The following is a 45,569-nucleotide window of genomic DNA, read 5'->3' as shown; positions in this document are numbered from 1 at the left end:
TGCTTACGATCGCGGAAGTGCCTGTAACGGGAGTAGAACCGCAAATCTGCGGAGCCAACTCCGGCCGCGGGTACCAAAAATCTTCCCAAAGCATTGTTTTGCATCGGCTTTTGTCCATAGGCAGCCGAGGCGTAGTACATTTCGCGTGATGTTCACACTCCTGCCGCCCGTCGTCCCTGCCTAACGTAAGGTATGCCGTTGTCTGGCCCCCATTCCGCTATGTACCGGTAAATCATTGAGACCGACAAGTTGTACTCTTCAGCCAACGAAATGGCGGTTTGGCCTTCGGCATACTTATTGCATATTTCTCGTTTGATCTCATCGGGAGTTACTTTCTTAAGCTCTGACGCCCCAATCTTCCGTTCAAAAGGGATGCCATTACGGGGACCCCAAGCTTCACAAATTGCACGGATTCCGGTCAGTCCAATTGGGTAGTCCTTAGAAATAGCCAAATAAGTTTCGCCGTTCCTCCGCCGAGTACAAATTTTACGACGATCATCATCCGACACTTTTGAAGGCCCCGCCACCTCGCCCATTAGCTTACCAGAACGCTTCAGCTCCTTGCGGTGAATTTTTTTCTGCTCTCGCTCCTTCTCGAGACGAGCCAACCGCGCCGCTTTTTGATCGGCGTACTTCTCGACTCTTGCTTTGGAAAGCTTCGCGCGGGTCTCTGGAGACAATGATTTGCCACGGTTTGCTTCCGAGATCGCTCGCCTGACTTCCTCAGTTTTGCGATGTCCCCATGCAGGATGTTCAGCGCCGTACTTTCCGAACTGTGGGTTATTCTCCCCCGCGAACATTCCTTCACGTTTTTCGCGATATTTAGGCCTATCCCAGATGTCCTTTGCTCGGCGGGAACGAGCCTCTGGAGTGTCTTTTTGTGCGATTGCGATCTTGGTAGCTTCAGCGGTCCTCAACCTATGAACTTCGCTATTGGCGTCGTCGCCATACCAGTCTGCACTGACGCCCAAGAGACCACCCTGAATCGAATTCCAACCAATATTATTCCGAGGGCGATATTCGCCTTCAAGGCGAAGGGCTTCTGCTTGCGAAAGACCTTCGTGGAGCAGCTCCCAAATGACTTTGGACTTATACTTGTTCAACGCGTTCTTGAAGTGGTGGCGCTTCTTGCTCTTGAAGTGTGCCTTCTTTCTCTCCTTTAACCCGACCGAAGTTATTCCGATATACCCCGCCGCATATGGATCGATATGACTGGGAAGTCTAGCCCAATAGAGCGAAAACACCGTGGGCGGCTCAGCATCAGAACCCATTCCACAACCACCTTTCTCCATTTCAGCTATGCATTTTTTAACAATTTCCCTTCAGATTATACCAGATTTCCAAACTAATTGCAATAATCTACGCAGTTAACTTCATCCACTTCTCCAAAACGGAAAGAGGATATCCACGACCATAACTCTGACCAATACTATCCGGCTGCCAACCACCTATTTGATCCGCAATATCAGAAGGACACTCAACTAACCGGAGGCGATCTCGCATCGAGTGCCTAAAGCTATGCATGCTCACACTTTCATGCACTAATAGCTTGATCCACTTATTCAAGGCAGCACTGGCCGAGTTCGCATTTGTCGATCCACACTTATTATACCTCGGAAAGGCAAATTCTCCCGACGCTCTAGTAGCCATCAAGCGTCGAGCGGCCCATTCCGCAACCCCCACCAGCGGAACTGAACGTTCACTGCCTTTTGTCTTCAGACGTCTCCACGGATGAGGGGCAATCCGAACGAAAAGAATTCCATCTTCACTCTCTTGGATGTCATCGCGAAGTAGACCCGCCGCCTCAGCAAGCCTCATGCCGGTGTCCGAAACTATGGCCACCAACCAGCGCAGCTCATCATCCAACTCTTGGCACTTCTGCTGCACCTTTCGGATGTCGTCTAATGGGATCGGAAGCCGCCCAGTCACCCCAGCTTCCCGATCGTAGTAGACGTTGGTGAACGGATTGATGATCGAGAGGCCCTCTTCACTCGCCGCGAAGTTGAACACGGAGCGAACGGTCCCGAAAACACGAGTAATGCTCGATCCAGTCAGCCCTTTTTTGATCAAAGCGTCTCGAAAGGAGTTGGCATCCTTCTTGCTATAATCTGCCAACGGCTTGTCTCCGCAGGCATCGATAACGTAGCCACAGGACCGCTCCGCAGCCCTGTGGAAAGTCTTGGACTTCCCCTGCCCCTTTTGCCGCAGGTACGTCACCACAGCCTCGGAGAGGGTCAATGCGTCGGAGGTGACGGCATCCGTCTCAGCACGCTTCTTGGGTCGGGCCAATCCAGTACGCAGAAGGTGCCGTCCGGGAAGCTCAGCTTCCTGCGACCGGAGATGAAACCAGTATTCATCAAGCTTGCATGCGGCCTGCGTTGCTCTCGCGGCTGCGACTGACGAAGACCTCGTCCGCAAAGAGTAGGAAATCTTGTCGGACGAATAGTGGTGCAGGAGATCGTAAGGAACCCTGCGAGCGAAGTAGAAGATGCCATCCTTGCGGAAGGTAAACGGTGCGGATTTGTACTCCAACATGTACTACGCCTCGGCTGCCTATGGACAAAAGCCGATGCAAAACAATGCTTTGGGAAGATTTTTGGTACCCGCGGCCGGACTCGAACCGGCACGCCATGCGGCTAGGGATTTTAAGTCCCCTGTGTCTACCATTCCACCACGCGGGCCCGCGTCCTGTCTGCCGCATCGAGCCGCGGTTGACCAGACCCTCTTGTCAGGGCCTTGCGACGAGGCGCGCCACGTCACCTGCGCGCAGCTCCAGCGCCCCGTCCGAGGTGAACCCGACCCCGGTCACCGCGCGCAGCGCCGCGATCATGGAATCCCGCCGGGCCGCCTCCTCGGGCGCGCAGCTCTCCCCGCCTTCCGCCGTGACCTCCATGCGGACCACGCCATCGTCTCCGGCGCTCCAGTTGCCCGCGAGATGGCCGCAGCCGAGGGCCCCCGACAGTGCGCCATCCGCGCCGAAGCTCAGCTCGACCGGCCCGCCCTCGAGGGGCTCGTCATCCAGCAGCGCGACCTGCCACGGGCCGCCTGTGACGCGCGATACGCGATCCACGCGGCAGGCCTCGAGAACCGCGCCGGCGATCCGCACCGTCGCCTCGTCGCCCTTGGTCCAGACATAGGTCTCGGGGTCGTCGACGGAGTCGAATTTGACCCCCGACGCGCTGCGGGACCGGGCCATGGGCATCTCGGCGCCGCTGTAGAAGAGCCGGCCGCTGTCCCCCTCGAGAACCATCGCCAGCGCCGCGCCTCCGCAATCGAGGCCGACGTGCACCGGCAAGCTGTCCACGGAGGACTGCGCCAAGACCGGGGCGCCGGACACGACCACCAGCGCCGCGACCATCCAACGTATCATCATACCAAACTCCTCCTCCTCTCGGCGCGCCAGGGTCCGAGGCGGCGCGACCTGCGTCAGTCGGCGATCTCCGCCAGCCCGTCCTCTTTGACGGCCTGCATGGCGACATAGGTCGACGTGGTCGAGACATGCGGCAGGGTCGAGAGCTTTTCGGCCAGAACCCGCCGGTAGCTGCGCATGTCCGAGGTCCGCACCTTGAGAAGATAGTCGAAACTCCCGGCAATCAAATGCACTTGCTCAATCTCGGGGATCGCCGTAACCGCCTTGTTGAAGGCCTCGAGCGAGGTTTCCCGGGTGTCGGACATGCGCACCTCGACGAAGGCGACGTGGTCGAGCCCGAGCTGGATCGGGTCAAGGATGGCCCGGTAGCCGCGGATCACGCCAAGATCCTCGAGCCGCCGCAAACGCGCTTGGGTCGGGCTTTTGGACAGGCCAATGCGCTTGGCGAGTTCGGTGATCGACAGCCGCCCCTCCTCGGCGAGGGTGGTGAGAATCGCACGATCGAACCGGTCAAAGTCATCCGTGACGTTTTGCATCGTGACTTCCATCATCTTCGGAGAACCTGCCTTTCAGAAATACCATCTTCAGGAAAATCGACTTTCGAACCTGCAGTATCATAGGGCAAACGTCTGGAGATCACCATGCCCTACGACCCCCTGCCCGACCTGCGCGCCGAGATGGATGCCGCGACCTACGCCGATGAGGCCCGGACCATCGCGCGGCTGCGCAATCTCGCCGCGCTGACCGAAGGGGACCGTGCGAAGATCAACGCGCGCGGCGCCGATCTGGTCCGCGCCATCCGCGCCAGCGCCAAGCCCGGGCTGATGGAGGTCTTCCTCGCCGAATACGGCCTCTCGACCGACGAGGGCATCGCGCTGATGTGCCTCGCCGAGGCGCTGCTGCGGGTGCCGGATGCCGAAACCATCGACGCGCTGATCGAGGACAAGATCGCTCCCTCGGACTGGGGCAAGCACATGGGTCGCTCGACCTCGCCGCTGGTCAACGCCTCGACCTGGGCCCTGCTGCTGACCGGCAAGGTGCTCGACCCGAACCAGCGCCCCGGCCCGGTCGGCCACCTGCGCTCGGCCGTGCGCCGTCTGGGCGAGCCGGTGATCCGCAAGGCGGTCAGCCGCGCGATGAAGGAAATGGGCGCGCAGTTCGTGCTGGGCGAGACCATCCAGAGCGCCATGAAGCGCGGCGCGCAGATGGAAGCGAAGGGCTACACCTACAGCTACGACATGCTGGGAGAAGCCGCCCGCACCGAACCCGACGCATTGCGCTACTTCAAGGCCTATGCCGACGCAATCCGAGCCATCGGCACGGCGGCCGAAACCGACGACCTGCGCGACAACCCCGGCATCTCGGTCAAGCTCTCGGCGCTCTACGCGCGCTACGAGGAAGGCCAACATGACGACGTCATGCGAGTGCTCGTGCCGCGCCTCGTCGAGCTCTGCGAAATGGCCGCCAAGGCGAAGATCGGCCTCAATATCGACGCCGAGGAGGCCGACCGCCTCGCCATCTCGCTCGACGTGATCGAGGCGGCGCTGGCCTCCCCCTCTCTGGCCGGCTGGGACGGCTTCGGCGTGGTGGTGCAAGCCTATGGCAAGCGCGCGAGCCAGACCCTCGACTGGCTCTACGAGACCGCCAAGCGGCTCGACCGCAAGATCATGGTGCGGCTGGTGAAGGGCGCCTATTGGGACAGCGAGATCAAGCGTGCGCAGGTCATGGGCCTGACCGACTTCCCGGTCTTCACCGCCAAGCACAACACCGACATTTCCTACATCGCCAACGCCCGCAAGTTGCTGGGCATGACCGACCGCATCTACCCGCAGTTTGCCGGGCACAACGCCCACACGGTGGCCGCGATCCTCGAGATGGCCGGCGATGACCGCGACAGCTTCGAGTTTCAGCGCCTGCACGGCATGGGCGAGCGCCTGCACGAGATCGTCCACGAGCAGGAAAAGACCCGCTGCCGCATCTATGCGCCTGTCGGTGCGCACCGCGACCTTCTGGCCTATCTCGTCCGCCGCCTGCTGGAGAACGGTGCCAACAGCTCCTTCGTCAACCAGATCGTCGACGAGAGCGTGCCGCCCGAGGAGGTCGCCGCCGACCCCTTCACCGCCGAGGACTCCCGCACCCTCGCCCGCGGCCCCGAGCTGTTCCAGCCCGAGCGCGCCAACTCCGAGGGCTTCGATCTGACGGACCGTCCGACGATCGCCCGCGTCGAGGCCGCCCGTGCGCCCTTCGAGGCGACGATCTGGAAGGCCGGCCCGCTGCTCGCCGCCCCTGCCCCCATGGGCGCGACCGAGGACGTGCTGAACCCCGCAAGCCTCACCAAGACTGGCGAGATCACCTGGTCCAGCGCCGAGACCGTGGCCGCCGCCGCCGCCGCCGCCCAGCCGTGGAGCGCCGCGCCGCAAGAGCGCGCCGCGATCTTGAACAAGGCCGCGGACCTCTATGAGCAGCACTTCGGCGAGTTCTTCGCCCTGCTCGCCCGCGAGGCCGGCAAGACCCAGCTCGACGCCGTCGCCGAGCTGCGCGAGGCGGTGGACTTCCTGCGCTACTACGCCGCCCGCGCGGAGGGGGCCGCGCCGCAGGGCGTCTTCGCCTGCATCAGCCCGTGGAACTTCCCGCTGGCGATCTTCACCGGCCAGCTCTCCGCCGCGCTGGCGGCTGGCAACGCCGTGCTCGCCAAGCCCGCAGAGCAAACCTCGCTGATCGCGCACCGCGCCGTGCAGCTGCTGCATGAGGCCGGCGTGCCCGCCTCCGCCCTGCAGCTGCTGCCGGGTGCCGGAGAGGTCGGCGCCGCGCTGACCTCGAACCCGGCGGTGAAGGGCGTCGCCTTCACCGGCTCGACCGAAACCGCGCAGATCATCCACAAGTCGATCGCCAGGCACCTTGCTCCCGGCACCCCCTTCATCGCCGAGACCGGCGGTCTCAACGCGATGATCGTCGACAGCACCGCCCTGCCCGAGCAAGCCGTGCGCGCCATCGTCGAATCGGCGTTCCAGTCGGCAGGCCAGCGCTGCTCGGCCCTGCGTTGCCTCTATGTGCAGGAGGACATCGCCCCGCATTTCACCGAGATGCTGATGGGCGCGATGGACGTGCTGAAGCCCGGCGCGCCGTGGCATCTTTCGACCGACCTCGGCCCGGTGATCGACGCAGAGGCCAAGCAGGGCATCCTCGCCCATGTCGAGACCGCCCGGAGCGAAGGCCGCCTCCTGCACGAGATCGCCGTCCCCTCCGAGGGCCATTTCGTTGCGCCCACGCTGATCAAGGTCGGCGGCATCGACGAACTGGAGCGCGAGATCTTTGGCCCGGTCCTGCACCTCGCCACCTTCCGGGCGTTCGAGCTGGACGCGGTGATCGACGCGATCAACGACCGCGGCTATGGGCTGACATTCGGCCTGCAGACCCGCATCGATGACCGCGTGCAGCACGTCACCGAGCGCGTCCACGCCGGCAACATCTACGTCAACCGCAACCAGATCGGCGCCATCGTCGGCAGCCAGCCCTTCGGCGGCGAGGGGCTCTCGGGCACCGGGCCCAAGGCGGGCGGTCCGCTTTACGTCGACCGCTTCCGCGCCCACCCGGCGCCGCAGGCGGGCACGAACTGGGGCACCGACGAGATCCCGGCGCGCCTCGAAGAGGCGCTGCGCAGTGCCGGCTGCGCGCCGCAGCCCGAGCGCAAGGACCTGCCCGGTCCAACCGGCGAGGCCAACCAATACATGACGCTGGCACGCGAGCCCGTGCTCTGCATGGGTCCGGGGCCGGAGGCTGCCGCGGCGCAGGCCGAGGCGATCCGCGCCCTCGGCGGCGTGGCGGTCACTGCCCATGGCAAGATCGCGCCGCAGGTGCTGGCCACGCTCAAGGGCATCTCGGCGGCGCTTTGGTGGGGGGGAGCCAGCGAAGCCGCGGCCTATCGTCAGGCGCTGGCCGGGCGCGAGGGGCCGATCCTGACGCTGATCACCGGCGCGCCGGACAAGGGGCATGCCCGCGCCGAACGCCACGTCTGCATCGACACCACCGCCTCCGGCGGCAACGCGGCCCTGCTCGGCGGCAACATGTAAGGGCTGCCCCGGCAGGCTTGCCAAGCTCCGGCCACCCTCGGCGCCTCCGCAGACCCCTGCGGGGGCGCCTGCACTTCCGACGGGCTCCTGCGGGAAACGGATCGAATTCGCTGCAATCTGCGGCAGTACGAAGGGTTTGTTTACCCCGCGCTGCTAGCGAAGACATGTCCGGCGCGCCGAGCGCCATGTCTCAAGCAGGAATGGGTCATGAGCAGGTTCACCATCCGCGTACAATTGCTGATCCTAGGATCGGTCTTCATGCTGCTGACGCTGGCGCTCGCCCTGGCCTCGGGCTTTATCCAGATGCGCATGTCAAACAGCCTCGATTTCGGCAGTGATCTTCGGCGCCAGAACGCCGTTCTGAACACCGTGCAGTCGCAGATCGATCACTCCGGCCTGGCGATCCTGCACTACGAACATGGCGGCACCGAACCGCTCGACCAGCTCCGCGCCAACCTTCTGTCGATACAGACATTGGTGGATGATAATGCCGACGCCTTCATGAACCCCGCCTCCCCCGAGGCCCGGCGCCCGGATTTCCAGACCCGGCTCCAGGCGGTCGCCTCCTTGGCGAAGGGGCTGGTTCCGCAGATCGACACGCTGACGATCCCCGGGTTCACCATCTTCGAACGCGACACCCACATCAGCTCGGTCCTGCTGCCCACCATCGACAAGGCGCGGCAGGAAGTTTCCGCCATGCGCACCGAGCTTCACCTCCTCGCCAAACGCGCCGAGGAGCAGGCCACCGAGGCGGTGGACACCGGGCTCTTCATGCTGGTCGGCGCCAATGCTGTGGCAGTGGCCCTGTCGCTCGTGTGCATCATCGGCTTCGGCAAGCTGCTCGCCCGCCCGTTCCAGACCGCCGCCGGCGCGGTCCAGCGCATCGCCCAGGGCGACTACGCGGCCGAGATCGAGGGTCAGACGCGCGGCGACGAGGCCGGCTCTATCGCCCGCAACCTCGAAGAGTTGCGCGGCCGCCTGCTCCAGGCCGACGAGAGCAGCGCCCAGGAACGCGCGGCCAACGACCGCCGCCTCGGCTTGTTCCAGGCCCTCGGCACCGCTATGGGAAACCTCTCGCGCGGGGATGCCAGCCACCGGCTCGACGCCGAAGAGTGGCGCAGCCTCGATCACAGCGCGGTTCAGCTCTGCGAAGATTTCAACGCGCTCTCCGAGGGAATCGGCACTTTGGTCAGCTCGCTGCGGGCCTCCGCTGATACGGTGCAGCGCAACTCCAAGGAACTGTCCAACATGTCCCGCGACATGTCGCGCCGCTCCGAGGTGCAAGCCGCCACGCTCGAGGAATCCGCGGCCGCGCTGGAGCAGCTCTCCTCCAGCGTCCGCGCCGCCGCCGACCGCGCCGAGGACGCCGACCGCCGCGTCGGAGAGGGCCGCCGCCGCGCCGAAGAGGGCGGCGCGGTCATGGAGAAGGCACTCGCGGCCATGGGCTCCATCGCCGCCTCCTCCGACCAGATCACCCAGATCATCGGCGTCATCGACGATATTGCCTTCCAAACCAACCTCCTGGCGCTCAACGCCGGGGTCGAGGCAGCCCGCGCCGGCGAGTCGGGCAAGGGCTTTTCCGTGGTCGCCTCCGAGGTCCGGTCCCTGGCACAACGCGCGTCGGAATCCGCACGGGAAATCAAGGCGCTGGTGTCAAATAGCTCGCAACAGGTCAAGGATGGCGGTCAACTCGTGGAACAGACGGGCACGGCGCTCTCTGACATCGTGCGCAATGTGAGCGAGGTCTCCGAACTTGTCGCCGAGATCGCCACCGCCGCCAAGGAACAGGCCGCCGGCCTGCAAGAGATCAACGTCGGCGTGGCGGAACTCGACAAGGTCACCCAGCAGAACGCCGCCATGGTCGGCGAGACGAGCACCGCCAGCGACCAGCTCAACAGCGAAGCCGACCGTCTGCTGTCGCAACTCAACCGCTTCTCGGGCGCGGAACTCTCCGACAGCTCCGAAGTCACCCCGCTGGCGGTGCCGATCGAGAACTTCGAGCCCGCGCCGCCGAGCGTGGGCCCGGCCACGCCCGCGCCTGCGAGGGCGGGGGCCGGGGATGACGTGAGCTGGGAAGAGTTCTGAGGTGCCGCGCGCCGGCCCACGGCGCCGCTCCTCAGAATGGCCGCAGCTGACGCGGGGGTGATGGCGCACCTTCGCCAGGCTGCGTCACATCGCTGGGGCGGCAGTCACGCCCGCAGGGATACAAAGCCAGATCGTCGTCGCCTGGGCTCAGCCGATATGCCCGCGGTTCGCGCCGATCTGGCCGCGATGCAGCAACAGGTGATCAAGGATCACGCAGGCCATCATTGCCTCGCCCACCGGCACCGCGCGGATACCGACGCACGGGTCATGCCGCCCCTTGGTGACGATCTCCGTCTCCTCGCCGCTCTCTGTCACCGTCTTGCGCGGGGTCAGGATCGACGAGGTCGGCTTCACCGCGAAGCGCACCACCACGTCCTGACCCGTGGAAATCCCGCCAAGAATGCCGCCCGCGTGGTTCGAGCTGTAAACCGGCCCGTCCGGCCCCATGGTGATCTCGTCGGCGTTCAGGGTGCCGGTCAGCGTGGCCGCCGCCATGCCTTCGCCGATTTCCACCGCCTTCACCGCGTTGATCGACATCATCGCCGCCGCGAGATCGGTGTCGAGCTTGCCGTAGATCGGCGCACCCAGCCCGGCCGGCACGCCGCGCGCCGTCACCTCGATCACCGCACCGACGCTGTCCCCGGATTTACGCAGCCCGTCGAGGTAGTCCGCCCAGCCCTCGGCCGCCTCGGCATCCGGGCACCAGAACGGGTTGCGGGCGATCTCCTCCCAGTCGAAGCGCGACCGGTCGATGGCTTGCGGGCCCATCTGCACCATGTAGCCGGTGATCTGCAGCCCCGGTGCCAGTTCGGCCAGCGCCGCGCGCGCCAGACCGCCCGCCGCCACCCGCGCCGCGGTCTCGCGCGCCGAGGAGCGGCCGCCGCCGCGATAGTCGCGGATGCCGTATTTCTGGAAGTAGGTGATGTCGGCATGGCCCGGTCGGAACTTCGCCGCGATCTCGGAATAGTCCTTTGAACGCTGGTCGGTGTTCTCGATCATCAGCTGCACCGGCGTGCCGGTGGTCTGCCCTTCGAACACGCCCGAAAGAATCTTCACCGCGTCGGGCTCGCGCCGCTGGGTGGTGTACTTGTTCTGCCCCGGCTTGCGCAGGTCGAGCCAATTCTGCAGCGCCGCCTCGTCGATCGGCACGCCCGGCGGGCAGCCGTCCACCGTGGCACCAAGTGCCGGTCCGTGGCTCTCGCCCCAGGTGGTCACGCGGAAGAGATGGCCGAAGGTGTTGAGGCTCATGGTCGGGTCTCCTGTGTCGTGCCGTCCGGGTGCAAGCTTGCGAAAGCCCGCGCCGCGGGCTCGCCGTTCAGGCCAGTCTGTTAGGCCAGAGCGGCCCATGCCTCAAGGGAATTGTCTCGCCGCACCCCGAGGTCGCGCATGGCCGGGCCCGAGGCGAATGACCTTGCCAGACGCCCCCACCCCGGCTAGGTCTTGCGCTACCTCGGGGTGCCGCCCGCGCAAGCGCCGGCTGAGATGCAAATCGCGAACCCGTTGAACCTGACCCGGTTAACACCGGCGGAGGGAAGGTCACGGCCCCGGGCGCAGCGCCCCTCGGCCCATCTTGCCCTCTCGCCGCAAATTTGGAGGATGCCATGAAGGCCATCAGTTTTGCAGCGGGATGTCTCTTTGCCAGCACGGCGCTGGCGCAGGAGCCCGTTCTGACCGTCTACGCCGGCGACTACGTCGTCTCGGAGTGGGGTCCCGGCCCGAAGATCGAGGAGATGTTCGAGGCGCGCTGCGGCTGCGACCTGCAGTTCAAGCCCGGCGACCTGCTGCCGCGCCTGCTGCTCGAGGGGGAGCGGACCGAGGCCGACGTGGTCTTCGGCCTCAACACCGACGTGACCAAGAGGGCGCGCGAGAGCGGCCTCTTCGCGCCGCATGGCGTGGACCTCTCGCCGCTGACCCTGCCGATCGACTGGACCGACGACACCTTCCTTCCGTACAACTACGGCGAGACGGCCTTCGTCTACGACAGCAGCCGTTTGCCTGAGCCGCCGCAGAGCTTCGACGCGCTGCTTGACGCGCCAAACGATCTGAAGATCGTCATTCAGGACCCGCGCAGCTCGATCTCGGGCCTTGCCATGGCGCTCTGGGTGCAATCCATCTACGGCGATAGGGCCGAGGACGCCTGGCGCAAGTTCGCCCCGAAGATCCTGACCGTCACCAAGGGATGGTCGGAAAGCTACGGGCTCTTCACCGACGGCGAGGCCGACATGGTGCTGAGCTACACCACCTCGCCCGCCTATCACATCATCGCCGAGGACGATCACAGCAAGAAGGCGCTGATCTTCCCCGAGGGCAACTACTTCATGGTCGAGCTGGCCGCGAAAGTGGCCACCAGCGACCAACCCGAGCTGGCGCAAGAGTTCATGGAATTCCTCCTGACCCCCGATTTCCAGCAGATGATCGCCACCGGCAACTGGTCCTTCCCCGCGGCCCTGCCGCATGATGAGTGGCCCGAGGGGTTCAAGGAGCTCGAGCTGCCGAGCAAGGTGCTGTTCTACTCCGAGGACGAGGCCGCCGCGCTGCGCGACGAGGCCATCGAGGCATGGCGTCGCGGCCTCTCGCAATAAGCGCCGCGCTGATCGCGGCAGGGCTGGTGCTGGCCCTGGTGCTCGGCCCGGTCGCCGCGGTGCTGGCCCGCGCCGGAGGCTGGGGCACGCTCGGCCCCGGCGACTGGCAGGCGCTGCGCTTCACGCTCTGGCAATCGCTGCTCTCGGCTGCCTTCTCGGTGGCGCTGGCGATCCCGGTCGCCCGCGCGCTGGCCCGGCGGCGCTTCCCGGGGCGCGGGCTGCTGATCTCGCTGCTGGGTGCGCCCTTTATCCTGCCGACCATCGTCGGGGTGCTGGGGCTGATCGCGGTCTTCGGCCAGAACGGCCTGATCAACGGCACCCTGCGGGCGCTCGGCCTGAAGGGCTTCAGCATCTACGGGCTGCACGGTGTGCTGCTGGCGCATGTCTTCTTCAACCTGCCGCTCGCGACCCGGCTGCTGCTGCAGGGCTGGCTGGCGATCCCCGCCGAGCGCTTCCGGCTTGCCGCTTCGCTGGGCCTCTCGCCCCGGGCCATGTTCCGCACGCTGGAAGCCCCCATGCTGCTACGCATCGCGCCCGGGGCCTTCGCGGTGATCTTCGTCATCTGCCTGTCGAGCTTTGCCGTGGCGCTGACGCTGGGCGGCGGGCCGCGCGCCACGACGGTGGAACTGGCAATCTACCAGGCGGCGCGCTTCGACTTCGACCTCGGCCGGGCGGCGCTGCTCTCGGTGATCCAGCTCGGCCTCGCGCTGGCGGCCGGGCTGGTGGCCCTGAGGCTCGGCACCGGCGGCGGCTTCGGGGCGGGGCTCGACCGGATGGTCACCCGCTGGGACGGGCGCACGGGCCTGTCCCGCGTCATGGATGCCGTATGGATCGCCCTCGCCGCGCTTTTCCTACTGGCGCCGCTCGGGATGGTTGTCGCGCGCGGCCTGCCCGGGCTGGCGCAGCTTGGCACGGGCTCGTGGGAGGCCGCGTGGAACTCGCTTGCCGTGGCGCTGGTCTCGACGCTGCTCTGTTTGGCCTGGGCGCTGCCCCTCTCGACCCGCTGGGGCGAATGGATGGGGCTCGTCGGTCTCGCGGTCTCGCCGCTGGTGCTGGGCACCGGGCTCTTCCTCATCGTGCGCCCCTTCGTCAACCCGCTGTCGCTGGCGCTGCCGGTCACCACGCTGGTCAACGCGCTCGTCGCCCTGCCCTTCGCCCTGCGCATCCTGCGCCCCGAGGCCGAGGCGGTGCGCGCCGACTATGCGCGGCTCGCGCAGGCGCTCGGGCTGACGCCGCTGGCCTGGATCCGGCTGGTGCTGCTGCCCCGCCTGCGCCGCCCGCTGGGCTTTGCCGCGGGTCTGACTGCAGCGCTGTCGATCGGCGATCTCGGCGTCATCGCGCTTTTTGCCGACCCCGAGCGGGCGACCCTGCCCCTGCAGGTCTACCGGCTGATGGGCTCCTACCAGATGGAGGCAGCGGCGGGGGCGGCGCTGCTCCTGCTGATCTTCAGCTTCGGGGCCTTCTGGCTCTGCGACCGGGGAGGCCGCGCCAATGCTGACGCTTGAAAATCTGCGCTTCACCGAGGGCGACTACAGCCTCTCGGCGAACTTCTCTCTCGCGCCCGGGCGCCGGGTGGCGATCATCGGCCCCTCTGGCGCGGGCAAATCGACTTTGCTCGACCTGATCGCAGGGTTCCTTGCGACAAAGTACGGTCGCCTGCTCTGGCGGGGGCAGGACATCACCGCCACCCCGCCCGACCGGCGCCCCGTGGCGATGCTTTTTCAGGAGAACAACCTCTTCCCGCACCTGAACCTTGCCCGGAACCTTGGCCTGGCCCTGCGCCCCGGCGGCGGGCGGCTGACGACGGAGGAGGCGCGCAAGCTCGAGTCGGCGCTGGAGCGCGTGGGCCTCGGCGGCCTCTCGGAACGCAAGCCGGGCGCGCTCTCGGGCGGGCAGCAGAGCCGGGCCGCGCTGGCGCGGGTTCTGTTGCAGGCCCGGCCCATCCTCGCCCTCGACGAGCCCTTTGCCGCGCTGGGACCGGCGCTGAAGGTGCAGATGCTCGATCTGGTGCAGGAGGTGGCCGGCGAACTCGGCGCGCTGGTGCTGCTGGTCAGCCACGACCCGCAGGACGCCCGGCGCTTTGCCGAGGAAACGGTGCTGGTCGCCGAGGGTGTCGCCCATCCCCCGGTCGAGACGCAGGCGCTGTTCGACGCCCCTCCGGAGGCGCTGCGGGCCTATCTGGGCCAGTAGTGCAGCCCGAGCCGGGTGGCTTGGCAGCGATTCCGAATCAAAAGGCCCCGCCAAACGGCGGGGCCTTCTGTTTCGCGTCAGCCGAGGCTCACTCCGGCTTGTGCTTGATCGGGCGCCAGATGCGCTTGTTGGTCAGGTACAGCAGCACCGACAGCAGCGTCAGGAACAGAACCCCGACGAAGCCCGCGTGCTTGCGCGCCATCATCTTCGGCTCGGCGGTCCACATAAGGAAGGCCGCCACATCCTGTGCCTCGTGGTGCAGCTCGTTCGAGTGCCCGTCGGCGAATTCCACGTCCTCGCCCGCGAGCGGCGGGGCCATGGCGATCCAGCCGGTCGAGAAGGCATGGTTTTCATAGAAGGTGGTGCCCGCTTCGACCTTGGTCTCGCCGGTGTAGCCGGTGAGGATCGAGGCGATGTACTCCGCGCCGCCCATACCGTTGAAAAGCTGCGACAGGCCGGTGCCGTAGGGGCCATGGAAGCCCGCACGCGCCTTGGCCATCAGCGACAGGTCGGGCGCGCCGACGCCGGTGTTCTCGGGGAAGTGGTCGGTCGGGATCGCCGGCCGGAAATCCTCGAGCTCGTCGTCGTAGACCTCGAAGTTCTGCGCCGCATAGGCGCGCACCTGGTCCTCGGGCAGGCCGGGGCCGCCTTCGTCACCAAGGGTGCGCAGCGGCACGAACTTCAGGCCGTGGCAGGCCGAGCAGACCTCGGTGAAGATCTGCAGGCCGCGCTGAAGCTGCGCCTGGTCGTAGGCCCCGAAGGGACCCTCGAAGGAGAAGTCATAGTCTTCGACATGGCCCCCCTCGCCGGCAGCGAAGGCGCCGCCGGTGAAGAGACCCAGGGCCGCGACGGCGGAAAGGGTGAGTTTCTTGAACATGGTCCTCAAGTCCTTTCTTACTCGGCCGGGTGCGACGCGGTCGCGCCCTTGTCCGAGGACGTGCCGTAATGCGCCTCGAAGTCTTCCTCGATGGTCGCGGGGGTCGGCAGCGGCTTCTCGATCACGCCGAGCAGCGGCAGGATGACGAAGAAGTAGCCGAACCAGTAGGCCGCGCCGATCAGCGAGAAGCTGGCGTAGGGTTCTTCGGCCGGCATGGCACCGAGCCACATCAGCGCGATAAAGTCGATCACCAGCAGCCAGAACCACCACTTGAACTGCGGACGGTACTTGCCCGAGCGCACCGAGGAGGTGTCGAGCCAGGGCGCCAGCGCCATGGCGATGATCGCGCCGAACATCGCCAGCACGCCGAAGAACTTCGCGTCGACGATGCCGCCGGTCAGGAAGGATGCAATCTGCACCACCCAGACTTCCGAGGTAAAGGCGCGCAGGATCGCGTAGAACGGCAGGAAGTACCATTCGGGCACGATGTGCGCCGGCGTCGCCAGCGGGTTCGCCTCGATGTAGTTGTCGGGGTGGCCGAGGTAGTTCGGCATGAAGCCGACGATGGCGAAGAACACGGCCAGGATCACCGCCAGGGCGAAGAGATCCTTGATCACGTAGTAGGGCCAGAACGGAACGGTATCCTTCTCGGCGTCGGCCTTCGAGGTGCGGCGCACTTCAACACCGGTGGGGTTGTTGTTGCCCGTGGTGTGGAAGGCCCAGATGTGCACGGCGACGAGGGCCGCGATCACGAAGGGCAGCAGGTAGTGCAGCGAGAAGAAGCGGTTCAGCGTGGCATTGTCCACCGCCGGCCCGCCGAGGAGCCAGGTCTGGATCGGCTCGCCGATGAAGGGAATCGCGCCGAACAGGCCGGTGATCACCGTCGCACCCCAGAAGGACATCTGCCCCCAGGGAAGCACGTAGCCCATGAAGGCGGTGCCCATCATCGCGAGGTAGATCAGCATGCCGATGATCCAGGTGATCTCGCGCGGGGCCTTGTACGAGCCGTAGTAGAGCCCGCGGAAGATATGCGCGTAGACTGCCACGAAGAACAGCGAGGCGCCGTTGGCGTGCAGGTAGCGCAGCATGAAGCCGCCGTTCACGTCGCGCATGATGTGCTCGACCGAGGCGAAGGCCAGGTCGACATGCGGCGTGTAGTGCATCACCAGGACGATGCCGGTGATGATCTGCAGCGCGAGGCAGAAGGTCAGAACGATCCCCCAGATCCACATCCAATTCAGGTTCTTGGGCGTGGGGATCATGATGGTGTCATAGAGAAGACCGACGATCGGCAGGCGCTTGTGCACCCAGCGCTCGCCGCCTGTCTTCGGTTCGTAGTGGTCGTGCGGAATACCAGCCATGGACGCCTCCCCTTATCCCAGCAGGACCGTGGTTTCTTCCACGAAGGAAGCCACGGGAACGTGAAGGTTCTGCGGCGCCGGACCCTTGCGGATGCGGCCTGCGGTGTCGTAGTGCGACCCGTGACAGGGGCAGAACCAGCCCCCCACGCCGCCCGCAGTGAAGTCACCGGCATTGCCCAGAGGCACGCAGCCCAGATGCGTACAAACGCCCATCATCACCAGCCATTCGCCGGCCTCGTCGAGGGTGCGGTTCTGGTCGGTGGCGTCGGCACCTGCCGCGACATTTTCGTTCCGGGCCTCGGTATCGACGAGCTGGTCCATGGTGACCGCGCGGGCTTCCTCGATTTCCGCTTCGGTCCGGCGGCGAATGAACACCGGCTTGCCCAGCCATTTCACCGTGAGCTGGGTGCCGGTCTCCACTCCGGACACGTCAACTCGAATGGTGCTCAGGGCCCGGACGTCGGCCGACGGGTTCATCTGGTTGACCAGCGGCCAGACGGCCGCGCCAGTGGCGACTACGCCGGCACCGCCGGTGGCGTAGAAGAGAAAATCTCTTCGGGTGCCTTCGTGATCTTCTGCTTGTGACACGGGGTCTTCTCCATTCCTCATTGGCCGGGTTCGCGGCCGGCCGACACGCAGATAAAGCCGCGCAGGAACGCAGCATTTCCGTTCGTTGTATTACCGACCCACCCTACGTCCGTAAAGCAAACATAACAGCTACATTGAAGGGAGTGCCGATGTGTCGCGGTTGAAACGCGGTGCAGACGGAAGATATTAGGCAGTTAAGACGCAAATCCTTTAACGAACTTTACCCGAGGGAGCCACGGCCATGAGAGCCCTGATTCTGCCAACCGCGCTGATTGCCACCGGGCTTGCCGCCCCCGCCTTCGCGCAGGATTTCGAAGCATCGGTCTACACCGGCTGGCAGACCGCCCCGCACAGCCGCATCTCGGGCGACATGCCCGGCACCGGCGACAGCTTTGACGAGCTCATCGGCTGGGAAGGCAAGTCCTTCGAGATGCCGCCCTACTGGGGTATCCGCGGCACATGGTGGCAGAGCGCCACCTTCGGCTGGGCGCTCGAGTTCACCCACGCCAAGGTCTACGCCAACGAGGACGATCGCGACGATGCCGGTTTCGAGACGCTGGAATTCACCGACGGGATCAACATCCTGACCGTGAACGCCATGCAGCGCTGGCCCGAGCATTGGGGCAAGCTGACGCCATTCGTCGGCGCCGGTCTCGGCATCGCGGTGCCGCACGTCGAGGTGGCCACCACCGATGGCTCCGATGACACCTTCGAGTACCAGTACACCGGCCCGGCGGCGCGGCTTCTGGCCGGCGTGAGCTACCCGATCAACGACACCTGGTCGGTCTACGGCGAATACCAGTTCACCTACTCGTGGAACGAGGCCGATCTCGACGAGGGCGGCACGCTGGAAACCGACATCAAGACCAACGCGCTGAACGTCGGCGTCTCGATGAAATTCTGAGCCGCGGACCGTCCGGAACGACAAAGCGCTCCCCTCGGGGAGCGCTTTTCTTTTGCCACCACCGCTCGGGCGTCAGCGCTTCTTGACGAACTCGGTGCGCAGCACGAGACCCTTGATGGTGTCATGCCGGCAATCGATCTCCTCGGGGTTGTCGGTCAGCCGGATCGAGCGGATCACCGTGCCCTGCTTCAGCGTCTGCCCTGCGCCCTTCACCTTGAGGTCCTTGACCAGCACGACCTGGTCACCGTCGGCGAGCAGGGTCCCTGCCGCGTCGCGCACCTCGATCACGGCCTCTGCGGCGACGTCCGAGGCGGGCTTCCACTCGCCGCTTGCCTCGTCGTAAACCCATTCCTCGTCCGACATAGCGGCTCTCCTCAACTCGTGCGCCGCTTGCGCGGCAGCATGATGATCACCGCCGCCACATAGGCGACGCAGACCAGCGCAAGGCTGATCCAGGCGTAGGTCAGTACGGCGGCGCCGACAAAGGCGACCCCGACCAGCACGTATTTCACGTTCTGCCGCGAGATGCGGGTGGTCTTGAACGACCATGTCGGGATGCGGCTGATCATCGCGAGCCCCGACAGCACCAGCCAGGCGGCCAGCACGAGGTCCGGGAACAGCGGCCCGGCCCCGAGCCCGAAGCTGAGGTACATCGGCAGCATCGCCAGCAGAGCGCCCGCAGGCGACGGCACGCCGGTGAAATAGGCGTTGTCATGCGCCTTGTCCTCGGACTTGCGCATGACGTTGAAGCGAGCCAGACGCACCACCGCGCAGACGGCGAAGACCAGCACCGCGATCCAGCCAAAGTTGCGGCTGTCCTCGAGCGCCCAGTTGTAGATCAGCAGTCCCGGGGCGACGCCGAAGTTCAGGAAGTCCGCGAGGCTGTCGAGCTCGGCGCCCATGCCGCTCTCGGACTTCAGCGCGCGGGCAAGGCGGCCGTCGAGCCCGTCGAGCACCGCCGCCAGCAGGATCAGCTGCACCGCCAGCTCGTAGGAGCCCTGCAGTCCGAAGCGGATCGCTGTCAGTCCGGCGCAGATGGCCACAACGGTCAGCACGTTGGGCAGGAGCTGGATCAGCGTCACCTTCTCGGCGGCGCGGGCCTTCGGATCCTCGATCGGCTGCTCGTCATTCATTCAGCGGGCTCCCGAGATCAGGCGTCAGGTTGGCAATGATGCTCTCGCCCGCGACCATGGTCTGGCCGATGGCAACCAGAGGCTCCACCCCCTCAGGCAGGTAGACATCGAGACGCGACCCGAAGCGGATCAGGCCGAAGCGATCGCCGCGGTTGAGCCAGTCGCCCTCCTTGACCCACCACATGATGCGGCGCGCCACGAGGCCCGCGATCTGCACCACGGCGATCTCGCGCCCGTCCTCGAGGCGGATGCGCAGCGCGTTGCGCTCGTTGTCCACCGAGGCCTTGTCGAGCGAGGCGTTGAAGAACTTGCCGGGGCGATAGGCGACCGAAACGATCTCGCCGGTCACCGGGGTGCGGTTCACGTGGCAGTTGAACACCGACATGAAGACCGACACGCGGGTCATCGGGACGTCCGGCATCCCCAGCTCGGCGGGCGGCACGGCGGGCTCGATCAGCGAGACCACGCCGTCGGCGGGCGAGACCAGCAGGCCGGGGCGCTGCGGCACCACGCGCTCGGGGTCGCGGAAGAAGTAGTAGCACCAGACGGTCAGGCCGACACCGATCCAGCCCAGGGGATCCCAGATCAGGAACAGCACCAGGGTGATCGCGGCGAAGATGCCGACGAACTTGCGCCCCTCGGGGTGCATCGGCTTGATGAAGGTGTCGCGCATCCGCATGGGGAAGTTCCTTCTGGGCTTGGAATTCTCGGGTGCAGGCAGCTAAGCCGAAGCGGCCCTGCGTGCAAGGGTTTTGCGGCCGCGCCGGGGCAAAGCCGCTCAGGACGTGGGGTCGGTGGCCACCATCGACTCGCGCTTGGCAAAACCGTCGTACCACGCGGTGAGCGCCGGGCGTCCAACCCGCCACTTGCGCGCGTCATGGCGGAAGTCGAGGTATCCAAGCGCGCAGGCCACGGCGATATGCCCGATGTCCATGCGCCCGGCGAGGTGGCTCATCCAGCGCGTCTCGAGCGCGTCGAGCGCGCGCGCGACCTTGCCCCATTGGCCCTCGATCCACTCCATCGAGACCATCTCGCGGGCGCGGAAGCGCTCTTCGTAGACGATCAGCACGGCGGCATCCATGATCCCGTCGGCCGTGGCCTCGAGCACCAGCGTGTCCCAGATGCGGCTCTCGGGATAGAGCCCGCCGCCGGCGCGCGCGTCGAGGAAGCGGCAGATCACCCGGCTGTCGTAGAGCGTCGGCCCGTCCGGACGCACGAGCGCCGGGATCTTGCCCACCGGGTTCGCGGCGATCAGCGCCGGATCGGGGGTGACGGGCGAGGCTTCGACCATCACCTGTTCGACCTGATCGAACTGGCCCGTCTCGTGCAGGGTGACAAGCACCTTGCGGACAAAGGGGGAGGGTCCGGCCTGCAGCAGTTTCATCACGTGGCTCCTTGCACGGTTGTCGCAGCAGAGCCTAGCGCGCGGAGCGGCGAAGGAAAACAGACGCGCGGTCACGGCAGCCTTACCGGCACATGCACCGCGCAAACGCAAAACGGGGGGCCGAAGCCCCCCGCCTGCTGCCCGAAGGCAGACGTCCGTATGGACCGGCAGATTACATCATGCCGCCCATGCCGCCCATGCCGCCCATGTCGGGCATGCCGCCGGCCGGCGCGTCTTTCTGCGGCTTGTCGGCCACCATCGCTTCGGTGGTGATCAGCAGGCCTGCAACCGAAGCTGCGTCTTCCAGTGCGGTACGCACGACCTTTGCGGGGTCGATCACGCCGAACTTGAACATGTCGCCATATTCGTCGGTCTGCGCGTTGTAGCCGAACTTCAGGTCATCCGATTCACGCACCTTGCCTGCGACGACCGAGCCGTCCACGCCTGCGTTCTCGGCGATCTGGCGAAGCGGAGCTTCCAGAGCCTTGCGCACGATGGCGATGCCGGCGTTCTGGTCGGAGTTCGCGCCGGTCAGACCCTCGAGGGTCTTTGCGCCCTGCACCAGAGCGGTGCCGCCGCCGACGACGATGCCTTCCTGCACGGCTGCGCGGGTTGCGTTCAGAGCGTCGTCCACACGGTCCTTGCGCTCTTTCACTTCAACCTCGGTCATGCCGCCGACGCGGATGACGGCAACGCCGCCTGCCAGCTTGGCAACACGTTCCTGCAGCTTCTCGCGGTCGTAGTCCGAGGTGGTTTCCTCGATCTGCGTACGGATCTGGGCCACGCGTGCCTCGATCTCGGCCTTGTCGCCGTGACCGTCGACGATGGTGGTCTCGTCCTTGGTGATGTTGATGGTCTTGGCGGTGCCGAGCATGTCCATGGTGACATTCTCGAGCTTCATGCCCAGATCTTCCGAGATCACCTGGCCGCCGGTCAGGATCGCGATGTCCTGCAGCATGGCCTTGCGGCGATCGCCGAAGCCCGGTGCCTTCACGGCTGCGATCTTCAGGCCGCCGCGCAGCTTGTTGACCACGAGGGTCGCCAGTGCTTCGCCTTCGACGTCTTCAGCGATGATCAGCAGCGGCTTCTGCGACTGGATGACCTGCTCGAGCAGCGGGACCAGCGGCTGCAGCGACGAGAGCTTCTTCTCGTGCAGCAAGACCATGCAGTCGTCGAGCTCTGCAATCATCTTGTCGGCGTTGGTCACGAAGTAGGGCGACAGGTAGCCACGGTCGAACTGCATGCCTTCGACGACGGTGGTCTCGGTCTCGAGGCCCTTGTTCTCTTCGACGGTGATGACACCCTCGTTGCCGACCTTCTGCATCGCGTCCGCGATCTGACGGCCGATTTCGGCTTCGCCGTTGGCCGAGATGGTGCCGACCTGAGCAACTTCGTTGCTGTCGTTGACCGGGCGTGCAGCTGCCTTGATCGCTTCGACGACCTTGGCGGTTGCCATGTCGATGCCGCGCTTCAGGTCCATCGGGTTCATGCCGGCCGCAACGGCCTTCATGCCCTCTTTGACGATCGCCTGAGCGAGAACGGTCGCGGTGGTGGTGCCGTCACCGGCTTCGTCGTTGGTGCGGGAAGCGACTTCCTTCACCATCTGCGCGCCCATGTTCTCGAACTTGTCTTCCAGTTCGATTTCCTTGGCGACAGAGACACCGTCCTTGGTGATGCGCGGCGCGCCGAACGACTTGTCGAGCACGACGTTGCGGCCTTTCGGGCCGAGGGTCACCTTCACCGCGTCGGCGAGGATGTTGACGCCCTTGAGCATGCGGGTGCGGGCATCGGTGTTGAATTTCACGTCCTTGGCAGCCATCTGCAAGTACTCCTGAAATTTGAATGAATGTCTGGCGTAGCGGGGCCCGAGGCCCCCGGGCGATCAGAAGATCAGGCCGCCTCGGTGATGCCGAGGATGTCCGATTCCTTCATGATCAGCAGCTCTTCGCCGTCGATCGTCACTTCGGTGCCCGACCATTTGCCGAACAGAACGCGGTCGCCGGCCTTGACGGCCATTGCGATCAGCTCGCCGCTGTCCTTGCGGGCGCCTTCGCCGCAGGCAACGATCTGGCCCTCGGCGGGCTTTTCTTTCGCGCTGTCGGGGATGATCAGACCGCCCTTGGTCTTTTCGTCGCTCTCAACGCGACGAACGAGGACGCGGTCGTGAAGCGGTTTGAATGCCATCTTCGAGTCTCCATAGCTCAAAGGTTGTCCCTGTAGGCCCCCGCTGATACCCGAACTCCGTCGGGATCGAGGGCCGTTAGCACTCACCCTTGTGGAGTGCTAACGACGCATAGCTAGGCAGGCCCGTGTTTTGAGTCAACAGTCCTCTCCGAGAAAATTTCATGACATCCCGGCAAGGACCGCAGACCTGTGCCCGCCAGATGTGCAGTGCACCCGGCGGATACAACCCCGACCCAGAGAAGCATGGCATCTCTCCGCCGAATGTGGTGACGTGCCTGAGATCACAGACTCGGAAATACCCATGGCCATCCCCTACGCGCCGCTTTCGGCGCCTTCCGCGCGGCAGACGCCGACGCATGACAATACGCGCGGCTTTCTTTTCATGGCGCTCGGCTTCTTCGGCTTCGGCATCACCGACATGCTGGCCAAGCTGCTGACCGAGCACCTGCCGCTGATCCAGGTGATCTGGTTCCGCCAGTCGGGGCTGTTCATCGGGGTGCTGGTCCTGCTGGCACTGCGCGGCGGCCATGTTCTGCGCACGCCGCATCCTCTGCTGCAGATAAGCCGCGGCGTCATCGCGCTCGCCTCGGCGGGCTGCTTCGTCATGTCGCTGCGCTACGTCGGGCTCGCGGATGCGACGGCGGTCACCTTCACAGCGCCGTTCCTCGTGACCGTCTTCGGCGCGCTCTTGCTGAAAGAGCCGGTGGGCCCGCGCCGCTGGGCCGCGGTCCTGTGCGGTTTCATCGGGATGCTGGTGGTGATCCGGCCGGGGATGGGGGTCTTCCACCCCGCCATCGCCTTCGCCTTCGTCGCGGCGCTGTGCTTCGCCGCGCGTCAGCTGCTGTCGCGCTACCTGAGCGGCGCCGACAGCATCGCCACCACGGTGACCTATACCTCGCTGACCTCGTTCCTGCTGTGCTCGGTGCCGCTGATCTTCGTCTGGGAGACGCCGCCCAGCCTCGAGGTCATGGCCATGTGCCTTGCCATCGCGGCGGCGGCGGGCATGGGCGAATTCCTGATCATCCGCGGGCTCGACGTGGGACAGGCCGTGGTCATGGCCCCGGTGCAGTACACGATGATCATCTGGAGCACGCTCTACGGCTTTCTCGTGTTCTCGGACCTGCCCGATGTCTGGACCTTCGTGGGCTGTGGGATCATCATCGCCTCGGGGTTCTACACGCTCTACCGCGAGCGGGTCGCGGCAAAGCGCGCCCGACGGGCGACAGCGCAGGCCGAGGTCAAGGCGGCGCCTCGGCAGGCTTGAAGAGCGCCCGGCACGACTAGGCCGCCTGCTCCTCCCAGCTGCCGGCCCAGTGTACCAACCCCGCGCGCCCTGCATCGGTCAGCGCATAGACCCCCACGCGGACGCGGGCGAACCAGCCGTAGTGGTTGTCCGCCATGAGCCGCGTTGCCACCTTCACCCCGGTGGCCGCCGCCACGTCGCGCCCCCTGCTCTCGCCCGCCTCCGCGAGGAAAGCGGCGCAGCGCAGGGCATCCTGCCGATAGCCGGTGACGATGCCATGCCGGGTCGCGCCGCCATCGTTCGGATCGCCGGTGATCCGCCGGAATTCACGCAGCAGCTTGGCCTGCCCCGGCTTGCTCTTGCGCGGCGCATAGGGGCCGGGATCGCACTGCACCTCGGCCCGCCCGTCCTTGACGGTGATGAATCCGAGTCCCAGGCGCCGGCACATGACCAGGTTGTCCTTCAGCGCCCGCCGCGCCATGCGTCCGGCGGGTTTCGGCACGGCGATGTAGACAAGATCCGAGACCCGCAACCGCGCCAGCGCCTGGTGGAAGAGCGCCAGCGAAATCTTCAACTTCAGCTCGACGATGACCGGCTCTTCCTGACCGCGCACCGCCACGAGGTCGGCCGCGCCCACCTCGCCCTTCACCTCGTAGCACTGCGCCTGAAGAAGCGCCTTGACCGGCGCATAGAGTTCACTTTCCCGCAACATGGCCGCCACCATCGCCCCGCGGCTTGTCGCTGGCAAGCCACTGCCCTAGCCTGAGGCGAATACTCCTCCCAGTCAGGTTGTCTTCATGGTCCGCCCGTTCCTCGTATCGCTTTTCCTGCTCCTGCCCGCCGCGCTGCACGCCGCCTGCGAAGGCAGCGACCTGCGCCCCGCGCTCACCCCGGCGGAACAGGCCGAGCGGAGCCGGATGCTGGCCGGGATCCCCTACCCCGAGGGCAACCGCTGGCGCGCCGAGAAGGATGGCAAGGTCCTCCACATCGTCGGCACCATGCATCTCGGCGACGCGCGGCTGGATGGACCCGTCGCCCGGCTGACACCGCTGGTGGAAAACGCCGGCCTGCTGTTGCTCGAGATGACCCGCGCCGAGGAAAAGCACCTGCAGAAGGCGCTTGCCGAGGACCCGACGATGCTCACCCTCTCGGGGCCCACCCTGCCCGAGCTGCTGCCCGAGGCCGCCTGGCAGGCGCTGGCGAGCGCGGCGCGGGACCGGGGCATTCCCGCCGTCATGGCCGCCAAGTTCCAGCCCTGGTACCTATCGATGATGCTCGCCACCCCGCCCTGCGCCATGGCGCAACTCAAGGGCAAGAGCGGGCTCGACATGAAGCTGCAGGATATCGCCGACGACGCGGAGGTGCCGACCCGCGCGCTCGAGCCCTTCGATACGGTCTTCCGCCTGTTCAACGCCGAGCCGATCGAGGACCAACTCGAGATGCTGCGCACCGGGGTGCTCGACACCGATACCGCCGAGGACCAGTTCGCCACGCTCTTCGACGCCTATTTCGAAGAAGCCCATGCCGACACCTGGGTGATCTCGCGGCTGATCGCCCGGCGCGCGCTGCCCGAGGCACCCGCGGAGGTCGACGCGATGATGGAAGAAACCGAGGCGCAGCTCCTCACCGCCCGCAACAAGGCGTGGATCCCGGTGCTGATGCAGGCCTCGGCAGAAACCGAGGCCCCCGTGGTCGCCGCCTTCGGCGCCGCCCATCTGAGTGGCACCGATGGTATCCTGAAACTGCTCGCGGACGAGGGGTACACCCTCACCCGCGAAACGTTTTAAGCGGTCGGGCCGAGCGGTCAGGCCGCCAGCCCGCGCCCCTTCAGCAGCGCCTCGACGCCCGGCATGCGACCCCGGAAGCCGGTGTAGAGCTCCTCGGCCTCGACCGAGCCGCCTTTCGAGAGGATGAATTCCTCGAGCCTTGACGCGGTGGCCGGATCGAAGGCCCCGCCCGCCTCCTCGAAGGCGGCGAAGGCGTCGGCATCCATCACCTCGGACCACATGTAGCTGTAGTACCCCGAGGAATAGCCGTCCCCCGCGAACACATGGGCGAAATGCGGCGTGGCGTGGCGCATGGGGATCGCCGAGGGCATGCCGATCTCGGCCAGCACCTCGGCCTGTTTCGCCATGGGATCGTCGCTGGACAGGCCGCTGTGGAACTCCAGATCGACCAGCGCCGAGGCCACGTATTCCACCGTCTGGAAGCCCATGTCGAAGGTTGCCGCCGCAAGCACCTTGTCCAGCAGATCCTTCGGCATCGCCGCGCCGGTCTCCGCATGGGTGGCGAACTCGGCCAGCACCTCGGGCACCTCGAGCCAATGCTCGTAGAGCTGGCTCGGCAGTTCCACGAAGTCGCGTGCCACCGAAGTGCCCGAGACCGAGCCGAACTCCACATCCGAAAGCATCTGGTGCAGCGCGTGGCCGAACTCGTGGAAGAGCGTGCGCGCGTCGTCGTAGGACAGCAGCGCCGGTTTGCCCTTGGGCGGCTTGGCGAAGTTGCAGACGTTGATCACGATGGGAGCCTTTGCGACGGGGCGCTTGGCCTGCGATTGCATCGCCGAGCACCAGGCGCCGGAGCGCTTGGACGCGCGGGCAAAGTAGTCACCGATGAAGACTGCCACGTGCTTGCCGCCCCGCGTCACCTCCCAGGCACGGCAATCGGGGTGATAGAGCGGTTGATCCAACTCGCGGAACTCAAGGCCGAAAAGCCGGTGGGAGCAGGCGAAGGCCGCCTCGATCATCCGCTCCAGCTGCAGGTAGGGCTTCAGCTCGGCCTCATCGAGATCGTGCAGCGCCTTGCGCCGCTTCTCGGCGTAGTAGCGCCAATCCCACGCGCGGAAATCGTCGTTGATCCCGTCCGCGCGCAGCATCTCCTCCATCTGAGCCTGGTCGGCCATGGCAGCGGCACGGGCCGGCGCCCAGACCTGCATCAGCAGCTCGCGCACCCGTTCTGGCGTGCCGGCCATCTCGGTCTCGAGCTTGTAGCTGGCGAAATCCGGGTAGCCGAGCAGCGCGGCCCGCTCTTCGCGCAGCCCGAGAATTTCCGCCGCGATGCCGCGGTTGTCGGTCTCGCCGCCGTTCTCGCCGCGCGCCGTCCAGGCGCGCCAGGCTTTCTCTCGCAGGTCGCGCCGGGGCGAGAACTGCAGGAAGGGCACGATCAGCGAACGCGAAAGGGTGATCACCGGACCATCGTGGCCTCCGGCCTCTCCCGCCGAGCGGGCGCCGTCGACGACAAAGTCGGGCAGCCCCTCGAGGTCCGCCTCGGCGAGCGGCATGACCCAGTCATCCTCGTCCTTCAGCAGGTTCTGGGTGAACTGCGTCCCGAGCACCGCCAGCCGCGATTTCACCGCCTTCATGCGCTCGGCCTCTTCGCCGGTCAGCGCGGCACCGGCCCGCACGAAGCCGCGGTGGGTCAGCATCAACACGCGCGCCTCCTCGTCCGAGAGACCAAGCGCATCGCGCCGTTCCCAGAGATCGCGCACCCGGGCAAACAGCGTCTCGTTGGAGTAGATCGCCGAACTGTGCGCCGCGAGCTTGGGCGAAAACTCGCGCTGCAGGGCCTGCCGCGCCTCGTTGCTGTCCGCGCCCGCCACCGAGAAGAACACCGAGAGAACCTTGTCGAGCGCCTCGCCCGCGCCCTCCATCGCCTCGACGGTATTGGCAAAGCTCGGCGCTTCGGGATTGTCTGCAATCGCCTCGATCTCGGCAAGATGCGCCGCCAACGCCTGCGCGAAGGCTGGGGCGAAATCAGCGTCGGAAATGCGGTCGAACGGCGCGAGGCCGAAGGGGGTATCCCAATCGGCGAGAAGCGGGTTGGTCATATGCGGACTCCTTTTGCAGGCAAGGTAGGTCGCCCCCGCGGCGCCCGCAATCCCACCGGCAGCGCTTCTTCGGGCCCCCGCGCAAGCCGCGCCGCGCCCGGCCACCTTCCCAGGCCCAAATGTCTTCCGCGGAGTCCCCAACCCCGGCCATCCGGGCCGCTGTCAGGGCTTGTCGCGAAGCCGCGCTTCGAGCCGCCGCAAGAGCAGCGAGAGGGTGATTGTCATCGTCAGATATATGAGCGCCACGACGTTGTAGGTCTCGAAGTAGCGGAAGTTCCCTGCCGCTGTGACCTTGCCGAGCTGGGTGACATCGAGCACGCCGAGCACCGAGACCAGCGAGCTGTCCTTCACCATGGCGACGAAGTCGTTGCCGAGCGGCGGCAGGATGGTGCGGATCGCCTGCGGCAGGACAACCAGCCGGAACACCTGCGAGCGGCTGAGCCCCAGCGCCTCGGCCGCCTCGATCTGCCCCTCATCGACCGACAGCAGCCCGGCACGGAAGACCTCGGCGATGAAGGCCGAGTAACCGATGGTCAGCGCCAGGATCGCACGCCAGAGCAGCGAAAAGTCCCGCACCCGCAAGGGGTCGATCCCGAGGTACCCGGCCAGCCAGTTCCAGCCAGCTACCATGCCCGGCGCCAGCACGAAGGCGACGTAGAGCAGCAGCACGAGGATCGGGATGCCGCGCAGGATCTCGGTATAGAACCGCGCGATCTGCCGCAGGATCAGGCTGCGCGAGAGCGACATGAGCGCCACACCCATGCCGATCACCGAGGCCAGCACGAAACCCACCAGCGTCACGAAGACGGTGATCTGCACGCCCTTGAGCAGCGTGCGCAGCACCTGCGCCTGCACCTCGTCGGTGAGCACCGCGCCATAGGCCATGAGCCCGAGCACCCCGGTGGCAACGAGCCACCAGGGGAAGTCTTTCTTGCTCTGCGGTTTCATGCGGTCCCGGCAGAAGGTTTCGGAAGGCTCATTCGCCCATCTTGTAGTCGAGGAACCATGTCTTGTTCAGCGCGTCCAGCGTGCCGTCCGCGGACATTGCCGCGATCGCCGCGTTGATCGGCGCCACGAGGTCCGAGCCCTTGGGGAAGATGAAACCGAAGTCTTCCGAGCCCAGCTTCTCGCCGACGATCTTCAGCGCGCCCTCCGAGGAGGCCACGTAGCCCTCACCCGCGGTGCCATCGGTCAGCACGAGGTCGACGTCTCCCGTGCGCAGCGCCTGCACGCTGGCTCCGAAGGTCTCGAAAAGGGTGATGCGCGGGGTCTGCTCGTTGCCATCCAGCACGTCGTAAACGCCCACGTAAAAGGGCGTGGTGCCCGGCTGGGCGCCCATCAGAAGGTCTTCGTCGGCGGCGAAAGAGGCGGCATCGTCGAAACGCTCCTCGTCGCCGCGCACCAGCATGACCATTTCCGAGCGCATGTAGGGTTCGGAAAAATCGACGACCTCGGCGCGGTCCTCGCGGATCGTGATGCCGGTCATGCCCAAGTCGAACTGCCCCTCGCTCACCGCCGGGATCATCGCGTCCCAGGAGATGTTCTCGTAGGAGACGGTCATGTTCAGGCGCTCGGCAATCTCGGCCATGGCGTCATACTCCCAGCCGATCGCCTCGCCGCTCTTGGGATCGACGAACTGCAGCGGCGGGTAGGCGTTCTCGGTGGCGACCACCACCTCACGCCCCTGCAGATCGGGCAGATCCTGCGCCAGAAGCGGGGTGGCGGCGAGCAGCGCGGCGGCAACCGCCGGGGCAGCTAGGGGCTTGAACATCAGGGAACCTCTCCGGAATCTTGTTGTGGCGCCAGTATGGCGAGCAGCGGTGACTTGGCAAGATCGCGACTCGCGGCGCGCCGCTGGGTCAGGCGGCAGCGCCGCAGACCGGACAGTCTTCCTTGCGCTTGAGGGTGATCTTGCGGGTCTCGCCCCAGAGCGCGTCGTAGATCAGCATCTCGCCGAGCAGCGGCTGGCCGGCCCCGGCGATCACCTTCACCGCCTCCACCGCCATCATCGCGCCGACGACGCCGGGCAACGGGCCAAGCACCCCCGCCTGTGCGCAGCTCGGGGCCATGCCCGGCGCGGCGGCCACGGGAAAGAGGCATTGGTAGCAGGGCGTGCCCCGCGCCGGATCGAAGACCGAGACCTGCCCCTCCCACTGGCTCAGCGCGCCCGAGACCAGCGGCTTGCCCTGCGCCACTGCCACGCGGTTGACGAGGTAGCGGGTGTCGGTGTCGTCAGTGCCGTCGAGGATCACGTCATACTCTGCGATGAGCTCTTCGGCGATCTCGGGCGCCATGCGGCGGTGATAGGGTTTGACCGTCACATAGGGGTTCTGCGCCTCCATGGCGGCCTGCGCCGAAAACACCTTGGCCATGCCGATGCGGGCGTCGGTGTGGATCACCTGCCGCTGCAGGTTGGCGTTCTCGACCACGTCGTCGTCGATCACCCCGAGGGTCCCGACCCCCGCCGCCGCGAGATACTGCAGCGCCGGCGCGCCAAGTCCGCCCGCGCCGACCACCAGCACCTTTGCGCCCCGCAGCTTCTTCTGCCCCGGCCCGCCCAGCTCGCGCAGGACAATGTGCCGGGCATAGCGCTCGAGCTCACTGTCGGACATGCGGCCGGGCCCCGAGGGCACCTCGGCGGCCCGCGCCGCCTCACCCGCCTGCGCCCGCGCCTTCACCCGGCGCAGCACCAGCGCATAGACCAGCCCCAGCGCCACGAAGCCGCCGAGGATCAGCCACAGCGCCGGGCTGCCGCCGGTGACCTGCCGCAGCCCGTGCCCTTCAGGCAGCGCCACCTGGATCATCAGCACGATCACGTAGAGCAGCCCCAGCATGTAAAGCCGCGCTGTCTTGGACGCGCCGAGCAAATGCCCGAGCCCCCAGATCGCCGCGCCGAGACCCAGAACCAGCAGCATCAGCGCGTGCCCGTCGAACCAAAGCCCCCCGCGCCGCGCACCGTCTCGGGCAGGCTCTCCACCAGCTCGAAGGCGCTCTGCACGACCGGGGCGACGATCATCTGCGCGATGCGCTCGCCATGGGCGACGGTAAAGCTCTCCTGCCCGGCGTTCATCACGATCACCCCGAGCGGGCCGCGGTAGTCGGAATCGATGGTGCCGGGCGTGTTCGGCAGGGTGATGCCGTGCTTGAGCGCCAGCCCCGAGCGCGGCCGGATCTGCACCTCGTACCCCTCGGGGATCGCCATGCGCAGCCCGGTGGGGATCAGCGCCCGCGCGCCCGGCGCCAACTCGACCGAGCCCCGGTCGGGGAAATTCGCCCGCAGGTCCGCCCCCGCCGCCCCGGCGCTCGCGTAATGCGGCAGCCCCAGCTCCCGGTCCGCCCCTTCGTCCCACATCATCGCCACAGAAACCACGGCTCGTCCTTTCCTTGTCGCAGCGCGGCGGCCCTACGCGGCCCCGCCCCTTTCGTCATTCTACAAAAACTCTTGTCCGGCCCGCGCTTGCGGTGCCGCGCCCGGTTCAGCTGCCAAGTGCCGCGGCGATGCGCTCTGCCAGCTGCGCGGCGACCGCCCGTTTGCCCATGCGAGGCCACTCTTCAGACCCGCCCTCCGAGATCAGCACCACCGCGTTCTCGCTGCCGCCCATGATGCCGGTCGCCGGGGACACATCGTTGGCGACGATCCAGTCGCAGCCCTTGCGCGCCCGCTTGGCGGTCGCATTGGCGAGCACGTCGTCGGTCTCGGCGGCAAAGCCCACGACGAGGCCGGGCCGCCCCTCGGCCATCCGCGAGACCTCGGCGAGGATGTCGGGGTTCTCGGCAAATTCCAGAACCGGCAGCTTGCCGGCCTGTTTCTTGATTTTCGAGCCATTCTCCGCGGCCATCCGCCAGTCGGCGACCGCCGCGGCGAAGACCGCCGCCTCCACAGGCAGGGCAGCAAGCACCGCGGCGCGCATCTCGCGGGCGGTCTCGACCTCGATCACCTCGACCCCGGTGGGGCGCGGCGCCTCGGCGGGGCCGGTGACAAAGACCACCTCCGCCCCGAGATCGCGCAGCGCCTCGGCGATCGCCGTGCCCTGAGCGCCCGAGGAGCGGTTGGCGATGTAGCGCACCGGGTCGATCGGCTCATGCGTCGGGCCCGAGGTGACCAGCACCCGCCGCCCTTTCAAGTGCCCCTCCGCCAGCGCCGCCTCGATCGCCGCGAGGATTTCCATCGGTTCGGCCAGTCGCCCCGGGCCGAACTCGCCGCAGGCCATGTCGCCGTCGTTCGGGCCGACCACGCGCACACCGTCGTCTTGCAAGGTCGCTAGGTTCCGCTGCGTGGCAGGGTGCTGCCACATGCGCACGTTCATCGCGGGGGCGATCAGCACCGGCGTGTCGGTGGCCAGAAGCAGCGTCGAAGCGAGATCCCCCGCAAACCCCTGCGCCATCTTCGCCATGAGGTCCGCCGTCGCCGGGGAGACCACCACCAGATCGGCGACACGGCTGAGCTGGATGTGGCCCATCTCGGCCTCTTTCGTCAGGTCGAAAAGATCGCGGTGGACCTCCTCGCCCGCCAGTGCCGAGACCGAGAGCGGGGTGACGAACTCCTCGGCCGCGCGGGTCATCACCGGCGTCACTGCGGCGCCGCGTTCGCGCAGGCGCCGGATCAGCTCCAGCGACTTGTAGGCCGCGATGCCGCCGCCGATGATCAGAAGTATCCGTTTGCCGGAAAGCATGGTGCCACGCCCTTCGCCCATCGGGGCCGCCTGCCCCGCCTTCGGCCCCAAGTGTTAGAGGCCGCGCCGGGAAAACTCAATCCGCCCCGCCACGTCGTGGCAAGGCGGGTCAGTTGCTCTGGGGCATCTGGAAGTCTTCGCAGGGATCGTCGCGTTCGGCAGGAGCGCTGTGCTCGACCAGATCGAAGCTGCCCTCGGGCGCCCGCTGCCCGGTCTCGCCCTGCCCGAGCGCGGCCACCGAGACCTCGCCCGCCGCCCGTGCGAGCAGCGCCGGGGCACCCCAGTCCCTGCGCGCGTGGCCGTTTCCGGTAATCACCACCACCGGCCCGCCCAGATCGGCATAGGCCTCGAGCGCGGTCTCGGCGAGTCGCGCGTCGCGCAGGCGCTGGATGCCCACCATGGTCGGCAGCATCTCAAGCGGCAGAGCATTGCAATGCGCCGACATCTGCAGCTGCTGGCGCGCGGCGTCCTCTTCGCGATCCAGCGGCTCGTCGAGCCCGTAAAAACCGGCGCTGGGGCCGAAGACCTTGCCCAGATCGCCCTCTCCGAGCGCCCGCGCCTCATCTCGCGGCAGTTCTGCGCCGAAGACCATGGCCTCGGACGCCGCCGCGAAGATCGGGTAGTACATCGAGAAATCCGGCCAACCACTGTCGTTCCAGCCGAGCGTCGCCTCGAGCGCCGCCTCGTCGCTGACCAGCTCGGGCGTCACCAGAGCCGCCTGCTCGGGCGAGAGCATCTCGAAGACCAGGGCCACGGGCTTTATTTGGGCCACCAACTGGGCCTGCCGCGCGTGGTGGGCGGGGTTGTCATGGATCTCGCCAAGAAACACCACATCCGCCCCCATGAGGGCGGATGTGCCATCCTGCGGAGAGACAGGATTTTGCTGCGCGAGAGAGGGCGCAGCCAGAGAGATCAGGGTCAGTGCAAGGGCTCGCATCATGCGAGGAAGTGTTGCACCTCGGTAGACTGCGCTTCAAGCGACTTGCGCATTTTGGCAAAGGCCGCCGCCTCGAGCTGACGCACGCGCTCCTTGGACAGACCCAGCTCCTGACCGAGGCTTTCCAGCGTCCGGGTCTCGTCGCGCAGCTTGCGCTCGCGGACGATGAACCTTTCGCGATCATTGAGCGAGGTCATCGCGTTGACCAGCCATTCGCGCAGCTGGGCATTGTCGAGCTTGCCTTCCACGAGCATCGAGCTCTGCTCGCCCTCGTCCTCCAGCGTGTCAATCCACTCGCGGCCGTCCTCGTCGGCGCTCTGCGTGGCATTGAGCGAGTAGTCCGATCCCGAGAGCCGGCCTTCCATCATCTCTACGTCATGCAGGGGAACACCGATCTCGGTGGCAATCATCTCGCGGAGCGTGTTGCGGTTCAGCACCTCGCCCCGGGACGAGGCTTCGCGCTCGAGCCGGGCCTGCACGCGGCGCATGTTGAAGAACAGCGATTTCTGGGAAGAGGTAGAGCCGGTGCGCACCATCGACCAGTTGCGCATAACGTAATCCTGGATCGAGGCCTTGATCCACCACACCGCGTAGGTCGAAAAGCGCACGCCCCTGTCGGGGTCGAACTTGTCCGCCGCCTTCATCAGGCCAAGACCCGCCTCCTGAACGAGATCGTTCATCGGCGCTCCATAGCGCTTGAACTTGGCGGCCATGGAAATTGCCAGCCGCATGTAAGCCGTGATGAGCCGGTGCAGGGCCTGCTCGTCGCGCTGGTCACGCCAGGCATAGGCCAAACGCAACTCGGTCTCAGCATCGAGCAGTTCCGCCTTCATCGCCCGGCGCGAGAGGGTCTGATCATTGAAAGTTGAATCCAAAGCCATGCAAGGCCCCCGTTGCCTGGGCCGGGCGCGCCGGCCTCGTTACTCTTTGATATAGTAACGACGCGTCACGCAATTTGGTTTCCGAGAAATTTGCGCAAGCGGAGATCCGCGCCCCAACAAAGGCGGTCCGGGCGACCGAATGAACCCTCCTCAACGAGGCTCCACCGCGAAACACGAGCAACACACCCGCGCATTTATGTACCTCAAGTCGCTGTTTTCAATTGCACATCAGAAATTGTCCGCAGCGCTCTTTCGCGACGTCGCCGGCACCTTGATCTTGATTTAGGGGGCCACGAAAAAATTTCTATGTATCGGCAGTATCCCACTCAGCGGTTAACCGTTCATCAAGCTCCTTGCCGCCATCCTGGCGTACACCGTCTGGAAAGGGATCGCGGAGGATGGGGGCCTGCGCCTATACGGTCGCTTTTGACGGAGTCGACGCGCGCCTTGTCGAGGTGCAATGCGCCGTCACTCCCGGCGTACCCGGCTTCGCCGTGGTCGGCCTGCCGGACAAGGCGGTCTCGGAGGCGCGCGAGCGCATCCGGGCAGCGCTGCAGGCGCTGGCCATCGCCCTGCCTTCGAAACGCATCACGGTGAATCTCTCGCCGGCCGACCTGCCCAAGGAGGGGTCGCATTTCGACCTGCCCATCGCGCTCGGCCTTCTGGCCGCGCTCGAGGTGATCCCGGCGGATGCCGTGGCCGAAACCGTCGCGCTCGGCGAATTGACGCTCGAAGGCGCATTGGTCGCCGTCCCCGGAGCCCTGCCCGCCGCACTCACCGCGGCCGCCGAGTCGCGCAGCCTGCTCTGTCCCGCGGACTGCGGCCCCGAGGCCGCCTGGGTCGCGGCCTGCCGTGTCCTCGCCGCCCGCAACCTCACCGAGACGATCCGCCACTTCACCGGCGCCGGACCGCTCGAGCCTGCCCGGCCCGGCCCGGCGGAGCGCGCACCGCAGGGGCCGGATCTCTGCGACGTCACCGGGCAGGAACGCGCAAAGCGCGCGCTGGAAATCGCCGCGGCGGGGCGGCACCACCTGCTCTTCACCGGCCCGCCCGGCACCGGCAAGTCGATGCTCGCCCGCCGCCTGCCCAGCCTCATGCCGCCGCTCGGGGCGTCCGAGGCGCTGGAGACGGCGATGATCCGCTCTCTGGCCGGCGAGCTGGCCGAGGGGCGGCTGTCGATGGCCCGCCCGTTCCAGCAGCCGCATCACACTGCCTCGATGGCGGCGCTCACCGGCGGCGGGCGCAGCGCTCGGCCCGGGCAGATCAGCCTCGCGCACAACGGCATCCTCTTCATGGACGAGCTGCCGGAGTTTCCCCGCAACGTGCTCGACAGCCTGCGCCAACCGCTCGAAAGTGGCGAGATCACTGTCAGCCGCGCCAACGCCCATGTCACCTACCCCTGCCGCTTCCTGCTGGTCGCCGCAGCGAACCCTTGCAAGTGCGGCATGGCCGGGGATCCCGCGCGCGCCTGCTCGCGCGCCCCCACCTGCGCCGAGGACTACCTCGGGCGCATCTCCGGCCCGCTCATGGACCGCTTCGACCTGCGCCTCGAAGTGCCGCCCGTGCCGCTCGAGGAGATGTCGCTGCAGCCCTCGGGCGAGGACAGCGCCTCGGTCGCGCTTCGGGTTGCCGCCGCGCGGGCGCGGCAGGCGGCGCGCTACGCGGGCCACCCGGGCCTGCGCACCAACGCCGATGTCGACGGGCGGCGGCTGGACGAGATCGCCGCGCCGGATGCCGAGAGCCGCGCCTTGCTGCTGCGCGCCGCCGACCGCTTCGGCCTGTCGATGCGCGGCTATCACCGGGTGTTGCGGGTGGCCCGCACCCTCGCCGATCTCGCCGGAGAGGAGGAGGTGCGCCGCCCGCAGGTGGCCGAGGCCCTGAGCTACCGGCTGGTGTCGCCCAGAACCTCCTGAATGAAGCGCGCGGCCCGGCGCAGCGTCGCCCGCGCCTCGGGGATCCAGCCATCGAAGACCGGCCAGGCGTGCGGCGCCAGTGGGTGTGTCTCGACCTCCACCCGGGCCCCCGCCTCCCGCAGGCGCGCCGCCATGCGCAGGCCGTCGTCGCAGAGTATCTCGCTCTCTCCCCAGCACAGGCGGACAGGCGGACAGCCCGGGAAGTCGGCATAGAACGGCGAGAGGCGCGGGTCATCGCGGCACGCGCCGCCTGCCACGATCTCCACAAGCTCCCGGATGCGTCCCACCGGCAAAAAGGGGTCGGCGCGCGCGTTGCGGCGCAGGCTCTCGCCGCGCATGGCAAGGTCGGTCCAGGGCGAGAAGACCACCGCCCCCGCCGGCGCCTCGCCGCGCGCACAGAGCTGCGCCAGCAGAGACAGCGCCAGCCCGCCGCCGGCCGAATCGCCGGCAAGCACCACCTGCCCCGGCGCATAGCCGAGCCCGCAGAGCCGCTCCCAGGCGGCCCCCGCAGCCTCGATGGCGGCCGGAAAGGGCGCCTCCTGCGCCAAGGGGTAGTCCGGCGCGCAAACCTCGACCCCCGACAGGCGCGAGAGCCGCGCCATCACCCCCTGGTGGGTGCGCGGGCTGCCCGAGATATAGCCGCCTCCGTGCAGGTAGAAAATCGCCTGCCGCGGCGTGCAGGGCCCGGCACTGATCCAGTGCAGCCCGCCGGGCCGCCGCAAGTGCAGAAGATGGCGCGGCTGGCGCATGAAGAGCGGCGCGTGCTGGTCGAGATCGCGCGCCGCTTCCTCGGGCCCGGGCGTGCGCGCGAGCCGCGGCTTGGCCAGCAGCCGCAGCCCGGCATTGAGCGCGGTCAGCTGCCAGCTCATCCCGCGCCGCCCGGACCGGGCTCAGGCCCGCTTGGCCTCGATCGCCTTCCAGATTTGCGCCGCAACGTTGACCCCGTCGAAACGCTCCAGCTCTTGGATGCCGGTCGGCGAGGTCACGTTGATCTCGGTCAGCCAGTCGCCGATCACGTCGATGCCGACGAAAATCTGCCCCTTCTCTTTCAGCACAGGACCGATGGTGGCGCAGATCTCGCGGTCGCGCTCGGTCAGCGCAACCTTTTCCGGACGACCGCCGACATGCATGTTCGAGCGCACCTCCCCCGCGGCCGGCACGCGGTTGATCGCGCCCACCGGCTCGCCGTCAACAAGGATCACCCGCTTGTCGCCCTTGCTCACCGCGGGCAGGTACTTCTGCACGATCAGCGGCTCGCGCGAGAAGCCGGTGAAAAGCTCGTGCAGCGAGCTGAGGTTGCGGTCGTTCTGGTCCAGCCGGAACACCCCCGCACCACCGTTGCCGTAGAGCGGCTTGAGGATCACGTCGCCATGCTTGGCCTTGAACGCCTTGATCGTCTCGAGATCGCGCGCGATGGTCGTCGGCGGCGTCAGCTCGGGGAAGTTCAGCACCAGCAGTTTTTCGGGCGAGTTGCGCACCCAGAAGGGGTCGTTGACCACCAGCGTGCCCGGCGCGATCCGGTCAAGAAGATGGGTGGTGGTGATATAATGCATGTCGAAGGGCGGATCCTGCCGCAGCCAGACCACGTCGATCTCGGCCAGGTCCACGACCGTGCGCGGCCCAAGCACAGCCGGCTGTTCCGCCACCCGCTGCACGGACATCCAGTGACCGCGCGCGGTCACCCGCCCCTCCTCATAGGCTAGATCATCGGGCCCGTAGTAGAACAGCTCGTGCCCTCGTGCCTGCGCTTCCTCGGCAAGGCGGAAAGTGCTGTCGGCGTCGATGTTCACGGACCCGATCGGGTCCATCTGAAAGGCGATCTTCATGTCGGTCTCCGCGCTTGGCTTTCGCCATACATGGCGCAGCGGCGCGCGAGGCGCAATGGCAGGGCTGGCCCCGCGCGAAGCCTATGGGCCGAAAGCCATCTCGATCACCCGGATCATCCCGTGGCGATCCATCAGGGCCACGTCGAAGCGCATCTCGCTGAGCGCGCCGAGCGGCTGTGTGCCGACAAATTCCTCCGCGCTCTTCTGAAGCCTGCGGATCTGCCGGCAATGCAGATGCTCCAGGGCCTGGTCGAAACTCCTGCTGGCCTTCACCTCGACGAAGACAAAGCCAGTCCCATCCCGGAAGATCAGGTCGATCTCGCCCGATCTCCCCCGCCAGCGACGGCGCAAAAGCGGGTAACCGCGCCGCTCGTAATCGCGTGCAATTGCCTCCTCGGCGGCGAGACCGGCAAAGTAGCTCATTTCGCCGCGCGACCGCCGCCTGAACCGGTCCTCCACCGCAGGTCGCCGCGGCGGGGGTGCCGCCACGGGGGCCGAGCGGTCAAAGTCAAACGCCATCTGCGACGGATGTACCGACATGCTGTCCCTTTCCAGACGCCGTTCCCAAGCGCCATTCCCAGACGCCGTTGCCAGCCCCCGTTCCACGCTTCGCTGCGCATCACCTGCAGCCCGCGGGAGCAAGCTTGAGCCCCCGGCAACGCGGCGGCCTTTCCCGTTCAGCCGCGCTCTTTCGCGAGCTTGAGCGCGAGCTGGTAAACCGGGCGCCGGGCAATCCCATTGGCCTGCGCCACGTAGTCGGCAGCGTCTCGAACCGACATCTCGCCCAGTGCCGCCAACACGTCCTCTTCTAGCTCAGAGTCGCTAATTTTCTCCGAATGTCCCTTGCCGATCAGCACCACGATCTCGCCCTTCGGCGGCGTCTCGGCGTATATCGAGGCCAGCTCGTCCAACGTGCCTTCGCGCACTTCCTCGAAACGTTTGGTCAATTCCCGGCAGACCGCCGCGCGGCGCTCTCCGCCGAGCGTGGTCGCCGCATCGGCCAGCATTGCGCCCAGCCGCTTGGGCGACTCGTAGAAGGCCAGGGTCGCCGCCTCCTGCCTCAGCGCCGACAGCGCGGTGCGGCGTGCCCCCTTGGCGTTGGGCAGAAAGCCCGCAAAGAGGAAACGGTCGGTCGGCAGCCCGGCCAGGGTCAGCGCGGTGATCACCGCCGAGACGCCGGGCGCCGCGGTCACCGCGTGCCCCTCCTCGCGCGCCGCCCGGGCAAGATCGAAGCCCGGATCCGAGATCATCGGCGTGCCGGCTTCCGAGGCATAGGCGACGGATTTGCCCTCCGCCAGGAGCGCCATCAGCCGCGGCCGCATCTTGGCACCGTTGTGATCGTGGTAGGCGAGGCAAGGACGCTCGCCGAGCGGGATGCCGAGGATTTCCATCAACCGCTTGAGACTGCGCGTGTCTTCCGCCGCCAGCACGTCGGCGCCGCGCAGCACGTCGATCGCCCGCAGCGTGATGTCGCGCGCGTTTCCGATAGGCGTGGATACCAGGTAGAGCCCTGGCACCAAACCGCTTCTTTCGGGATTCATCACTGGACCCGATCCCCCGCTGTACTATGATTGCTCCCAAATGCTCGTGCGGAAGAACCGCTTGGGCGTCAACGAGGGAGCCCGCCACCAATGTTCGCCCTTTTCGCCCGCGCCCGCAAGGCGCTGCGCCCGGTCGCCATGTTTGCCACCGCCGCCCTGCTTGCCGCCTGCGATGTCTCGACCATGACCGATCTCGGCTCCGCCGGCAGCGGCGGTCCGAGCATCGATCCCGGCCAGACCGTCCGCGTGGCGCTGCTGGTGCCGCAGTCCGATCCGTCGGCCGCCGCCGTGGCGCGCGATCTGGAGAATGCCGCGCGGCTCGCGATCGCCGATCTCGGAAACGCGCAGATCGACCTCGCGGTCTATGACACCGCCGGCCAGCCCGCCCAGGCCGCGGCCCAGGCCCAGCGCGCCGTCGACGAGGGCGCACGGATCATCCTCGGTCCGCTGCGCGGCGAGGAAGCGGTCGAGGCCTCCAAGGTCGTGGCCGATGAGGGCGTCAACGTGCTCGCCTTCTCCAACAATGCCTCGATCGCCGGGGGCAATCTCTTCATCCTCGGCCCGACGTTCAACAACACCGCCGACCGCCTGATGGGCTTCGGCACCCGCCGCGGCATCACTTCGGTTGCCGTGCTCTACTCGCAGGACGTGCCGGGCGAATTCGGCCGCACCGCGATCAGCCAAGCCGCCGCGCGCAACGGCGTCTCGGTGGTCGCAGAGCAGCCCTACGAGCTCAGCGTCGAGGGGGTGACCCGCACCGCGCAGTCGATGGGCAACATCGTCGGCAGCAGCGGCGCGCAGTCGGTCTTCATCACCTCCGACGCCACCAATGCCGCCATGCCCCTGCTGCTGCAGCTCATGCCCGAGAACGGCGTGAACCCGGCGGTGACCCAGTACATCGGCCTGACCCGTTGGGACGTGGCGCCGCAGCTCTTCTCCTATCCCGGCGCGCAGGGGGCATGGTTCACCATGCCCGACCAGGCGATGCAGCGGAACTTCAACGCCCGCTACAGGGGGTCTTACGGGGCCGAGCCGCACCCGCTGGCCGGTCTCGCCTTCGACGGGGTTGCCGCCATCGGCGCCCTGGTCGCGCAGGGCCGCAGTGATGCCCTCACGGGCCGCGCACTGACGCAAGCTGCTGGTTTCCAAGGCACCGGCGGTGTATTCAGGCTGAAGTCGGACGGCACCAACGAGCGTGGTCTGGCCGTCGCCACCATTCAGAATAACCAGGTAACGATCCTTGACCCTGCCCCCTCCAGTTTCTCAGGTGCCGGTTTCTGAGACGTCCGAGTTCCTGCCGGACGACCTGATCGCCCCGGCGCTTGAAATCTTCGACATCGCGGGTCTGCGCACCCAGGTTTTCGCCGCTCTCCCCGAGGAGGGCGGCGAAAGCGCTGTCCGCTCCACGGTGGTCAAAATCCTCTCGGAGGCAGCGAGGCAGAGCCGCGAGACCATCGCCCGGGAATTCGCCCGCCAGCCCCACAACGCCTTTCCGGTCACCCACGCCTACACCTGGGTGACCGACGGGCTGGTGCGCATCTGTTTCGACGTCGCCACGCGGCACCTGCACCGCAATCCCACTCCGACCAAGGGAGAGCGGCTTTCGGTGCTCGCGGTGGGAGGCTACGGGCGCGGCGAGATGGCGCCCTTCTCCGATGTCGACCTGCTGTTCCTGACCCCGCACAAGATCACCGCCTGGGCGGAGAGCGTCATCGAGTCGATGCTCTACATGCTCTGGGATCTGAAGCTGAAGGTCGGCCACGCCTCGCGCACGGTTAAGGACTGCCTGCGGCTCGGCGCCGAGGATTTCACCATCCGCACCGCCATGCTCGAGCACCGCTACCTCACCGGCCACAAGCCGCTCGCGGACGAGCTCGAGGACAAGCTCTGGAACGACCTCTTCAAGGGCACCGAGCGGGCCTTCGTCGCGGCCAAGCTCGAGGAACGCTCGGACCGGCACCGCAAGCACGGGCTGCGCTACGTGGTCGAACCCAACGTCAAGGAGGGCAAGGGCGGGCTGCGCGACCTGCAATCGCTCTACTGGATCACGAAGTACGTTCATCACACCGACGACACAGAAGACCTGGTGCGGCTCGGAGTGTTCCGCCCCGAGGAATACCGCACCTTCTACCGCGCCGAGGAATTCCTCTGGGCCACCCGCTGTCACATGCATCTCGCCGCAGGACGCGCGGTCGAGCAGCTGACCTTCGACATGCAGGTCGAGGTGGCCGACCGCATGGGCTACAGCGACCGCGGCGGCCGGCGGGCGGTGGAATGGTTCATGCAGGACTACTTCCGCCACGCCACCTCGACGGGCGATCTCACCCGCATCTTCCTCACCTCGCTCGAGGCCGAGCAGCAGAAGGACGCGCCGCTGCTGCTGCGCATGTTCAAGCGCGGGCCGAACGTGAAAGACGGATACGAGGTGGTGCACAACCGCCTCGCCATCGTCGATCCGATCGCCTTCCTGTCCGACAAGATCAACCTGCTGCGCTTCTTCGAGGAAGGGCTGCGCACCGGCCTGCTGCTGCACCCCGACGCAATGCGGCTGGTGAAGGCCAACCTGCACCTGATCGACGAGGATATGCGCAATGACCGCGAGGCGCAGCGCATCTTCATGGACCTGCTGCTCAAGCACGGCAATCCCGAGCGCTCGCTGCGCCGGATGAACGAGCTTGGCGTGCTCGCCGCCTTCATCCCCGAGTTCGAGCCGATCGTGGCGATGATGCAGTTCAACATGTACCACAGCTACACGGTGGACGAGCACACCATCCAGTGCATCGGCAACCTGTCGCAGATCGAGCATGGCGACCTGACCGAGGACCTGCCCGTCGCCTCGGAAATCCTGCGCGAGGGGGTGAACCGAAAGGTGCTCTACACCGCGCTCCTGCTGCATGACATCGGCAAGGGCCGCGACGAGGACCACGCCGTGCTCGGCGCTCAGATCGCCCGCAAGGTGGCGCCCCGCCTCGGCCTCAGCAAGCAGGAGAGCGCGACGGTCGAATGGCTGGTGCGCTACCACCTGCTGATGTCCGACATGGCGCAGAAGCGCGACATCGCCGATCCGCGCACCGTGCGCGATTTTGCCAAGGCGGTGCAGACCCGCGAGCGGCTCGACCTGCTCACCGTACTCACCGTCTGCGACATCCGCGGCGTCGGCCCGGACGTGTGGAACAACTGGAAGGCGGCGCTGCTGCGTGCGCTCTACCGACAGACCCGCCGCGGCCTCGAGGACGGGATGGAGGCGCTCAACCGCGAGAACCGTGGCAACGAGGCCAAGAAAGCCCTGCGAGAGGCCCTCTCGGACTGGGACGCCAAGGCGCTGCGCACCGAGACCGGGCGGCACTACGAATCCTACTGGCAGGGGCTGCACGTCACCGCCCACGAGGTCTTCGCCAAGCTGCTGCGCGAGATCAAGGATGACGAGATCAAGATCGACATCCACCCCGACGAGGACCGGGATGCCACCCGCGCCTGCTTTGCGCTGCAGGATCACCCGGGAATCTTCGCCCGGCTCGCCGGGGCGCTCTCGCTGGTCGGCGCCAACGTGGTGGACGCGCGCACCTTCACCTCCAAGGACGGTTATGCCACCGCCGCCTTCTGGATCCAGGATGCCGACGGCTCGCCCTACGAAGAGGCCCGCCTGCCCCGCCTGCGCGAGATGATCCGCAAGACGCTGATGGGAGAAGTCCGCCCGCGCGAGGCCATGGAGCAGCGCGGCAAGCTGAAAAAGCGCGAACAGGCCTTCAAGGTGCCCACGTCGATCAGCTTCGACAACGAGGGCTCGGACATCTACACGATCATCGAGGTTGATACGCGCGACCGTCCGGGGCTGCTCTACGACCTGACGCGCACCCTGTCGGAAAGCCATGTCTACATCGTCTCTGCGGTCATCGCGACCTACGGCGAGCAGGTGGTCGACACCTTCTACGTGAAGGACATGTTCGGGCTGAAGTACTTCACCCCTTCCAAGCAGAAGATGCTGGAACGCAAGCTGCGCGAGGCCATCGCGGCAGGGGCGCAGCGGGCGGGGGTGTGAGGCTCGGCCCGGAGCGACGTCGCCGGGCCGACAGACCGCCGGGCGGACAGACCTCTGAAAACGAAAAAAGCGGACCCGAGGGTCCGCTCTTCCGTATCTCTTGGCGGGGCCTTGGCCCCATCCGGATTGGCTTACACCAGTTCCAGGTTGATCGCCGACTCGCGGCCGTCACGGCCTGCTTCGATGTCGAACGACACTTTCTGGTTGTCGGCGAGGCCGGTCAGGCCCGAACGCTCAACAGCCGAGATGTGCACGAAAACGTCTTTCGAGCCACCATCGGGTGCGATGAAGCCGAAACCTTTGGTGGTGTTGAACCACTTGACGGTACCAGTTGCCATGATTGTATTCCTCTATCTGTGTCGCCCACAAAGCGCAGCGACCTGGCGGCTCAAAGTCGAAAGCTGAGCCGTGGAGGAATCAGAATCGAAATTCAGTAGCCCGACCTAAATGCCCCCTCCAACCCGGAATTACAAGCGATGATCCTGTGTCAGGCCATTTCACACGCCCTGCATTGACTTTCCGGCCATTTTCCCCCATTTACCCCGCGTGATCGCCGGTTCCTTACCAGCCCGGGGCCAACCGCCCCGCGCCTGCGATGCCAGATTTCCCGCCGTTGGCACCCTTCCATGGGTCCGGCCTCGCGAAGGAGTTCTTGCGATTACGGCATTCGGGCAATCCGGCCCGCGCGCCAATCGCAGCCCGCTGCACATCTCCTCCCGCGCGAAGGCGCACATCCGGCGACGGCCCTCTTGGCCCTCCCCGAAAGGATTTTCATGACATTCGACACGCTGGGGCTCCGCCCCACCCTTCTGGCTCGCCTTGCCGAGCAGAATCTCACTCAGCCGACCCCCATCCAGACCCAGGCCATCCCCGAGGCCCTCGCCGGTCGCGACGTGATGGGCCTTGCGCAGACCGGCACCGGCAAGACCTTTGCCTTCGGCCTGCCGATCGCCGATGCGCTGCTCGCCAGCCAGACCCGCTGCGCGCCGAAATCGGCGCAGGCGCTGATTCTCGCCCCGACCCGCGAGCTCGCCGCGCAGATCCACGACACGCTCTCGTCGGTGCTCACCGGCGCGCACTTGCGCCTGACGCTGGTGGTCGGCGGCAACTCGATCAACGTGCAGTCGCGCAAGCTCGAAAAGGGCACGCACCTGCTGATCGCCACCCCCGGCCGTCTCATCGACCTGATGGATCGCGGCGCGCTGAAGCTCGACCAGGTGACGCATTTCGTCCTCGACGAGGCCGACCAGATGCTCGACCTCGGCTTCATCCACGCGCTGCGCCGCATCGCCCGTGACCTGCCGGCCAAGCGCCAGACGCTGCTCTTCTCAGCCACCATGCCCAAGCAGATGAACGAGATCGCCAGCGCCTACCTGAACGATCCGGTGCGCATCCAGGTCGCGCCTCCGGGCAAGACCGCCGACAAGATCGAGCAATCGGTGGTCTTCGTCGAAACGCCAAAGCGGATCGAGACCCTGACCGGTCTTCTTGACGATCACCGCGACGAGCTGGCGCTGGTCTTCTGCCGCACCAAGCACGGCGCCGAGAAGCTGTCGCGCAAGCTCGACCAGGCCGGTTTCGCCGTCGGCGCGATCCACGGCAACAAGAGCCAGGGCCAGCGCAACCGCGCGCTCGATGCGTTCCGCAAGGGCGAGATGCGCGTGCTGGTGGCCACCGACGTCGCCGCGCGCGGCATCGACATTCCCGACGTGCGCCACGTCTACAACTTCGACCTGCCGAACGTGGCGGACAACTACGTCCACCGCATCGGCCGCACCGCCCGTGCCGGGCGTGACGGCCGCGCCGTCAGCTTCTGCGGGGTCGAGGAGATGGCCGACCTGCGTGGCATCGAAAAGCTGATCGGCCAGCAGATCGAAACGCTCTACGGCGAACGCCCGGCCGAGCCCGCCCGCGCCCAGCGCGGCGGCGGCGGCGGTCGTGGCCGCCCCGGGGGCGGCAAGC

At 66.6% G+C, this 45,569-nt stretch carries 40 protein-coding genes, 1 tRNA gene and 1 riboswitch; of the genes, 12 read left to right on the top strand and 29 right to left on the bottom strand.

The features are described from left to right. Positions 1-152: 152 nt before the first annotated feature. The 5 genes from G0D83_RS20815 to G0D83_RS20795 form a co-directional block, all read right to left on the bottom strand. Positions 153-1,271: an NUMOD3 domain-containing DNA-binding protein gene (locus G0D83_RS20815; RefSeq protein ID WP_164196623.1), complete on the bottom strand. Its 1,119-nt coding sequence runs from the start codon at positions 1,269-1,271 to the stop codon at positions 153-155. Between the two features lie 88 nt (positions 1,272-1,359). Further along, on the bottom strand, positions 1,360-2,535 hold the full coding sequence (locus G0D83_RS20810) for a DUF6538 domain-containing protein (RefSeq protein WP_164196622.1): 1,176 nt from the start codon (positions 2,533-2,535) through the stop codon (positions 1,360-1,362). Between the two features lie 62 nt (positions 2,536-2,597). Beyond that, a tRNA-Leu gene (locus G0D83_RS20805) sits at positions 2,598-2,681 on the bottom strand. Between the two features lie 47 nt (positions 2,682-2,728). Further along, on the bottom strand, positions 2,729-3,373 hold the full coding sequence (locus G0D83_RS20800) for an META domain-containing protein (RefSeq protein WP_164196621.1): 645 nt from the start codon (positions 3,371-3,373) through the stop codon (positions 2,729-2,731). Between the two features lie 53 nt (positions 3,374-3,426). Then, positions 3,427-3,906 (bottom strand): Lrp/AsnC family transcriptional regulator, encoded by a 480-nt coding sequence (locus G0D83_RS20795; RefSeq protein ID WP_108967785.1) that lies wholly within the window; start codon positions 3,904-3,906, stop codon positions 3,427-3,429. A gap of 105 nt (positions 3,907-4,011) precedes the next feature. On the opposite strand from G0D83_RS20795, the gene putA reads away from it, so the two are divergent. Both putA and G0D83_RS20785 read left to right on the top strand, forming a co-directional pair. After that, positions 4,012-7,440 (top strand): bifunctional proline dehydrogenase/L-glutamate gamma-semialdehyde dehydrogenase PutA, encoded by a 3,429-nt coding sequence (gene putA, locus G0D83_RS20790; RefSeq protein ID WP_164196620.1) that lies wholly within the window; start codon positions 4,012-4,014, stop codon positions 7,438-7,440. 207 nt (positions 7,441-7,647) lie between these two features. Beyond that, positions 7,648-9,525, top strand: a complete 1,878-nt coding sequence (locus G0D83_RS20785) for a methyl-accepting chemotaxis protein (protein ID WP_164196619.1) — start codon at positions 7,648-7,650, stop codon at positions 9,523-9,525. A 147-nt stretch (positions 9,526-9,672) separates the two neighbouring features. Here G0D83_RS20785 and aroC read toward each other — a convergent pair whose 3' ends face one another. After that, positions 9,673-10,773: a chorismate synthase gene (gene aroC, locus G0D83_RS20780; protein ID WP_164196618.1), complete on the bottom strand. Its 1,101-nt coding sequence runs from the start codon at positions 10,771-10,773 to the stop codon at positions 9,673-9,675. Positions 10,774-10,966: 193 nt separating this feature from the next. Further along, positions 10,967-11,075: riboswitch (TPP riboswitch) on the top strand. 51 nt (positions 11,076-11,126) lie between these two features. Here aroC and G0D83_RS20775 point away from each other — a divergent pair. From G0D83_RS20775 to G0D83_RS20765, 3 genes are read left to right on the top strand one after another with little or no spacing between them, the layout of a single operon-like run. Then, the gene (locus G0D83_RS20775) at positions 11,127-12,107 is read left to right on the top strand and encodes a thiamine ABC transporter substrate binding subunit (protein ID WP_164196617.1); all 981 of its coding nucleotides are present in this window, start codon (positions 11,127-11,129) and stop codon (positions 12,105-12,107) included. Continuing rightward, a complete protein-coding gene (locus G0D83_RS20770; RefSeq protein WP_164196616.1) occupies positions 12,083-13,612 on the top strand; it encodes a thiamine/thiamine pyrophosphate ABC transporter permease ThiP in 1,530 nt (509 codons plus the stop codon). Before G0D83_RS20775 ends, G0D83_RS20770 begins: the two co-directional genes overlap by 25 nt. Further along, positions 13,599-14,297: an ATP-binding cassette domain-containing protein gene (locus G0D83_RS20765; RefSeq protein WP_164196615.1), complete on the top strand. Its 699-nt coding sequence runs from the start codon at positions 13,599-13,601 to the stop codon at positions 14,295-14,297. The genes G0D83_RS20770 and G0D83_RS20765 overlap by 14 nt, the downstream gene beginning before the upstream one ends. Positions 14,298-14,385: 88 nt before the next feature. Here the strand turns inward: G0D83_RS20765 and G0D83_RS20760 are convergent, their stop codons facing one another. From G0D83_RS20760 to petA, 3 genes are read right to left on the bottom strand one after another with little or no spacing between them, the layout of a single operon-like run. Then, on the bottom strand, positions 14,386-15,174 hold the full coding sequence (locus G0D83_RS20760) for a cytochrome c1 (protein ID WP_164196614.1): 789 nt from the start codon (positions 15,172-15,174) through the stop codon (positions 14,386-14,388). 17 nt (positions 15,175-15,191) lie between these two features. Further along, the gene (gene petB, locus G0D83_RS20755; protein ID WP_108966994.1) at positions 15,192-16,535 is read right to left on the bottom strand and encodes a cytochrome b; all 1,344 of its coding nucleotides are present in this window, start codon (positions 16,533-16,535) and stop codon (positions 15,192-15,194) included. A gap of 12 nt (positions 16,536-16,547) precedes the next feature. Then, positions 16,548-17,123, bottom strand: a complete 576-nt coding sequence (gene petA, locus G0D83_RS20750; protein ID WP_108966996.1) for a ubiquinol-cytochrome c reductase iron-sulfur subunit — start codon at positions 17,121-17,123, stop codon at positions 16,548-16,550. A gap of 241 nt (positions 17,124-17,364) precedes the next feature. Between petA and G0D83_RS20745 the strand changes: the two genes are divergently transcribed. Further along, a complete protein-coding gene (locus G0D83_RS20745) occupies positions 17,365-18,027 on the top strand; it encodes an outer membrane protein (RefSeq protein WP_108966998.1) in 663 nt (220 codons plus the stop codon). Positions 18,028-18,099: 72 nt separating this feature from the next. Here the strand turns inward: G0D83_RS20745 and G0D83_RS20740 are convergent, their stop codons facing one another. The 6 genes from G0D83_RS20740 to G0D83_RS20715 all read right to left on the bottom strand — a co-directional run bounded on the left by G0D83_RS20740 (position 18,100) and on the right by G0D83_RS20715 (position 22,728). Next, positions 18,100-18,390, bottom strand: a complete 291-nt coding sequence (locus tag G0D83_RS20740; RefSeq protein ID WP_108967000.1) for an alkylphosphonate utilization protein — start codon at positions 18,388-18,390, stop codon at positions 18,100-18,102. Positions 18,391-18,401: 11 nt separating this feature from the next. Then, positions 18,402-19,160 (bottom strand): CDP-diacylglycerol--serine O-phosphatidyltransferase, encoded by a 759-nt coding sequence (gene pssA, locus G0D83_RS20735; RefSeq protein WP_108967002.1) that lies wholly within the window; start codon positions 19,158-19,160, stop codon positions 18,402-18,404. Beyond that, positions 19,153-19,839, bottom strand: a complete 687-nt coding sequence (locus G0D83_RS20730; RefSeq protein ID WP_164196613.1) for a phosphatidylserine decarboxylase — start codon at positions 19,837-19,839, stop codon at positions 19,153-19,155. Before G0D83_RS20730 ends, pssA begins: the two co-directional genes overlap by 8 nt. A gap of 99 nt (positions 19,840-19,938) precedes the next feature. Then, positions 19,939-20,544 (bottom strand): glutathione S-transferase, encoded by a 606-nt coding sequence (locus G0D83_RS20725; RefSeq protein WP_164196612.1) that lies wholly within the window; start codon positions 20,542-20,544, stop codon positions 19,939-19,941. A 172-nt stretch (positions 20,545-20,716) separates the two neighbouring features. Then, entirely contained in the window at positions 20,717-22,363 is a 1,647-nt protein-coding gene (gene groL, locus G0D83_RS20720; RefSeq protein WP_108967007.1) for a chaperonin GroEL, read from the bottom strand. Positions 22,364-22,434: 71 nt separating this feature from the next. Then, complete coding sequence (locus G0D83_RS20715) at positions 22,435-22,728, bottom strand: co-chaperone GroES (protein WP_108967009.1); 294 nt, start codon at positions 22,726-22,728, stop codon at positions 22,435-22,437. A 301-nt stretch (positions 22,729-23,029) separates the two neighbouring features. On the opposite strand from G0D83_RS20715, the gene G0D83_RS20710 reads away from it, so the two are divergent. After that, positions 23,030-23,992, top strand: a complete 963-nt coding sequence (locus G0D83_RS20710) for a DMT family transporter (RefSeq protein WP_235940170.1) — start codon at positions 23,030-23,032, stop codon at positions 23,990-23,992. A 16-nt stretch (positions 23,993-24,008) separates the two neighbouring features. Here the strand turns inward: G0D83_RS20710 and G0D83_RS20705 are convergent, their stop codons facing one another. Next, entirely contained in the window at positions 24,009-24,683 is a 675-nt protein-coding gene (locus tag G0D83_RS20705) for a DUF2161 domain-containing phosphodiesterase (protein WP_164196626.1), read from the bottom strand. 85 nt (positions 24,684-24,768) lie between these two features. Between G0D83_RS20705 and G0D83_RS20700 the strand changes: the two genes are divergently transcribed. Then, on the top strand, positions 24,769-25,758 hold the full coding sequence (locus G0D83_RS20700) for a TraB/GumN family protein (RefSeq protein ID WP_164196611.1): 990 nt from the start codon (positions 24,769-24,771) through the stop codon (positions 25,756-25,758). A 17-nt stretch (positions 25,759-25,775) separates the two neighbouring features. Here the strand turns inward: G0D83_RS20700 and G0D83_RS20695 are convergent, their stop codons facing one another. The 8 genes from G0D83_RS20695 to G0D83_RS20660 all read right to left on the bottom strand — a co-directional run bounded on the left by G0D83_RS20695 (position 25,776) and on the right by G0D83_RS20660 (position 34,288). Beyond that, on the bottom strand, positions 25,776-27,797 hold the full coding sequence (locus tag G0D83_RS20695) for a M3 family metallopeptidase (protein ID WP_164196610.1): 2,022 nt from the start codon (positions 27,795-27,797) through the stop codon (positions 25,776-25,778). A 162-nt stretch (positions 27,798-27,959) separates the two neighbouring features. Further along, entirely contained in the window at positions 27,960-28,745 is a 786-nt protein-coding gene (locus tag G0D83_RS20690) for an amino acid ABC transporter permease (protein WP_164196609.1), read from the bottom strand. A 28-nt stretch (positions 28,746-28,773) separates the two neighbouring features. Continuing rightward, complete coding sequence (locus G0D83_RS20685; RefSeq protein ID WP_164196608.1) at positions 28,774-29,568, bottom strand: transporter substrate-binding domain-containing protein; 795 nt, start codon at positions 29,566-29,568, stop codon at positions 28,774-28,776. Positions 29,569-29,656: 88 nt separating this feature from the next. After that, a complete protein-coding gene (locus G0D83_RS20680) occupies positions 29,657-30,712 on the bottom strand; it encodes a molybdopterin-synthase adenylyltransferase MoeB (RefSeq protein WP_164196607.1) in 1,056 nt (351 codons plus the stop codon). Continuing rightward, entirely contained in the window at positions 30,712-31,149 is a 438-nt protein-coding gene (gene dut / locus G0D83_RS20675; protein WP_164196625.1) for a dUTP diphosphatase, read from the bottom strand. The genes G0D83_RS20680 and dut overlap by 1 nt, the downstream gene beginning before the upstream one ends. A gap of 124 nt (positions 31,150-31,273) precedes the next feature. Beyond that, entirely contained in the window at positions 31,274-32,470 is a 1,197-nt protein-coding gene (gene coaBC / locus G0D83_RS20670; protein ID WP_164196624.1) for a bifunctional phosphopantothenoylcysteine decarboxylase/phosphopantothenate--cysteine ligase CoaBC, read from the bottom strand. A 109-nt stretch (positions 32,471-32,579) separates the two neighbouring features. After that, positions 32,580-33,410, bottom strand: a complete 831-nt coding sequence (locus G0D83_RS20665) for a ChaN family lipoprotein (RefSeq protein ID WP_164196606.1) — start codon at positions 33,408-33,410, stop codon at positions 32,580-32,582. Further along, complete coding sequence (locus G0D83_RS20660; RefSeq protein WP_108967022.1) at positions 33,407-34,288, bottom strand: RNA polymerase factor sigma-32; 882 nt, start codon at positions 34,286-34,288, stop codon at positions 33,407-33,409. The genes G0D83_RS20665 and G0D83_RS20660 overlap by 4 nt, the downstream gene beginning before the upstream one ends. A gap of 398 nt (positions 34,289-34,686) precedes the next feature. Here G0D83_RS20660 and G0D83_RS20655 point away from each other — a divergent pair, with 398 nt between their 5' ends. After that, the gene (locus G0D83_RS20655) at positions 34,687-36,201 is read left to right on the top strand and encodes a YifB family Mg chelatase-like AAA ATPase (RefSeq protein WP_164196605.1); all 1,515 of its coding nucleotides are present in this window, start codon (positions 34,687-34,689) and stop codon (positions 36,199-36,201) included. On the opposite strand, the gene G0D83_RS20650 is transcribed toward G0D83_RS20655, so the two are convergent. The 4 genes from G0D83_RS20650 to rsmI form a co-directional block, all read right to left on the bottom strand. Continuing rightward, positions 36,171-37,070, bottom strand: a complete 900-nt coding sequence (locus G0D83_RS20650; RefSeq protein ID WP_164196604.1) for an alpha/beta hydrolase — start codon at positions 37,068-37,070, stop codon at positions 36,171-36,173. The two genes, G0D83_RS20655 and G0D83_RS20650, sit on opposite strands and share 31 nt — an antisense overlap. A gap of 21 nt (positions 37,071-37,091) precedes the next feature. Continuing rightward, positions 37,092-38,027, bottom strand: a complete 936-nt coding sequence (gene gshB / locus G0D83_RS20645) for a glutathione synthase (protein ID WP_164196603.1) — start codon at positions 38,025-38,027, stop codon at positions 37,092-37,094. Positions 38,028-38,108: 81 nt separating this feature from the next. Further along, entirely contained in the window at positions 38,109-38,567 is a 459-nt protein-coding gene (locus G0D83_RS20640; RefSeq protein ID WP_164196602.1) for a YraN family protein, read from the bottom strand. A 137-nt stretch (positions 38,568-38,704) separates the two neighbouring features. Then, complete coding sequence (rsmI, locus tag G0D83_RS20635) at positions 38,705-39,568, bottom strand: 16S rRNA (cytidine(1402)-2'-O)-methyltransferase (protein WP_164196601.1); 864 nt, start codon at positions 39,566-39,568, stop codon at positions 38,705-38,707. 90 nt (positions 39,569-39,658) lie between these two features. On the opposite strand from rsmI, the gene G0D83_RS20630 reads away from it, so the two are divergent. After that, on the top strand, positions 39,659-40,849 hold the full coding sequence (locus G0D83_RS20630) for a penicillin-binding protein activator (RefSeq protein ID WP_164196600.1): 1,191 nt from the start codon (positions 39,659-39,661) through the stop codon (positions 40,847-40,849). Then, the gene (locus G0D83_RS20625) at positions 40,809-43,607 is read left to right on the top strand and encodes a [protein-PII] uridylyltransferase (RefSeq protein ID WP_370457289.1); all 2,799 of its coding nucleotides are present in this window, start codon (positions 40,809-40,811) and stop codon (positions 43,605-43,607) included. The genes G0D83_RS20630 and G0D83_RS20625 overlap by 41 nt, the downstream gene beginning before the upstream one ends. A gap of 131 nt (positions 43,608-43,738) precedes the next feature. Here the strand turns inward: G0D83_RS20625 and G0D83_RS20620 are convergent, their stop codons facing one another. Next, the gene (locus tag G0D83_RS20620) at positions 43,739-43,945 is read right to left on the bottom strand and encodes a cold-shock protein (RefSeq protein WP_095884218.1); all 207 of its coding nucleotides are present in this window, start codon (positions 43,943-43,945) and stop codon (positions 43,739-43,741) included. Positions 43,946-44,380: 435 nt separating this feature from the next. Between G0D83_RS20620 and G0D83_RS20615 the strand changes: the two genes are divergently transcribed. Further along, on the top strand, positions 44,381-45,569 hold a 1,189-nt coding region (locus G0D83_RS20615), incomplete at its 3' end, for a DEAD/DEAH box helicase (RefSeq protein ID WP_164196599.1).

Origin of the sequence: Salipiger sp. PrR003, assembly GCF_010500785.1 — a bacterium.
Lineage (GTDB): Bacteria > Pseudomonadota > Alphaproteobacteria > Rhodobacterales > Rhodobacteraceae > Salipiger > Salipiger pacificus_A.
Note: the sequence above shows the minus strand (reverse complement) of the source record. Positions and strands in the feature narration are given on the sequence as shown.

Excerpts from the sequence above, each read along its gene's own strand:
- G0D83_RS20630 (WP_164196600.1), top strand. The coding sequence starts at position 39,659 with ATGTTCGCCCTTTTCGCCCGCGCCCGCAAGGCGCTGCGCCCGGTCGCC.
- coaBC (WP_164196624.1), bottom strand. The coding sequence starts at position 32,470 with ATGCTTTCCGGCAAACGGATACTTCTGATCATCGGCGGCGGCATCGCG.
- gshB (WP_164196603.1), bottom strand. The coding sequence starts at position 38,027 with ATGAAGATCGCCTTTCAGATGGACCCGATCGGGTCCGTGAACATCGAC.
- G0D83_RS20775 (WP_164196617.1), top strand. The coding sequence starts at position 11,127 with ATGAAGGCCATCAGTTTTGCAGCGGGATGTCTCTTTGCCAGCACGGCG.
- G0D83_RS20765 (WP_164196615.1), top strand. The coding sequence starts at position 13,599 with ATGCTGACGCTTGAAAATCTGCGCTTCACCGAGGGCGACTACAGCCTC.
- G0D83_RS20810 (WP_164196622.1), bottom strand. The coding sequence starts at position 2,535 with ATGTTGGAGTACAAATCCGCACCGTTTACCTTCCGCAAGGATGGCATC.
- G0D83_RS20690 (WP_164196609.1), bottom strand. The coding sequence starts at position 28,745 with ATGAAACCGCAGAGCAAGAAAGACTTCCCCTGGTGGCTCGTTGCCACC.
- G0D83_RS20815 (WP_164196623.1), bottom strand. The coding sequence starts at position 1,271 with ATGGGTTCTGATGCTGAGCCGCCCACGGTGTTTTCGCTCTATTGGGCT.
- G0D83_RS20685 (WP_164196608.1), bottom strand. The coding sequence starts at position 29,568 with ATGTTCAAGCCCCTAGCTGCCCCGGCGGTTGCCGCCGCGCTGCTCGCC.
- G0D83_RS20730 (WP_164196613.1), bottom strand. The coding sequence starts at position 19,839 with ATGCGGATGCGCGACACCTTCATCAAGCCGATGCACCCCGAGGGGCGC.
- G0D83_RS20785 (WP_164196619.1), top strand. The coding sequence starts at position 7,648 with ATGAGCAGGTTCACCATCCGCGTACAATTGCTGATCCTAGGATCGGTC.
- G0D83_RS20655 (WP_164196605.1), top strand. The coding sequence starts at position 34,687 with ATGGGGGCCTGCGCCTATACGGTCGCTTTTGACGGAGTCGACGCGCGC.
- G0D83_RS20695 (WP_164196610.1), bottom strand. The coding sequence starts at position 27,797 with ATGACCAACCCGCTTCTCGCCGATTGGGATACCCCCTTCGGCCTCGCG.
- G0D83_RS20770 (WP_164196616.1), top strand. The coding sequence starts at position 12,083 with ATGGCGTCGCGGCCTCTCGCAATAAGCGCCGCGCTGATCGCGGCAGGG.
- G0D83_RS20680 (WP_164196607.1), bottom strand. The coding sequence starts at position 30,712 with ATGCTGCTGGTTCTGGGTCTCGGCGCGGCGATCTGGGGGCTCGGGCAT.
- G0D83_RS20665 (WP_164196606.1), bottom strand. The coding sequence starts at position 33,410 with ATGATGCGAGCCCTTGCACTGACCCTGATCTCTCTGGCTGCGCCCTCT.
- aroC (WP_164196618.1), bottom strand. The coding sequence starts at position 10,773 with ATGAGCCTCAACACCTTCGGCCATCTCTTCCGCGTGACCACCTGGGGC.
- dut (WP_164196625.1), bottom strand. The coding sequence starts at position 31,149 with ATGTGGGACGAAGGGGCGGACCGGGAGCTGGGGCTGCCGCATTACGCG.
- G0D83_RS20620 (WP_095884218.1), bottom strand. The coding sequence starts at position 43,945 with ATGGCAACTGGTACCGTCAAGTGGTTCAACACCACCAAAGGTTTCGGC.
- G0D83_RS20745 (WP_108966998.1), top strand. The coding sequence starts at position 17,365 with ATGAGAGCCCTGATTCTGCCAACCGCGCTGATTGCCACCGGGCTTGCC.
- G0D83_RS20710 (WP_235940170.1), top strand. The coding sequence starts at position 23,030 with ATGGCCATCCCCTACGCGCCGCTTTCGGCGCCTTCCGCGCGGCAGACG.
- G0D83_RS20795 (WP_108967785.1), bottom strand. The coding sequence starts at position 3,906 with ATGCAAAACGTCACGGATGACTTTGACCGGTTCGATCGTGCGATTCTC.
- G0D83_RS20660 (WP_108967022.1), bottom strand. The coding sequence starts at position 34,288 with ATGGCTTTGGATTCAACTTTCAATGATCAGACCCTCTCGCGCCGGGCG.
- rsmI (WP_164196601.1), bottom strand. The coding sequence starts at position 39,568 with ATGAATCCCGAAAGAAGCGGTTTGGTGCCAGGGCTCTACCTGGTATCC.
- G0D83_RS20800 (WP_164196621.1), bottom strand. The coding sequence starts at position 3,373 with ATGATGATACGTTGGATGGTCGCGGCGCTGGTGGTCGTGTCCGGCGCC.
- G0D83_RS20760 (WP_164196614.1), bottom strand. The coding sequence starts at position 15,174 with ATGTTCAAGAAACTCACCCTTTCCGCCGTCGCGGCCCTGGGTCTCTTC.
- G0D83_RS20700 (WP_164196611.1), top strand. The coding sequence starts at position 24,769 with ATGGTCCGCCCGTTCCTCGTATCGCTTTTCCTGCTCCTGCCCGCCGCG.
- putA (WP_164196620.1), top strand. The coding sequence starts at position 4,012 with ATGCCCTACGACCCCCTGCCCGACCTGCGCGCCGAGATGGATGCCGCG.
- G0D83_RS20740 (WP_108967000.1), bottom strand. The coding sequence starts at position 18,390 with ATGTCGGACGAGGAATGGGTTTACGACGAGGCAAGCGGCGAGTGGAAG.
- petB (WP_108966994.1), bottom strand. The coding sequence starts at position 16,535 with ATGGCTGGTATTCCGCACGACCACTACGAACCGAAGACAGGCGGCGAG.
- G0D83_RS20650 (WP_164196604.1), bottom strand. The coding sequence starts at position 37,070 with ATGAGCTGGCAGCTGACCGCGCTCAATGCCGGGCTGCGGCTGCTGGCC.
- pssA (WP_108967002.1), bottom strand. The coding sequence starts at position 19,160 with ATGAATGACGAGCAGCCGATCGAGGATCCGAAGGCCCGCGCCGCCGAG.
- G0D83_RS20640 (WP_164196602.1), bottom strand. The coding sequence starts at position 38,567 with ATGTCGGTACATCCGTCGCAGATGGCGTTTGACTTTGACCGCTCGGCC.
- G0D83_RS20715 (WP_108967009.1), bottom strand. The coding sequence starts at position 22,728 with ATGGCATTCAAACCGCTTCACGACCGCGTCCTCGTTCGTCGCGTTGAG.
- groL (WP_108967007.1), bottom strand. The coding sequence starts at position 22,363 with ATGGCTGCCAAGGACGTGAAATTCAACACCGATGCCCGCACCCGCATG.
- G0D83_RS20725 (WP_164196612.1), bottom strand. The coding sequence starts at position 20,544 with ATGAAACTGCTGCAGGCCGGACCCTCCCCCTTTGTCCGCAAGGTGCTT.
- G0D83_RS20705 (WP_164196626.1), bottom strand. The coding sequence starts at position 24,683 with ATGTTGCGGGAAAGTGAACTCTATGCGCCGGTCAAGGCGCTTCTTCAG.